45 protein-coding genes, 1 pseudogene and 1 riboswitch are annotated in these 57,671 nt (G+C 71.1%); of the genes and pseudogenes, 25 read left to right on the top strand and 21 right to left on the bottom strand.

Annotated features, from left to right (window positions below; translation table 11 throughout):
• Both ACFV0T_RS23295 and ACFV0T_RS23300 read right to left on the bottom strand, forming a co-directional pair.
• The coding region (locus tag ACFV0T_RS23295; protein ID WP_385782246.1) for a maltotransferase domain-containing protein at positions 1-668 on the bottom strand (668 nt) is incomplete at its 3' end.
• Positions 669-955: 287 nt separating this feature from the next.
• On the bottom strand, positions 956-2,158 hold the full coding sequence (locus tag ACFV0T_RS23300; protein ID WP_385782249.1) for a S8 family peptidase: 1,203 nt from the start codon (positions 2,156-2,158) through the stop codon (positions 956-958).
• Positions 2,159-2,492: 334 nt separating this feature from the next.
• Here ACFV0T_RS23300 and ACFV0T_RS23305 point away from each other — a divergent pair, with 334 nt between their 5' ends.
• The gene (locus tag ACFV0T_RS23305; RefSeq protein ID WP_385782251.1) at positions 2,493-5,111 is read left to right on the top strand and encodes a glycosyltransferase family 1 protein; all 2,619 of its coding nucleotides are present in this window, start codon (positions 2,493-2,495) and stop codon (positions 5,109-5,111) included.
• A gap of 238 nt (positions 5,112-5,349) precedes the next feature.
• Here ACFV0T_RS23305 and ACFV0T_RS23310 read toward each other — a convergent pair whose 3' ends face one another.
• The 8 genes from ACFV0T_RS23310 to glgX all read right to left on the bottom strand — a co-directional run bounded on the left by ACFV0T_RS23310 (position 5,350) and on the right by glgX (position 19,886).
• Positions 5,350-5,862: a DUF1990 family protein gene (locus ACFV0T_RS23310; protein WP_385782254.1), complete on the bottom strand. Its 513-nt coding sequence runs from the start codon at positions 5,860-5,862 to the stop codon at positions 5,350-5,352.
• 71 nt (positions 5,863-5,933) lie between these two features.
• Positions 5,934-7,598, bottom strand: coding sequence for a M4 family metallopeptidase (locus ACFV0T_RS23315; RefSeq protein ID WP_385782256.1), 1,665 nt, complete (start codon positions 7,596-7,598; stop codon positions 5,934-5,936).
• Positions 7,599-7,899: 301 nt separating this feature from the next.
• Complete coding sequence (locus ACFV0T_RS23320) at positions 7,900-9,945, bottom strand: M4 family metallopeptidase (RefSeq protein WP_385782258.1); 2,046 nt, start codon at positions 9,943-9,945, stop codon at positions 7,900-7,902.
• A 403-nt stretch (positions 9,946-10,348) separates the two neighbouring features.
• Entirely contained in the window at positions 10,349-12,112 is a 1,764-nt protein-coding gene (locus tag ACFV0T_RS23325) for an ABC transporter ATP-binding protein (RefSeq protein WP_385782260.1), read from the bottom strand.
• Positions 12,109-13,833 (bottom strand): ABC transporter transmembrane domain-containing protein, encoded by a 1,725-nt coding sequence (locus ACFV0T_RS23330; protein ID WP_385782263.1) that lies wholly within the window; start codon positions 13,831-13,833, stop codon positions 12,109-12,111. Before ACFV0T_RS23330 ends, ACFV0T_RS23325 begins: the two co-directional genes overlap by 4 nt.
• Positions 13,834-13,850: 17 nt before the next feature.
• On the bottom strand, positions 13,851-15,710 hold the full coding sequence (locus ACFV0T_RS23335) for an ABC transporter ATP-binding protein (RefSeq protein ID WP_385782266.1): 1,860 nt from the start codon (positions 15,708-15,710) through the stop codon (positions 13,851-13,853).
• Entirely contained in the window at positions 15,707-17,506 is a 1,800-nt protein-coding gene (locus tag ACFV0T_RS23340; protein WP_385782269.1) for an ABC transporter ATP-binding protein, read from the bottom strand. Before ACFV0T_RS23340 ends, ACFV0T_RS23335 begins: the two co-directional genes overlap by 4 nt.
• Positions 17,507-17,624: 118 nt before the next feature.
• Complete coding sequence (gene glgX, locus ACFV0T_RS23345) at positions 17,625-19,886, bottom strand: glycogen debranching protein GlgX (protein ID WP_385782270.1); 2,262 nt, start codon at positions 19,884-19,886, stop codon at positions 17,625-17,627.
• Positions 19,887-20,046: 160 nt separating this feature from the next.
• On the opposite strand from glgX, the gene ACFV0T_RS23350 reads away from it, so the two are divergent.
• From ACFV0T_RS23350 to ACFV0T_RS23365, 4 genes are all read left to right on the top strand, one after another.
• Positions 20,047-21,276 carry an Ig-like domain-containing protein gene (locus ACFV0T_RS23350; protein WP_385782273.1) on the top strand — a complete coding sequence of 410 codons (1,230 nt, stop codon included), beginning with the start codon at positions 20,047-20,049 and terminating at the stop codon, positions 21,274-21,276.
• Between the two features lie 168 nt (positions 21,277-21,444).
• Positions 21,445-22,707: an Ig-like domain-containing protein gene (locus ACFV0T_RS23355; protein WP_385782276.1), complete on the top strand. Its 1,263-nt coding sequence runs from the start codon at positions 21,445-21,447 to the stop codon at positions 22,705-22,707.
• A gap of 98 nt (positions 22,708-22,805) precedes the next feature.
• Entirely contained in the window at positions 22,806-23,573 is a 768-nt protein-coding gene (locus ACFV0T_RS23360) for an enoyl-CoA hydratase/isomerase family protein (RefSeq protein WP_385782279.1), read from the top strand.
• Positions 23,574-23,860: 287 nt separating this feature from the next.
• Complete coding sequence (locus ACFV0T_RS23365; RefSeq protein ID WP_385782282.1) at positions 23,861-24,364, top strand: ATP-binding protein; 504 nt, start codon at positions 23,861-23,863, stop codon at positions 24,362-24,364.
• A gap of 471 nt (positions 24,365-24,835) precedes the next feature.
• On the opposite strand, the gene ACFV0T_RS23370 is transcribed toward ACFV0T_RS23365, so the two are convergent.
• Positions 24,836-25,474 carry a GNAT family N-acetyltransferase gene (locus tag ACFV0T_RS23370; protein WP_385782285.1) on the bottom strand — a complete coding sequence of 213 codons (639 nt, stop codon included), beginning with the start codon at positions 25,472-25,474 and terminating at the stop codon, positions 24,836-24,838.
• A gap of 56 nt (positions 25,475-25,530) precedes the next feature.
• Between ACFV0T_RS23370 and ACFV0T_RS23375 the strand changes: the two genes are divergently transcribed.
• The 3 genes and pseudogenes from ACFV0T_RS23375 to ACFV0T_RS23385 form a co-directional block, all read left to right on the top strand.
• Positions 25,531-26,445 (top strand): MerR family transcriptional regulator, encoded by a 915-nt coding sequence (locus tag ACFV0T_RS23375; RefSeq protein ID WP_385782288.1) that lies wholly within the window; start codon positions 25,531-25,533, stop codon positions 26,443-26,445.
• Between the two features lie 50 nt (positions 26,446-26,495).
• A complete protein-coding gene (locus tag ACFV0T_RS23380; RefSeq protein ID WP_385782290.1) occupies positions 26,496-26,708 on the top strand; it encodes an EF-hand domain-containing protein in 213 nt (70 codons plus the stop codon).
• Between the two features lie 140 nt (positions 26,709-26,848).
• Positions 26,849-27,526: pseudogene (locus tag ACFV0T_RS23385) on the top strand (NADPH-dependent F420 reductase); the annotation flags it as partial.
• A gap of 304 nt (positions 27,527-27,830) precedes the next feature.
• On the opposite strand, the gene ACFV0T_RS23390 reads toward ACFV0T_RS23385, so the two are convergent.
• Positions 27,831-28,388 (bottom strand): glycoside hydrolase family 25 protein, encoded by a 558-nt coding sequence (locus tag ACFV0T_RS23390; RefSeq protein ID WP_385782293.1) that lies wholly within the window; start codon positions 28,386-28,388, stop codon positions 27,831-27,833.
• A gap of 268 nt (positions 28,389-28,656) precedes the next feature.
• Between ACFV0T_RS23390 and ACFV0T_RS23395 the strand changes: the two genes are divergently transcribed.
• Positions 28,657-30,759 (top strand): acyltransferase family protein, encoded by a 2,103-nt coding sequence (locus ACFV0T_RS23395; protein WP_385782296.1) that lies wholly within the window; start codon positions 28,657-28,659, stop codon positions 30,757-30,759.
• A gap of 106 nt (positions 30,760-30,865) precedes the next feature.
• Here ACFV0T_RS23395 and ACFV0T_RS23400 read toward each other — a convergent pair whose 3' ends face one another.
• The 4 genes from ACFV0T_RS23400 to gcvT all read right to left on the bottom strand — a co-directional run bounded on the left by ACFV0T_RS23400 (position 30,866) and on the right by gcvT (position 35,204).
• Complete coding sequence (locus tag ACFV0T_RS23400; protein ID WP_385782299.1) at positions 30,866-32,233, bottom strand: L-serine ammonia-lyase; 1,368 nt, start codon at positions 32,231-32,233, stop codon at positions 30,866-30,868.
• Between the two features lie 85 nt (positions 32,234-32,318).
• Positions 32,319-33,584 carry a serine hydroxymethyltransferase gene (gene glyA, locus ACFV0T_RS23405; RefSeq protein WP_385782302.1) on the bottom strand — a complete coding sequence of 422 codons (1,266 nt, stop codon included), beginning with the start codon at positions 33,582-33,584 and terminating at the stop codon, positions 32,319-32,321.
• A 14-nt stretch (positions 33,585-33,598) separates the two neighbouring features.
• Entirely contained in the window at positions 33,599-33,976 is a 378-nt protein-coding gene (gene gcvH / locus ACFV0T_RS23410) for a glycine cleavage system protein GcvH (RefSeq protein ID WP_385782305.1), read from the bottom strand.
• A gap of 109 nt (positions 33,977-34,085) precedes the next feature.
• Positions 34,086-35,204, bottom strand: a complete 1,119-nt coding sequence (gene gcvT, locus ACFV0T_RS23415; RefSeq protein WP_385782308.1) for a glycine cleavage system aminomethyltransferase GcvT — start codon at positions 35,202-35,204, stop codon at positions 34,086-34,088.
• A 180-nt stretch (positions 35,205-35,384) separates the two neighbouring features.
• Positions 35,385-35,487, bottom strand: a riboswitch (glycine riboswitch).
• A 171-nt stretch (positions 35,488-35,658) separates the two neighbouring features.
• On the opposite strand from gcvT, the gene ACFV0T_RS23420 reads away from it, so the two are divergent.
• The 8 genes from ACFV0T_RS23420 to ACFV0T_RS23455 all read left to right on the top strand — a co-directional run bounded on the left by ACFV0T_RS23420 (position 35,659) and on the right by ACFV0T_RS23455 (position 45,371).
• Complete coding sequence (locus ACFV0T_RS23420) at positions 35,659-36,330, top strand: AAA family ATPase (RefSeq protein WP_385782311.1); 672 nt, start codon at positions 35,659-35,661, stop codon at positions 36,328-36,330.
• Positions 36,331-36,904: 574 nt separating this feature from the next.
• On the top strand, positions 36,905-37,708 hold the full coding sequence (locus tag ACFV0T_RS23425) for an enhanced serine sensitivity protein SseB (protein WP_385782314.1): 804 nt from the start codon (positions 36,905-36,907) through the stop codon (positions 37,706-37,708).
• A gap of 134 nt (positions 37,709-37,842) precedes the next feature.
• On the top strand, positions 37,843-38,643 hold the full coding sequence (locus tag ACFV0T_RS23430) for an enhanced serine sensitivity protein SseB C-terminal domain-containing protein (protein ID WP_385782317.1): 801 nt from the start codon (positions 37,843-37,845) through the stop codon (positions 38,641-38,643).
• A 325-nt stretch (positions 38,644-38,968) separates the two neighbouring features.
• Positions 38,969-39,976: an ABC transporter permease gene (locus tag ACFV0T_RS23435; protein WP_385782320.1), complete on the top strand. Its 1,008-nt coding sequence runs from the start codon at positions 38,969-38,971 to the stop codon at positions 39,974-39,976.
• Positions 39,977-40,046: 70 nt separating this feature from the next.
• Positions 40,047-41,843, top strand: coding sequence for an ABC transporter substrate-binding protein (locus tag ACFV0T_RS23440; protein WP_385782323.1), 1,797 nt, complete (start codon positions 40,047-40,049; stop codon positions 41,841-41,843).
• A 110-nt stretch (positions 41,844-41,953) separates the two neighbouring features.
• Positions 41,954-42,952, top strand: a complete 999-nt coding sequence (locus ACFV0T_RS23445; protein WP_385782326.1) for an ABC transporter permease — start codon at positions 41,954-41,956, stop codon at positions 42,950-42,952.
• Complete coding sequence (locus tag ACFV0T_RS23450) at positions 42,949-44,046, top strand: ABC transporter ATP-binding protein (RefSeq protein ID WP_385782328.1); 1,098 nt, start codon at positions 42,949-42,951, stop codon at positions 44,044-44,046. Before ACFV0T_RS23445 ends, ACFV0T_RS23450 begins: the two co-directional genes overlap by 4 nt.
• A 23-nt stretch (positions 44,047-44,069) precedes the next feature.
• A complete protein-coding gene (locus tag ACFV0T_RS23455; protein ID WP_385782331.1) occupies positions 44,070-45,371 on the top strand; it encodes an ABC transporter ATP-binding protein in 1,302 nt (433 codons plus the stop codon).
• Positions 45,372-45,480: 109 nt separating this feature from the next.
• Here the strand turns inward: ACFV0T_RS23455 and ACFV0T_RS23460 are convergent, their stop codons facing one another.
• Entirely contained in the window at positions 45,481-46,041 is a 561-nt protein-coding gene (locus tag ACFV0T_RS23460; protein WP_385782334.1) for a hypothetical protein, read from the bottom strand.
• 394 nt (positions 46,042-46,435) lie between these two features.
• On the opposite strand from ACFV0T_RS23460, the gene ACFV0T_RS23465 reads away from it, so the two are divergent.
• Together ACFV0T_RS23465 and ACFV0T_RS23470 are read left to right on the top strand one after the other, a co-directional pair.
• The gene (locus tag ACFV0T_RS23465; RefSeq protein WP_385782337.1) at positions 46,436-47,827 is read left to right on the top strand and encodes a M1 family metallopeptidase; all 1,392 of its coding nucleotides are present in this window, start codon (positions 46,436-46,438) and stop codon (positions 47,825-47,827) included.
• Positions 47,828-47,893: 66 nt separating this feature from the next.
• Entirely contained in the window at positions 47,894-48,550 is a 657-nt protein-coding gene (locus ACFV0T_RS23470; protein ID WP_385782340.1) for a trimeric intracellular cation channel family protein, read from the top strand.
• On the opposite strand, the gene ACFV0T_RS23475 is transcribed toward ACFV0T_RS23470, so the two are convergent.
• Positions 48,459-49,691: an alpha/beta hydrolase gene (locus ACFV0T_RS23475; protein ID WP_385782343.1), complete on the bottom strand. Its 1,233-nt coding sequence runs from the start codon at positions 49,689-49,691 to the stop codon at positions 48,459-48,461. The genes ACFV0T_RS23470 and ACFV0T_RS23475 overlap by 92 nt on opposite strands.
• A 155-nt stretch (positions 49,692-49,846) precedes the next feature.
• Here ACFV0T_RS23475 and ACFV0T_RS23480 point away from each other — a divergent pair, with 155 nt between their 5' ends.
• Positions 49,847-50,707, top strand: a complete 861-nt coding sequence (locus tag ACFV0T_RS23480; protein WP_385782346.1) for a thioesterase family protein — start codon at positions 49,847-49,849, stop codon at positions 50,705-50,707.
• A 311-nt stretch (positions 50,708-51,018) separates the two neighbouring features.
• Here the strand turns inward: ACFV0T_RS23480 and ACFV0T_RS23485 are convergent, their stop codons facing one another.
• Complete coding sequence (locus ACFV0T_RS23485; RefSeq protein ID WP_385782348.1) at positions 51,019-51,645, bottom strand: TetR family transcriptional regulator; 627 nt, start codon at positions 51,643-51,645, stop codon at positions 51,019-51,021.
• Between the two features lie 146 nt (positions 51,646-51,791).
• On the opposite strand from ACFV0T_RS23485, the gene ACFV0T_RS23490 reads away from it, so the two are divergent.
• From ACFV0T_RS23490 to ACFV0T_RS23500, 3 genes are all read left to right on the top strand, one after another.
• Positions 51,792-51,959: a hypothetical protein gene (locus tag ACFV0T_RS23490; protein WP_385782351.1), complete on the top strand. Its 168-nt coding sequence runs from the start codon at positions 51,792-51,794 to the stop codon at positions 51,957-51,959.
• A 145-nt stretch (positions 51,960-52,104) separates the two neighbouring features.
• Positions 52,105-52,371, top strand: coding sequence for a DUF4190 domain-containing protein (locus ACFV0T_RS23495; RefSeq protein WP_385782354.1), 267 nt, complete (start codon positions 52,105-52,107; stop codon positions 52,369-52,371).
• Between the two features lie 90 nt (positions 52,372-52,461).
• Positions 52,462-53,631 (top strand): cysteine desulfurase family protein, encoded by a 1,170-nt coding sequence (locus ACFV0T_RS23500; protein WP_385782357.1) that lies wholly within the window; start codon positions 52,462-52,464, stop codon positions 53,629-53,631.
• 111 nt (positions 53,632-53,742) lie between these two features.
• On the opposite strand, the gene ACFV0T_RS23505 is transcribed toward ACFV0T_RS23500, so the two are convergent.
• Positions 53,743-54,426 carry an N-acetylmuramoyl-L-alanine amidase gene (locus tag ACFV0T_RS23505; RefSeq protein WP_385782360.1) on the bottom strand — a complete coding sequence of 228 codons (684 nt, stop codon included), beginning with the start codon at positions 54,424-54,426 and terminating at the stop codon, positions 53,743-53,745.
• A gap of 60 nt (positions 54,427-54,486) precedes the next feature.
• Between ACFV0T_RS23505 and mnmA the strand changes: the two genes are divergently transcribed.
• Positions 54,487-55,617, top strand: coding sequence for a tRNA 2-thiouridine(34) synthase MnmA (mnmA, locus tag ACFV0T_RS23510; RefSeq protein ID WP_385782363.1), 1,131 nt, complete (start codon positions 54,487-54,489; stop codon positions 55,615-55,617).
• Between the two features lie 158 nt (positions 55,618-55,775).
• A complete protein-coding gene (locus tag ACFV0T_RS23515; RefSeq protein WP_385782366.1) occupies positions 55,776-56,051 on the top strand; it encodes a hypothetical protein in 276 nt (91 codons plus the stop codon).
• A 270-nt stretch (positions 56,052-56,321) separates the two neighbouring features.
• On the opposite strand, the gene ACFV0T_RS23520 is transcribed toward ACFV0T_RS23515, so the two are convergent.
• Complete coding sequence (locus tag ACFV0T_RS23520; protein ID WP_385782368.1) at positions 56,322-57,635, bottom strand: vanadium-dependent haloperoxidase; 1,314 nt, start codon at positions 57,633-57,635, stop codon at positions 56,322-56,324.
• Positions 57,636-57,671: the final 36 nt, after the last annotated feature.

Raw genomic sequence — 57,671 nt, forward strand, 5'->3', positions numbered from 1 at the left:
GGTGCCGAGGCGGTGAGCAGTTCACGGACCGGGTGACGGGCCAGGACCGCGTCCACCTCCGGCGTCAACGCCGCCGCCAGCCGGGACGCGGCCGGGCGCTCCTCGTCGCGGAGGGCGGCCGTGGCGGCGCGCAGGACGGACCGTTTCCCGGCGCCCTTCGGCACTCCGGCGAGCGCCCGCTCGTACAGCCGCGCGCCCTCCTCCAGGACCAGGTCGGTGTCGATCCCGGCCGGGATCTTGACGCGTGCGTGGTGCCGCCAGGTGGTGACGGGGTCGGACCACGCCTCCACGGTGTAGGTCCAGTGGCCGGCTTCGCCGGCGGTGACGGTGGCTCCCCAGCGGTCGGTGCCCGGGGCGAGTTCACGCATCGGCGTCCACGGGCCGGCCCGGCCCTCGGGGTCCCTCAGCACGACGTTGGCGGCGACGGCGTCGTGACCCTCACGGAACACGGTGGCCGAGATCTCGAACGACTCGCCGGTCACGGCCTTGGCGGGCCGGCGTCCGAGCTGGACCATCGGCCGGACGTCCAGAACGGGTATGCGCCCGACGGCGGTCGCGTCGCCCGCGGAGGGTGGCTCCGGGACCGGCGGACCTGTGTCTGCGGGGCGCACGGGAGGTGCGTCGGTACGGGGTGTCGGGGGTGCTGACGAGTGGTGCGTGGCGGGCATGACCGCTCCTGTCCGCGTCAACGTGGGTGGGCGGATGGCTGTGGGGAGGTGGGTCCTGCGGTGGTCCGTCCGGGGGGTCTACCCGCATGGCCCACCTGCGTGGTGTACCCGAGGGTGTACCGAGGAAGCCTTCCCACCCTATTCGAGTGGGCAATCCGGCACTTTGTTAACTACTCACGCGTATGTCTACACACAAGACCGGCCCCGTTCGAGAGGAACGGGACCGGTGTCGGGACTCTGCCACGACGAGCCCGGGACTCTGCCAGGACCGGTCCCGGACTCTGTCATCAAGTGGCCGGAACCTGAAGGATTCTGTCCGGCGAACCGGGCCCCCGGCCGGACACCCTGCCGATCGCCGCCTGCGTCACCAGCGCCCTGGCGACCTGCGCGGGGGTGGCTTTCGGATGGTCGGCCAGGTAGAGCGCGGCCGCGCCCGCCGCGTGCGGCGCCGCCATCGACGTACCGGAGTACGTCGCCCTGGCGGTGTCGCTCGTGCGGGACGCCGACGTGATCGACACGCCGGGCGCGAACAGGTCCAGTGCCGAACCGTAGTTGGAGAAGGACGCGCGGGCGTCCCTCCGGTCGCTCGCGCCGACCGTGACGGCCTCCGTGACGTCCGCGGGCGAGTACAGGGCGGCCGCGAGACCGTCGTTGCCCGCCGCGACCGTATACGTGACGCCGGAGGCGATGGAGGCGCGTACGGCCGCGTCCAGCTGGGCGTTGTGGGTGCCGCCCAGGCTGAGGTTGGCGACCGCGGGCTTCCTCGCGTTCCGGGTGACCCAGTCGATGCCCGCGATGACCTGGGCCGTGGTGCCGGCCCCGGCGTTGTCGAGGACCCGTACGGCGACCACCCTGGCCTTCTTGGCGACGCCGTAGGAGGTGCCCGCGACGGTCCCGGCGATGTGCGTGCCGTGACCGTTGCCGTCCGCGGCCGTGCGGTCGCCGCCCACGAAGTCCCAGCCGTAGCTCGCGCGTCCGCCGAAGTCCCGGTGCGTGATCCGGATGCCGGTGTCGATGACGTACACCGTCACCCCGGCCCCCGCCGACTCCGGCGAGGTGTAGCTCCGGTCCAGCGACGGGTTCGGCCGGTCGATGCGGTCCAGGCCCCAGGACGGCGGGCTCTTCTGGGTGCGCTCCAGGCTCACCCGGGTGTCCTGGACGACCGAGGCGACGCGGGAGTCCGCCGCGAGGCGTCTCGCCTGTCTCTCGTCGGCCCGGATGGCGTAGCCGTTCAGAACCGTGCCGTAGGTGTGGCTGATTCTCACTCCGTACTTGGCGGCGAGGTCCTTGCCGGCCGCCGACGGAGCCTTCGTTCCCCCCTTCAGTGCCACCAGGTAGCTTCCGCTGACGGAGCCGGGCTCGCCGGCGCCGGCTATCCGCCCCTCCGGGGCGGCGTGCGCGGGCAGGGTGATGGCCGAAAGCACCGCGGCCGTGGTGACCGCGGTCAGGCCCGCCGCCCAGCGCAGACGCCGTGTACGCGTCCGTGCCATGGTCCGAGTTCCCCTCCTCGACTCGGCGCACGGCAGCCACCACGCCCGGGTACCACGACGTCGGCGGCCGGTACGCCGGGAGCAGCCTTTCGCGCGGAGCCAATCACCACAAGAGTGCCTGCGGGCCCGGAATCGGTCACAGGGCGCCGTAATGCCGTAAAGCCCGTTCCGTGTCACGCGGGGCGCCGGGCCACTCTTCCGGCTCAGCCGGGGCGCAGAGTCTCCCGGTGTCCCTCGGGTCGGCCCCGCCGGTACAGGCCCAGCGACTACCGTCGACAGTGACGACGAGGCGCACACCGCCGTGCGCCTCTCCTTACGCACGCCGAGGTGGAATGTGAAGGCGATCCGTCGATTCACCGTCCGTCCCGTTCTCCCCGAATCCCTGCGCCCGCTCAGCGATCTGGCCCGTAATCTGCGCTGGTCCTGGCATGCGGAGACCCGCGACCTCTTCCAGTCCGTCGACCCCGAGTGCTGGGCCGCCTCCGGCGGTGACCCGGTACGCCTGCTGGGCAGTGTGCCGCCCGCGCGGCTCGCGGCGCTGGCCGGGGACCGCCGCTTCCTGCGCCGTCTGCGGGCGGCCGCCGACGATCTGAACGACTATGTGACCGGAGACCGCTGGTACCAGACGCAGTCCGCGGAACTCCCCACCGCCGTCGCCTACTTCTCCCCGGAGTTCGGCGTCACGGCCGCCCTGCCCCAGTACTCGGGCGGCCTCGGCATCCTCGCCGGTGACCACCTCAAGGCGGCCAGCGACCTCGGCGTACCCCTGATCGGGGTCGGGCTGCTCTACCGGCACGGCTACTTCCGCCAGACCCTCTCCCGGGACGGCTGGCAACAGGAGCACTACCCGGTGCTCGACCCGCACGAGCTGCCGGTCGCCCAGCTGAAGGAGGCCGACGGCACCGCGGCGCAGGTCTCCCTCGCGCTGCCCGGCGGCAGGTCGCTGCGCGCCCGGATCTGGCTGGCACAGGTCGGCCGGGTCCCGCTGCTGATGCTCGACTCGGACGTCGAGGAGAACGACCTCGGCGAACGCGGCGTGACCGACCGGCTCTACGGCGGCGGCAGCGAGCACCGGCTGCTCCAGGAGATGCTCCTCGGTATAGGAGGTGTCCGGGCGGTCCGCACGTACTGCCGCCTGACCGGCCACCCGGAGCCGGAGGTGTTCCACACCAACGAGGGGCACGCCGGCTTCCTCGGCCTGGAGCGCATCGCGGAGCTGGGCGAGCGGGGGCTGGACTTCGACGCGGCCCTGGAGGCGGTCCGCGCGGGGACGGTGTTCACCACGCACACGCCGGTGCCGGCCGGCATCGACCGCTTCGACCGCGAGCTGATCGCCCGCCACTTCGGCGCCGAGGCCGAACTCCCGCACATCGATGTCGAGCGGGTCCTGCGGCTCGGCATGGAGACCTATCCCGGCGGGGAGCCCAACCTCTTCAACATGGCCGTGATGGGGCTGCGCCTGGCCCAGCGCGCCAACGGCGTGTCGCTGCTGCACGGCCAGGTCAGCCGGGGGATGTTCGCCGGTCTGTGGCCGGGATTCGACCCCGAGGAGGTGCCGATCACCTCCGTGACGAACGGGGTGCACGCCCCGACCTGGGTCGCCCCCGAGGTGCTGCGGCTGGGCGCCCGCCAGATCGGCGCCCAGCGCGCCGAGGACGCGCTGACCGTCGGCGGCTCGGAGCGCTGGGACGCGGTCGGCGACATCCCGGACCAGGAGGTCTGGGACCTGCGCCGGGACCTGCGCGAACAGCTGGTGGTGGAGGTGCGCGAACGGCTGCACGCCTCCTGGCGGCAGCGCGGTGCCGGTGCGGCCGAACTCGGCTGGATCGACGGGGTGCTCGACCCGGACGTCCTCACCATCGGCTTCGCGCGCCGGGTCCCGTCGTACAAGCGGCTGACGCTGATGCTGCGCGACCGCGACCGTCTGATGGACCTGCTCCTGCACCCCGAGCACCCCATCCAGATCGTGGTGGCGGGCAAGGCGCACCCGGCGGACGACGGCGGCAAGCGGCTCGTGCAGGAACTGGTGCGGTTCGCCGACGACCCGCGGGTGCGCCACCGGATCGTGTTCCTGCCCGACTACGGCATGGCGATGGCGCAGAAGCTCTACCCGGGCTGCGACATCTGGCTCAACAACCCGCTGCGCCCGCTGGAGGCGTGCGGTACCTCGGGCATGAAGGCGGCCCTCAACGGCTGCCTCAACCTCTCCGTACTGGACGGCTGGTGGGACGAGTGGTTCCAGCCGGACTTCGGCTGGGCGATCCCCACGGCGGACGGGTCCGGCACGGACCCCGACCACCGTGACGACATCGAGGCGGCCGCCCTCTACGACCTCCTCGAACAGCGGGTGGCACCCCGCTTCTACGAACGGGGCCAGCACGGTCTGCCCGACCGCTGGATCGAGATGGTCCGCCAGACGCTCACCCTGCTCGGCCCGAAGGTGCTGGCGGGCCGCATGGTGCGCGAGTACGTCGACCGCCTCTACACCCCCGCCTCCCACGCCCACCGCGCGATGACCCCGGCCGCCGCCGGTGAACTCGCCGTCTGGAAGGCCCGGGTGCGTGCCGCCTGGCACGGGGTGACCGTCGACCACGTGGAGACGGCCTCCGCCACGGCCACCGCGGAGCTCGGCACCACGCTCGTCCTGCGGGTGCGTGTCGGCCTGGGCGGCCTCGGCCCCGACGACGTCGAGGTACAGGCGGTCTCGGGCCGCGTGGACTCCGAGGACCGCATCACGGACGCGGCGACGGTCCCGCTGAAGCCGACGGGCGGCCCCGACCTGGAGGGCCGGTGGGTCTACGAGGGCCCGCTCTCACTGGACCGCACGGGTCCCTACGGCTACACGGTGCGCATCCTCCCGAACCACCGGCTCCTGGCGTCCGGAGCGGAGCTGGGGCTGCTGGCGGTTCCTTCGCAGGAGCTGGCGGAGGGGGCGGGGGTGTTGATGCGGTAGTCCGCTCGACGTGTCGCGCCGGTTGCGGAACCGGCGTGGGCGGGACCGGCGGCCCGGACAAGAGGGTCCGGTCCTTCCGGTACGCGGGTGAAGACCGCGGGCGGCAGTTCCTCGAGGCGGATCGGCCGGGCGCGGTCGGCGGCGGGGACTGACGGCGGGCAGGACGCACAGGGGCCCCATCGGAACTCCTCCGATGGGGCCGCTGTCGCCTCCGAGGGCCGGCGCGCATGACCGCAGGTCACTCCGTCGAGTACCCCGCGCACAGCTTTCGCAGCGCAGCCCCGCACCGTCGCGCATAGGCATGCTGCAACCCCCGTGTGGCCGGGCCGCCCGCGCGGGAGTACCACCTCGCGGGGCGGCTGAAGGCGGAGATGGTGAGCCAGACCGTGCCGTCGCCGGTGCGGTCGACGACGAAGGACTCCTCGCCGCTCTCGGGGTGGCCGGGCAGCGTGCCGTAGGCCCACCCGGCGCGGCGGTGGTCCTCGACCGTCCAGACCACGCGGCAGGGCGCCTTTATCAGGCCGGCGAGGGTGATGGTGACGTCGACGTCGGGGGCCGCCCGGTCGGCGGTGACGTCGAGGCCGACGCCCAGCTCGCGGTGCATCTCCCAGGTGAGGACGGCCTCGGCCGCCCGGCGGAAGAGTTCCTCGCCCTCGCCGAGCCGGGTGCGTACGTGCAGGGGGTGGAAGCCGGGGGGACAGAAACCGGCGTTCTCGCGGGTCGCGCCGACGTCCGCGTACGTGAAGGACATGGGAAGCAAGGGTAGGGCGGTACCCGGAACGTCCGCGTCCCGGGTACCGCCCTTGTTCCGCTGCCCTGGGGTCAGCTCACGTTGACGGCGGTCCAGGCCGCCGCCACCGCGTTGTACTCGGTGCTGCCGGAGCCGTACAGCGCCGCCGCCGCCGACAGGGTGCCGGTGCGGGCCGACTTGTAGTTGGTCGTCGACGTGAAGTACGTCGTCAGCGCCTTGTACCAGATCTGGAGCGCCTTGGCGCGGCCGATGCCGGTGACCGTGGAGCCGCTGTACGTCGGCGAGTTGTAGGAGACGCCGTTGATGGTCTTGGCGCCGCTGCCCTCCGAGAGGAGGTAGAAGAAGTGGTTCGCGACGCCGGACGAGTAGTGCACGTCCTTGTTGCCGACCGTGGAGGACCAGTAGTCCGACGAGCCGCCGTCCTTGCTGGGCTTGTCCATGTAGCGCAGCGGGGTGCCGTCGCCGTTGATGTTGATCTTCTCGCCGATGAGGTAGTCACCGACGTCGGAGGAGTTCGCCGCGTAGAACTCGACGCCGGTGCCGAAGATGTCGGAGGTGGCCTCGTTCAGGCCACCGGACTCACCGGAGTAGTTGAGGCCCGCGGTGTTGGAGGTGACACCGTGGCTCATCTCGTGGCCCGCGACGTCCAGCGAGGTGAGCGGGTGCGTGTTGCCCGACCCGTCGCCGTACGTCATGCAGAAGCAGCTGTCGTCCCAGAACGCGTTGACGTACGAGCTGCCGTAGTGGACCCGGGAGTAGGCGCCCACGCCGTTGTTCTTGATGCCGCTGCGGCCGAAGGTGTTCTTGTAGAAGTCCCAGGTCTCCTGGGCCCCGTAGGCGGCGTCCGCGGCGGCCGTCTGGTCCGTGGTGGAGCTGGAGGCGGTGCCGGTGCCCCACACGTCGTCGGCGTCGGTGAACAGCGTGCCGGTGCCCGACGTGCCGTGCTTGAGGTTGTACGTCTTGTGGCCGCCGCGCGTGCCGTCCGTCAGGTTGTACGTCGAGCCCGACTTGGTGGTGCTGAGCGTGACGGTGCCCGAGTAGAGGCTCTTGCCGGTGCCGGTCTCGATGCCCTGGTACTCGTAGAGCTTCTTGCCGGTGGCCGCGTCGGTGATGACGTGCAGCTCGTTCGGGGTGCCGTCGTCCTGGAGGCCGCCGACGACGGTCTCGTAGGCGAGGACCGGCGTGCCGTTGCCCGCCCAGATCACCTTGCGGGGCGCGGAGTCGGCCGCGGTCTTCGCCGAGCCGGCGGCCTGGGCCGCGGTCAGCGCCTGCTTCTCCGCCTTGGCGGCGGTGACCTGCGGCTTCACCGAGGCGACCTTGATGTCCGCCTTGAGGGCCTTGGTCACGCTTCTGGTCGCGCCGGAGGCCGACTGGTGGACGACCAGGTCGCCGCCGAGCACCGGCAGGCCCGCGTAGGTGCGCTCGTAGCGGGTGTGGACCGCGCCGTCGACGTCCTTGACGACGTCCTTGACGACCAGCTTCTCCTTGGCGCCGAGGCCTATCGCCGTGGCGGTCTCGGACGCGTCGGCCTGCTGCTGCTGGATGAGCGTGGTGCGGGCGGCCGAGGACAGCTGGAGGGGGGCCGCCGCGAGGGGGGCGACCGTCCTGCCGGAGTCGGTGGGGGTCTGAGCGGCAGCGGTACCGGTGGTCAGGCCGGTGGCGAGCAGGGCTCCGGCCGCGACGGCGGTGGCGATGGCCAGAGTGGTGCGCTGGTGACGCGCGTAGAGGGGGCTCACGCAAAGCTCCTTTGTGGGGGAGTCCGGACAGCGTGGGGTACTGACCGGAGGTGATGTGAAGTAGCTGTGCTGCGGCGGTTGGAGGAAGCCTGGCACCAAGGGCGCGTACATGTCAGGACCCCGAAGTGATGTTGGCTCAAAGTCGACTACCGGATGAACATTGCGGGAATGTAAACGGACTTGACCTGGGTCAAGGGCCGACCAGGGGTGCGCCTGCACATGGCAAAAAGGGGCACCGCCCCGGGGAGTCGAACCACCGGGGCGGCGCCCTGTCCGTGAACGCCCGTGTCGGGCGACGGGGCTACGGGAAGGTGATCTTCCAGCTGTTGATGTAGCCGGTGTCCTGGGCCGCCTGGTCCTGGACCCTCAACTTCCAGGCACCGTTGGCGACTTCGGAGGACGCGTTGACCGTGTAGGTCGCGACCACGTTGTCCGCCGAGTCGGAGGAGCTGAAGTTCTTCAGGCGGTACGCCGTCCCGTCCGGGGCCAGCAGGTCGATCACGAGGTCACCGCGCCAGGTGTGCACGATGTCGACCGAGACCTGGAGGTTCGTCGGGGCGTTGCCGGTCCGCCCGGAGACGGTGATCGACGACGTGACGGCCGCGCCGTTGTCCGGAATCGATACGTCGGCGGTGTTCTCGAAGGAGGTGCCGCCACCGCCGCCACCGGAGCGCGAGCCGACCGCGACGGCCGCCCAGGCGTCCTGCACGGCCTTGTACTCGGCGCTCGTCGTGCCGTACAGCTCACCCGCCGCCGCGAGGCTGCCGGTGCGGGCCGCCGCGTAGTTGGTGGTCGAGGTGAACTTCGTGGTGAGGGCGCGGAACCAGATCTTCTCCGCCTTGGCGCGGCCGATGCCGGTGACCGGAAGGCCGTCGGAGGTCGGCGAGTTGTAGCTGACGCCGTTGATGACCTTGGCGCCGCTGCCCTCGCTCAGCAGGTAGAAGAAGTGGTTCGCCGGGCCCGAGGAGTAGTGCACGTCGACCGAGCCGATGCCGGAGTACCAGCTGTCCTTGGACGCGCCGTCCTTGCTGGGCTTGTCCATGTAGCGCAGCGGCGTGCCGTTGCCGTTGATGTCGATCTCCTCGCCGATGAGGTAGTCACCGACGTCGGAGGGGTTCGCCGCGTAGAACTCGACCGCCGTGCCGAAGATGTCCGAGGTGGCCTCGTTCAGGCCGCCGGACTCGCCCGAGTAGTTCAGGCCCGCGGTGTTGGAGGTGACGCCGTGCGTCATCTCGTGGCCGGCCACGTCGATCGCCGTGAGCGGGTGGGTGTTGCCGGAGCCGTCGCCGTAGGTCATGCAGAAGCAGCTGTCGTCCCAGAAGGCGTTGACGTAGTTGTTGCCGTAGTGGACGCGCGAGTACGCGCCCACGCCGTCGCCGCGGATGCCGGAGCGCCCCTGCACGTTCTTGTAGTAGTCCCACGTCAGCGCCGCGCCGTAGTGCGCGTCGGCGCCGGCGGTCTCCAGGTTGGACGCGCTTCCGTTGCCCCAGGTGTCGTCGGGGCCCGAGAAGAGGGTGCCGGTGCCGGAGGTGCCGTGGTTCAGGTTGTTCGTCCGGTGTCCGCCGCGGGTGCCGTCGGTCAGGTTGTACGTCGACCCCGACTGCGTGCTGCCGAGCGTGACCGTGCCGCTGTACATCGTGTTGCCGGTGCCGGTCTCGATGCCCTGGTACTCGTAGAGCTTCTTGCCGGTGGCCGCGTCCGTGATCACGTGCAGCTCGTTCGGGGTGCCGTCCTCCTGGAGGCCGCCGACGACGGTCTCGTAGGCGAGGACCGGCGTGCCGTTCGCGGCCCACACGACCTTGCGCGGCGCCCGGTCGGTGGCGGCCTTGTCGGCGCCTGCGGACCGGGCGAGGGAGAGGGCCTGTGCCTCCGCCTGGGTGGCGGGGACGGCCGCCGTGAGCGAGGCGACCTTGATGGCGGACCGGGTGGCCTTGGTGACGGCCGTGGTGTCACCGGACTTGGCGGTGTCGACGACCAGGTCGCCGCCGAGGACCGGGAGGCCGTCGTAGGTGCGCTCGTAGCGGGTGTGGACGGTGCCGTCGGCGTCCTTGAGGACGTCACGGACGACCAGCTTCTCCTTGGCGCCCAGGCCCAGGTCCTTGGCGGTGTCCGCCTTGGCGGCGTCCGCCGCGTGGATCAGCTCGGCGCGCTGGGCGGGGGTGAGCCGCACCGACTCGGCGCCCGGCCTGGCCTGGCCCGAGGCCGACGGCACCTGGTCGGGGGCGGCGGACGCGGCACCGGACTGCACGGCGGCGGCGATCAGCGCCGAGACGCCGACGAGGGCGACGGCGGCGGCCTTGCGGTACGGGGTGTGGGAGGTGCGTCTGCGAGAGGAACTGCTGCTCACACTGACTCCTTCTGCGTGGCCGCGGATCGCACGGCCAGGGGAGACCGGGCGGCGGGTCGGCCGTCCGGGCAGAACAAGGCGGTACGCAGAACCACGTGCATGAGAGCTACGGCCGGACACAGCGGCAAAGCTGTGGGGTTGCTGTGAGGCGGCCGTGAGAAGGGTGACAGGAGATTGCGCTCTCTGTCAGGGGCGCGTCAGGAAGTTGGCCGGAAACGGTCCGTTGTCCGGGAGTTCGTGTTCGATATACGGATTGTTGAGTCTGCTGCCCGGCGCCTGGTGGCGCGTGTGCTGCCGGGGACGGAGCGGCGAATGTGTCTCCAGGGACGGCTTGTCGAGTGAGCTGCCGGGGAGCGAGTGGCGCGAGTGCTGCCGGGGACGTCGCGCCGCGTCGTCCGGGACGTCAGGCAGCCGGGTCCGCCGGGTCTCCGTGCCAGGTCCGCCACAGCGCGGCGTACGCCCCGCCCGCCGCCACCAGCTCCTCGTGCGTGCCGAGTTCGGTGAGGCGGCCGTCCTCCATCACGGCCACGCGGTCGGCGTCGTGCGCGGTGTGCAGCCGGTGCGCGATCGCGATGACCGTACGGCCCTCCAGTACGGCGGCCAGCGCACGTTCGGTGTGGCGGGCGGTGGCCGGATCGAGCAGCGCCGTGGCCTCGTCGAGGATCAGCGTGTGCGGGTCGGCCAGTACCACCCGGGCCAGGGCGAGTTGCTGCGCCTGTGCGCCGTCCGTGTCGCAACCGCCTTCCCCCAGCTCGGTGTCGAGGCCTCCCGGCAGCTCGCGCACCCACGTCTCGGCGCCGACCGCTCCGAGCGCGGCCCACAACTGCGCGTCCGTGGCGGACGGTTCCGCGATCCGCAGATTGTCGCGGACCGTGCCGAGGAAGACATGGTGCTCCTGGGTGACCAGCACGACCTGGCGGCGCAGCCGCTCCGGACCGAGCCCGGCGACCGGCACCCCGCCCACCGTCACCGAGCCGGCGTCCGGCGCGTCCACGCCCGCCAGCAGCCGGCTCAGCGTGGTCTTGCCCGCGCCGGAGGGGCCGACCACCGCCAGCCGCTCCCCGGGCCGTACGGTCAGATCGACGCCGCGCAGCACCTCGCCGCCGCGTTCGTAGGCGTAGCGCACGCCGGTCACGTCGATGCGGTCGTCCGCCGGCACCGCCGAGTCCCCGGCGCCGCCCGCCCGCGGGACCCGCGCGAGCCCCTCCACCCGTGCGAACGACGCGCCGCTGCTCTGCAGTTGCTCCACCCGCATCAGGACCTCGTCCAGCGGGGTGCCGAGCTGCCTCAGGTACAGCGCGACCGCCACCACCGACCCCAGGCTCATCTCCCCGTGCCCGTGCAGCACCCCGCCGACCAGGAGCACGCCCGCCACCGGCAGGACGTAGGACACCTCCACCGTCGGGAAGAACACCGTCCGCAGGAACAGCGTGTACAGCCGGCTGCGCCGGGAGACCTCCAGCGCCTCGCGGCTCGCCGCGATCCGCCGCGGCCCGAGACGGAACGCCTCGACGGTACGCGCCCCGGACGCGGTCGACCCGAGGATCTCCGCGACCTCCGAGCCCGCGGCCCCCTCCGCCAGATAGCCGTCCCGGGCCCGGCGCAGATACCAGCGCAGTGCCACCCCGATCGGGGCCAGACAGCACACCCCCACCGCGCCGAGCAGCGGGTCGAGCGCGAAGACCGCGCCCAGCAGGAACAGCGCCTGCACGGAGTTGATCAGCAGCTCGGGCCCGGCGTCGCGCAGAGTGGTGCCGACGATCGTCACGTCGGCCGTGCCGCGCGCCGTCAGATCGCCGGGCCCGGCCCGCTCCACCACGTTGGCGGGCAGCGCCAGCGCCCGGTCGACGAACTCCTCGCGCACCCGCGCCAGCGTCCGCTCCCCGAACCGGTGCCCCGCGTACCGCGCCCAGCGCGCCAGCAGCAGCTGAACCAGCGCGCACAGGGCGATGACGGCCGCCAGCCGGTCCACCGCCCCGACACCGCTCCCGGCCCGCACCTCGTCGACGATCCGTCCCAGCAGCCACGGCGCGGCGAGTCCGGCCGCGGCGGCCGCCGCGTTCAGGCCCAGCACGGCCCAGAACCCCCGCCCGTCGGCCCGGACCAGCCGCACCGCGGCCCGTCGCACGTCGACGCGTCCGGCGACGGGAAGCTGCCCCCGGCTCATGCCACGACCTCCTCGGTGTCCGCGTCCGTGTCGGCGCTGCGCGCCACCAGTGCCCGGTAGCCGGGCTGTTCCGCCAGCAGCCCCCGGTGGGTGCCGGTGGCCGCGACCTTGCCGTCCGCCAGGTAGTGAACGGTGTCGGCGTGGTCGAGCACGAGCGGGGAGGTGCTGGTCAGCACGGTCGTACGACCGCTGCGCGCGAGCCGCAGCCGGGCGGCCACCGCCGCCTCGGTGTGCGCGTCGAGCGCCGACGTCGGTTCCACCGCCAGCAGCACCTCGGGGTCGCACAGCAGCGCCCGCACCAGCCGGACCCGCTGCCGCTGACCGCCGGAGAGGTTGCGGGCCTGGGCGTCGATCGCCGAGTCCAGCCCGTCCGGCAGGCCCTGCACGATGTCGTCGGCCACGGCCGAGTGCACCGCGCGCCAGATGTCCCGCTCGGCCGGCTCCCGGTGTCCGCCGATCAGCTCGCGCAACGTCCCGGCGAACAGGTCGGCCTCGTGGTCGGCGACCAGGATCCGGGCCCGGACCTGCGGCAGCGGGATCTCGTCCAGCCGCGTCCGGCCCCAGGTGGCCGCCGACGGCGCGTACCGGCCCAGGCGGTCGAGGACGGCGGCCGTGTCGGCGTGCCGCGCCCCGGCCAGCACGGTCAGCCGCCCCGGCGTCACCCGGACCCCGGACTCCGGGTCGTGCAGCACCGCCGGTTCGGCCGGAGCCGCGCACGGGCCGTCGTCCGGCTCGGGCTCCAGCCGCAGCAGCCGTACCACCCGCCGGGCGGCCACCACACCCCGGCCGAGCTGGTAGCCGCACTCGACGAGGAACGCCACCGGGACCACCAGGACCGCGACATAGCCGTACACCGCCACCAGCTCGCCGACGCTGATGTCCCCCTGGGCGGCCAGCCGCGCCCCGAGCCAGGTCACCACGGCGAGGAACAGTGTCGGCAGCCCCATCCCGAGCGCCTGCATCCAGCTCGTCACCGCACCGACCCGGTACCCCTGCTCCCGCAGCCGCCCCGAGTCCCGGCGGAAGGCGTCCGCGAACAGCTGCTTGCCGCCGAGGCCGTTGAGGACCCGCAGGCCGCCCGCCAGATCGCCGACGCGCGCGGTCAGCACACCCTGCCGCTGCCGGTACTCCGACTCCACCCGCTGCAACCGCCCCATCAGCGGCCCGACGAGCACGACGAGCACCGGCACCCCGAGCAGCACCACGGCGGCCAGCCGGGCCGACACCGACAGCAGCAGTCCGGCGACCACGCCGTAGGCGACGATCGCGCCGACGCCGGGCCCGACCGCCGTCAGGGACGTGCTGATCGTCTGCACGTCGCCCACGCCGATCGTGACCACCTCACCGGCCCCGACCCGGCGCGGCAGCGCGGCCCCCAGCCGCACCGCGTGCCCGACGACCACCTTGACCGTGCGGAAGTTGGCGTCCATCCGCACCCGGGTCATCGTGCGGTGCCGCATGATCCCCAGCCAGGCGTTGAACGCCCCGACCGCGACCAGCACGGCCGTCCACCCGGCCAGCGCGCCCAGGTCGCCCGGCTCCAGACCGTCGTCGATCGCCCGGGACATCAGATACGGCGTCGCCGCCCCCAGCACCATCCAGACACTGGCGATCACCGCGCCCGCGACGGACCGCCCCGGCTGCCGGGTCACCAGCCACCACAGATACCGCCCGCCGCCGCGGTGGTCGGGCGTGCCGGGGTCCTCGTACGCGTCGATCATCCTTCGGGCTCCCCCGCTCAGACCAGACTGTCCCGCCAGGCGCGGTGCAGGTCCGAGAACCTGCCGCTGCCCGCGGTCAGCTCGGCCGGACTGCCGTCCTCCACGATCCGTCCGTGCTCCATGACCAGCACCCGGTCGGCGATCTCGACGGTCGACAGCCGGTGCGCGATCACGACCGCGGTACGGCCGCGCAGCACCGTCGACATCGCGCGCTGTACGGCCCGCTCCCCGGGGATGTCCAGCGAACTCGTCGCCTCGTCGAGGATCAGCACCGCCGGATCGGCGAGCAGCGCCCGCGCGAAGGCGACGAGCTGACGCTGCCCGGCGGAGATCCGGCCGCCCCGCTTGCGGACGTCCGTGTCGTAGCCGTCGGGCAGGGCGCTGATGAACTCGTGCGCGCCGATCGCCTTCGCCGCCCGCTCGATCTCCTCCCGGCTCGCGTCCGGGCGGCCGATGGCGATGTTCTCGGCGACCGTGCCGGAGAACAGGAACGCCTCCTGCGTCACCATGACCACCCCGCGCCGCAGTTCGGGCAGCGCGAGCTCGCGCAGGTCGACCCCGTCCAGCAGGACCCGGCCGGCGGTGGGGTCGTAGAAGCGGGCGAGCAGCTTGGCCAGGGTGGACTTGCCGGCGCCGGTCGAGCCGACCACGGCGACGGTCTGTCCGGCCGGGAGGGTCAGGTCGAAGCGGGGGAGGATCTCGCCGCCGGTGCGGTAGCCGAAACGGACGCCGTCGAAGACGACCGCGCGGCCGGGGTGCTCGCCCTTGAGAGCCGGAAGCTCCACGGGCGTCGCCGCCTCCGGCACGGACGGCGTCTGGGCCAGCAGCCCCGCGATCTTCTCCAGCGAGGCGGCCGCCGACTGGTAGGAGTTGAGGAACATGCCGAGCCGGTCGATGGGGTCGTACAGCCGCCGCAGGTACAGCACCGCCGCCGCGAGCACACCCAGCTCCAGCGAGCCGTCCGCCACCCGGCGGGCCCCCCACAGCACGGTCACCGCGAGCGCCGTGTTGGACACCAGCCGGGAGTTGACGACATAGCGGGCCATCTCCAGCAGGGCGTCGCCGTTCGTGCGCTCGTGCCGTCGGTTGAGGACGGCGAACTCGGCGTCGTTGGCGGCCTCGCGGCGGAAGGAGCGCACCGGCCGGATGCCGTTCATCGTCTCCACGAACTTCACGATCACGGCCGCGATCGCCGTGGACCGCTCCCGGTACACCTCGCCCGCCCGCCGCTGGTACAGCCGCACCAGCAGGTACAGCGGCATCGCCGAGGCCACCGCGACCGCGCCGATGCCCAGGTCCAGCCAGAGCAGCATCGCCGAGATGTACACGAACGACAGCAGGACGGTCACCAGCTCCTGGAGCCCCTCGTTGAGCAGCTCGCGCAGCGACTCGACGTCCGTCGTGGAGCGGGAGATCAGCCGGCCCGAGGTGTAGCGCTCGTGGAAGTCGACGCTGAGCGCCTGCGCATGGCGGAAGATCCGGCCGCGCAGGTCGAGCAGCACGTCCTGGTTCACCCGGGCGGAGACCACGGTGAACGCGTACTGCAGCACGCCCGAGCCCAGCGCGCACAGCAGATAGGCGACGGCCACCGCGAACAGCGGTCCGTGGTCGTCGTCCCGGAACGCCGGTACGGCCCGGTCGATGGCGTACGCCACCAGCAGCGGACCCGCCTGCACCGCGGCCTGCTGGAGCAGCAGCAGGACCGTGGTCAGCACCACCCGCCGCTTCATCGGGGCCAGCAGCGAGCGCAGCAGCGCGGCCGTGGCGCCGGGCGGGGTGGGCAGAACGTCACGGTCGAAGGGGTCGCCGGCGTCCTCGCGGCGGGGCAGTTCCTCCTCCCCGTCGGTGGGGGGAGCGGACGTCGTGGCGGCGGTCATCGGTCGCTCTCCTCGTGGCCGGACGGTTCCCCGGTCTCGTCCCCGGACATCAGCCGGGCGTACTCCGCGTTCGTGCGCAGCAGTTCCTGGTGGGTGCCGACCGCCGCGATCCGGCCGTCGCGCAGCAGCGCGACCCGGTCGGCGAGCAGGACCGTGGACGGGCGGTGGGCGACGATCAGGGCCGTGGTGTCCGCCAGCACCCGGCGCAGCGCGGCCTCCACGGCGGCCTCCGTGTGGACGTCCAGGGCCGACAGCGGGTCGTCGAGGACCAGGAACCGCGGCCGGCCGACCACCGCTCGCGCCAGCGCCAGCCGTTGCCGCTGGCCGCCGGACAGGCTCAGGCCCTGTTCGCCGACCTGGGTCTCGGTGCCCTGCGGCAGCGCGTGCACGAAGTCGGCCTGGGCGACGGCCAGCGCCCGTTCCAGCTCCGGTACGCCGGCCTCGCCGTCGGCGCCCATCAGGACGTTGTCCCCGACGCTCGCGGAGAACAGCGTGGGTTCCTCGAAGGCGACGGCGACCTTGGCGCGCAGCTGCGCCCGGGACATCGCGGTGATGTCCTCGCCGTCCAGCGTGATCCGCCCGGACGTCACCTCGTGCAGCCGGGGGACCAGCGCGGTGAGCGTGGTCTTGCCGCTTCCGGTGGCCCCGACCAGGGCCATCGACTCACCGGGGCGGATGTGCAGCTCGATGTGGTCGAGCAGGGGCGGGGAGTCCGGCGGGGCGTCGGGGTAGCGGAAGCGGACGTCGTGGAAGCGCAGTCCTCGGTCCTCGGTCCGCGCGACGGAGCCGTCCGCCGCGGACGACTCCGGCTGTTCGTCCATCACCTCGAAGTACCGCTCGGTCGCCGTCGACGCCTCCTGGCTCATCGCCAGCAGGAAGCCGATGGACTCCACCGGCCAGCGCAGCGCCAGCGCGGTCGACAGGAAGGCCACCAGCGTGCCCGCCGACAGGCTCCCGTCCGCGACCTGCACCGACCCGACCACCAGCGCCGCCCCGATGGCCAGCTCCGGCAGGGTCACGATGACCGCCCAGATCGCCGCCAGCAGCCGCGCCTTGCGCAGTTCCGTGCCGCGCAGCGTCCACGACAGCTCCCGGAACGCCCGCGCCTGACTGCGGTGCCGCCCGAACCCCTTGATGATGCGGATGCCGAGCACGCTCTCCTCGACGACCGTGGTCAGATCGCCGACCTGGTCCTGCGCCAGCCGCGCCACCTCGGCGTACCGTCTCTCGAAGACCACGCACATGATCATCACGGGCACCGCCGGGCCGAGGATCACCAGACCCAGCGTCCAGTCCTGAAGCAGCATGATGCCCACGCCGATCAGGATCGTCACGCCGTTGACCAGCAGGAATGTCAGCGGGAAGGCGAGGAACATCCGCACCAGCATCAGGTCGGTGGTCGCCCGGGACAGCAACTGCCCCGACGCCCACCGGTCGTGGAAGGCCACCGGCAGCCGCTGGAGGTGCCGGTACAGCCGGGCCCGCATCGACGCCTCGACGTGCGACAGCGGCCGCGCGACCAGCCACCGCCGCAGCCCGAACAGCAGCGCCTCGGCGAGCCCGAGCAGCAGCAGGTACAGCGCGCCCAGCCACACGCCCCCGGAGTCCCGGTCGGCGACCGGTCCGTCCACCATCCACTTCAGCACCAGCGGGATCACCAGCCCCACGCAGGAGGCCAGGATCGCCACGAGCGCGGCGGTGAACAGCCGACCTCGCACCGGGCGCACGTAGGGCCACAGGCGCAGCAGGGCGCGTACGGCGGAGCGGTTTTTGGTGGTGGCACGTGTCGTGGGCATCAGGAGCGAGCCTACGGATCGCCACTGACAACGCCCACCGAGTTTTGGCCGGACCCGGGTCGGGCGTTGGTCCTACGACCTGGCGCGGGATCCCCGGCCGACCGGCGCGCGAGCGCGCTCAGCCCACCCGCAGCAGCAGCACGGCCCGGGCCGGCACCGTGATCGCCGTCCCCGCCCGGTGCACCTCCTCCGGGGCCTCCTCCTGCTCCTCCCGTGACGTGTCGACGACCACCTCGTACCGCTCCGCCCACGGCGCCCCCGGCAGCACGAAGCTCACCGGGCGGTCCCCGGCGTGCAGCACGGCCAGAAAGCTGTCGTCGACGATCGGCGCGCCGCGCTCGTCGCGGCCCGGGATGTCCCGCCCGGACAGATACATGCCGAGGGTGGCGGCGGGCGCGTACCAGTCCCGTTCCGTCATCTCCGAGCCCCGCGCGGTGAACCAGGCCAGGTCCCGCAAGCCGTCCGCCGAGTGCGCCCGCCCGGAGAAGAACGCCCGGCGCCGCAGCACCGGATGCCGGTGGCGCAGCGCGATCAGCCGCGACGTCAGGTCGAACAGGGCGCGCCAGCCGGGGTCGTCCAGCAGGCTCCAGTCCAGCCAGCTGATCTCGTTGTCCTGGCAGTAGGCGTTGTTGTTGCCGCGCTGGGTGCGCCCCAGCTCGTCGCCCGCGACCAGCATCGGCACGCCCGTCGACAGCAGCAGGGTGGTCAGCAGGTTGCGCAGCTGCCGGCGCCGCAGCGCCCGCACCCGCGCGTCGTCGCTGCCGCCCTCGGTCCCGCCGTTCCACGACCGGTTGTCGTCCGTGCCGTCCCGGTTGCCCTCGCCGTTCGCCTCGTTGTGCTTGCGCTCGTACGACACCAGGTCACGCAGGGTGAATCCGTCGTGCGCGGTGACGAAGTTGACGGAGGCGTACGGCCGCCGCCCGCCCCAGGCGTACAGGTCGCTCGACCCCGACAGCCGGTAGCCCATCTCGCGGACGTCCGGCAGGGCGTGCCGCCAGAAGTCCCGTACGGCGTTGCGGTAGCGGTCGTTCCACTCCGTCCACAGCGGCGGGAACGCCCCCACCTGGTAGCCGCCCGAGCCGACGTCCCACGGCTCGGCGATGAGCTTCACCCGCCGCAGCACCGGGTCCTGGGCGATGACGGCCAGGAACGGGGAGAGCATGTCGACGTCGTGCATCGAGCGGGCCAGTGCGGCAGCCAGGTCGAAGCGGAAGCCGTCGACGCCCATCTCCGACACCCAGTAGCGCAGCGAGTCGGTGATCAGACGCAGCACGTGCGGCTGGACCACGTGCAGCGTGTTGCCGCAGCCGGTGTAGTCGGCGTAGCGGCGGGCGTCCGACTGGAGCCGGTAGTAGCCGCGATTGTCGATGCCCTTCAGGGACAGCGTCGGGCCGAGCTCGCCCGCCTCCGCCGTGTGGTTGTAGACCACGTCGAGGATCACCTCGATGCCGGCCGCGTGCAGCGCCCGGACCATGCTCTTGAACTCGCCGACCTGCTGTCCCGTCGTACCGGAGGCGGCGTAGCCCGCGTGCGGGGCGAAGTAGCCGATCGAGTTGTAGCCCCAGTAGTTGCGCAGTCCCCGCCGCAGCAGATGGTCCTCGTGCGCGAACTGGTGCACCGGCAGCAGTTCCACGGCCGTCACGCCCAGCCGCACCAGATGGTCGATCGCCGCCGGGTGCGCGAGGCCCGCGTAGGTGCCGCGCAGCTCCTCGGGGATGCCGGGGTGCAGCTTGGTGAACCCCCTGACATGCAGTTCGTAGATCACCGAGTCGGCCCAGGGCGTCTTCGGACGGCGGTCGTCCGCCCACTCGTCGTCGGGAGCGTCGTCGTGCACGACGACACCCTTGGGGACGTACGGCGCCGAGTCACGGTCGTCGCGCACGGTGTCCGCGACCTGCTGCTGGGGCCAGTCGCGCACATGTCCGTACACCTCCGGCGGCAGCCCGAAGTCGCCGTCCACCGCCCGCGCGTACGGGTCCAGGAGCAGCTTCGCCGGGTTCCAGCGGGCGCCGGTCCACGGGTCCCAGCGGCCGTGCACCCGAAAGCCGTAACGCTGGCCGGGCATCACACCCGGCACGAAGCCGTGCCAGATCTCGTGCGTCAGTTCGGTGAGGCGGGTGCGGGTCTCCCGGCTGTCCGGACCGCGTCCGTCGAACAGACACAGCTCGACCGCCTCCGCCCCGCCCGCCCACAGCGCGAAGTTGGTGCCCGCCACCCCGTCCGGGCCGACCCGGAACCGGGCGCCCAGCGGCATCGGCGCGCCCGGCCACACGGGCACGCCCGGCGTCCTGCGCTGCGCGCCGTTCGCGGCGGCGGCCGGGCGTCCGTCCTCGGTGGCGCGCTCTTCCGCCACCGCCTCCTGCTCGGCTGCGCTGGACACGGTTCGGCCTCCCGCGGCTCATGACACGTCGTGGAACACGAGGAAACGGGCGTGCGGCGTCCCGGCCGCGGCTCCCCGTCGCGTCGTCCTCCCCACTGTTCTGCCCAGCTCGTGCCTCGCACTCACGTTTCCCCGGGGCGGGCCGGTCGTTGGGGTCGGTGTGAGGCATGTACAAAGGCGCGCACGGCGCGCGGGGGCCGCGCTGGCCGCCGTACTGACATGGGCAGGGCTGCTTGCGGGCGCCGTCGGCTGCGACGCGGACCCGACGGGAGGGATCGATGTCGGAGGGCTGTTCGGCAAGCCCCCGGCGGCCGAGGACGTCATCCGGATCTCGCCGGGTGACGCCACCAAGGGGGTGCGCACCCAGGATCCGTTGCGGATCCGGGTGACCAGCGGCCGGCTGGAGTCGGTGAAGGTCGTCAAGTCGCAGGACGCCCAGCGGACCCCGGTGCCCGGCCGGGTCTCCTCGGACGGACTGCGCTGGGAACCCGGGGAGAAACTGGCGCTGGCCGCCGAGTACACCGTCGACGTGGTGGCCAGCGACGAGGGCGGCCACCGCTCCGCCCGGCACGCGACGTTCACGACGTACGTCCCCCCGGAGCGGTTCATCGGCTACGTCACGCCGGAGAATCGTTCCACGGTCGGCACCGGCATGATCGTGTCGGTGGCGTTCAGCCGTGAGATCGAGAACCGGGCCGCCGTCGAACGCGCCGTCCGGGTCACCGCGAAACCGGCCGTCGAGATCCGCCCGCACTGGTTCGGCAAGGACCGCCTCGACTTCCGCCCCCGGGACTACTGGAAGCCCGGCACCCAGGTCACCGTCGAGGTGCGCCTGCGGGACGTAGAGGGAGCGCGCGGGGTCTACGGGCTGCAGTACCGGACGACCTCCTTCACGATCGGCCGCAGCCAGGTCTCGCTGGTGGACGCGGCGAAGCACACGATGCAGGTGCGGCGCGACGGACAACTGCTGGCGACCGTGCCCATCACCGCGGGCGCCCCGAAGACCACCACCTACAACGGCAAGATGGTGGTGCTGGAGATGCTCGACGTCACCCGCATGAACGGCAGCACGGTCGGCTTCGGCGGCGAGTACGACATCCCCGACGTCCCGCACGCCATGCGCCTGACCGATTCCGGCACCTTCCTGCACGGCAACTACTGGTCGCCGGACGCCCCGGGCAGCGTCAACGTCAGCCACGGCTGCGTGGGCCTGCGGGACGTCAAGGGCGGCAGCCCGGACACGCCCGCGGGCTGGTTCTACGACCGCAGCCTGATCGGTGACGTCATCGAGGTCGTCCACAGCAATGACAAAACGGTCTCTCCCGGCAACGGGCTCGGAGGATGGAACATGGGGTGGAAGGAGTGGAAAGCGGGCGGCGCGGACAAGTAGCCAGGTGAGACGCGGGGCCCGGGGGCCCGGGGAAGCGGCGGGAGTTGGGACGGAACAGTGACAATCGCCAAGCTCCGGCCGCCCTGATCATGTGGTTAATATGCGCCAATGTGCGCGTGGGACGCGCTGGGGTGCGGGCTGGGCCGGGGCCCGGCGAGGGGAGAAGAAGTGAACGTGCGACCGATATCGGGGGCGTCGGTTGACGCGCGCGAGGGTCTGACGCAGGGGCGGGGCCGCGGGGGGCTGCGGGCGCTGGCACTCGGCGTGCTGCTGGTCACCGTCACCGCCTGCGGCGGAGGCGGCGGGTCGGACTCCGGGTCAGGCGACGGCAAGGACAAGGGCGACGGCTCGGCCGCGGCGCAGAGCGCGCAGTCGGAGGCGGTCGTCACCATCGTGCCCAAGGCCGGTGCCAAGGAGGTCGACACCAGCGGCGTCCTCAAGGTCACCGCCGCCAAGGGCAAGCTGACCGAGGTCTCGGTCAAGGACGCCAAGGGCACGCAGGTCGACGGCGCGATCTCGGCGGACGGCACCGGCTGGACGCCCGCCACGCACCTGGCGGCGTCCACCAAGTACGAGGTGCACGCGGTCGCCAAGGACGCCAAGGGCCGCACGGCCGCCGAGGACTCCTCCTTCACCACGCTCAGCCCGCAGAACACCTTCGTCGGCAACTTCACGCCCGAGGACGGCTCCACCGTCGGTGTCGGGATGCCGTTCTCGGTCCGCTTCACGCGCGGCATCACCAAGCCGGCGGACGTGGAGAAGGCCATCGAGATCAAGACCGAGCCGGCGGTCGACGTCGAGGGCCACTGGTTCGGCAACGACCGCCTGGACTTCCGGCCCGAGACGTACTGGCAGTCCGGCACCAAGGTCACGGTGAAGCTGAACCTCGACGGCGTCGAGGGCCGCAAGGGCGTCTACGGCAAGCAGTCCAAGACCGTCTCCTTCACCATCGGCCGCAACCAGGTGTCCGTCGTGGACGCCAAGAAGCACACGATGAAGGTCACGCAGGACGGCAAGGTCGTCAAGACCATCCCGGTCACCACCGGCAAGCCGGGCTACGCCACCTGGAACGGCCAGATGGTCATCAGCGAGAAGTTCACGGTGACCCGGATGAACGGCGACACCGTCGGCTACGACGGCGAGTACGACATCAAGGACGTGCCGCACGCCATGCGCCTGACCAACTCCGGCACCTTCGTGCACGGCAACTACTGGGGCGGCGGCGCCTTCGGCAACTACAACGCCAGCCACGGCTGCATCGGCCTGCGGGACGTGCGCGGCGGCTACGACAGCGGAGTGCCGGCCGCCTGGTTCTTCAACCACTCGATCGTCGGCGACGTGGTGGAGGTCAAGAACTCCACCGACCCGACGGTCGACCCGGCCAACGGCTTCAACGGCTGGAACATGTCGTGGGACAAGTGGAAGGCCTGAGCGGCGACCGCAGGCCCTGAGCGGCGAGCATGGGTACGGCCCCGGTGTGAGGTACGGCACCGGGGCCGTACGCCGTTAGTCCCCGTTAACCTGCTGGCATGACTGTGCATCTTGAAGTCGCCGAGGGCGTGGGGACCATCCGCCTGGACCGTCCGCCCATGAACGCGCTGGACGTGGCCGTCCAGGACCGTCTCAGGGAACTGGCCGAGGAGGCCACCCGCCGCGAGGACGTGCGCGCGGTGGTGCTGTACGGCGGGGAGAAGGTGTTCGCGGCGGGCGCGGACATCAAGGAGATGCAGGCGATGGACCACACGGCGATGGTCCTGCGCTCGCGCGGCCTGCAGGACTCGTTCACCGCGGTGGCCCGTATCCCCAAGCCGGTGGTCGCGGCCGTCACCGGCTATGCGCTGGGCGGCGGCTGCGAACTGGCCCTGTGCGCGGACTACCGGATCGCGGCGGACGACGCCAAGCTCGGCCAGCCGGAGATCCTGCTCGGCCTGATCCCGGGCGCGGGCGGCACCCAGCGCCTGGCCCGGCTGATCGGACCCTCCAGGGCGAAGGACCTGATCTTCACGGGCCGCATGGTGAAGGCGGAGGAGGCGCTGGCGCTCGGCCTGGTGGACCGTGTGGTCCCGGCCGCCGAGGTCTACCCGGCCGCCCACGCCTGGGCGGCGAAGCTGGCTCAGGGCCCGGCGCTCGCGCTGCGCGCGGCGAAGGAGTCGATCGACACGGGTCTGGAGACGGACATCGAGACCGGCCTGACCGTGGAACGCAACTGGTTCGCCGGGCTGTTCGCGACGGAGGACCGCGAGCGTGGGATGCGCAGCTTCGTTCAGGAGGGCCCGGGCAAGGCCAAGTTCCTCTGAAACCCGGCCGGTGAATCTTCCCCGAACCACTTGCAATTGACGCGGTGTCTGATCCGGGTCCCTCGATGGGGCTGTTTATGGGAGCCTTAAGGCGACCTTAAGTCTGCCTTGTCGAGGGAGCCTGTCGATTGCCGTCGATCGAGCCGTCGCCGCAGGTCGGAGGGGCCATGAAGGCCGCTGAACTGCCAACGGCATATGCCGATCGAATCGAGCGGAACGCTGCGTTCCGGGGGGCGTATTCCTCCAGAACGGCCCCGGAGGCGTCCTCGGGCCGCCATGATGGGGGCATGGCGGGGCTGGAGGGCATCGAACAGCCGCGGGGACACGGCCGTCCGACCGCGGCGCGCTGGTCGCCTGCGGTCGAGGACGAGCGGGCCCTCAAGGCGCTCGAGTTGTGCGGCAATCCGACCGAGGCGGAGGTCCAGTTGCCGTCCCGCCCGGAGTCCGCGGCCACCGCGCGCCGGCTGGCCCAGGTGGTGGTCCTGCGTCATTGGGGCCTGACCCCCAAGATGACGGAGGACGCGGTCCTCCTGGTCTCCGAACTCGTCGGCAACGCCGTACGCCACACCGGGGCCCGGGTCTTCGGCCTCCGGATGCGCCGCCGCCGGGGCTGGATCCGCGTCGAGGTCCGCGACCCCTCCAGGGGGCTGCCCTGTCTGATGCCGGTGCAGGAGCTGGACATCAGCGGCCGGGGCCTGTTCCTCGTCGACAAGCTCTCCGACCGGTGGGGGGTCGACCTGCTGCCGCGGGGGAAGACGACCTGGTTCGAGATGAGGGTGACGGACCGCTGACGCCGGCGCCGTCACCCACCCCGCACCGACCCCGCCCCCGCGTCGCCCTCGCCCTCGCCTTCCACGGCCGGGGCGCCCCGGCCGACGCGCGCCTCTCCGCACCGAGGCCGGGCAGCGCCCGCCGCACTGCTACCGAACCCTGAGCAGCGCCCGCCGCACCGCTCCGAATGCCGAGCCGCGTCCGCCGCACCGCTCCGAGGCCGGGCCGGGCCCGCCGCTCCGCTCCGTACGCCGGGCCGCGTCCTCCGCTCCGCTCCGTACGCCGGGCCGCGTCCTCCGCTCCGCTCCGTACGCCGGGCCGCGTCCGCCACTCCGCTCCGAATGCCGGGCCGCGCCCGCCACTCCGCTCCGAATGCCGGGCCGCGCCCGCCACTCCGCTCCGTACGCCGGGCCGCGTCCGCCGCACTGCTACCGAACCCTGAGCAGCACCCGCCGCACCGCTCCGAATGCCGGGCCGCGCCCGCCGCACCGCTACCGAACGCTGAGCAGCGCCTCCGACCCCACCGGAAGGTAACCGGCCGCCTGGAACGCCCGCAGGCTGCGGGCGTTCCCCGGCGAGATCTGGGCCCACACCGGTTCGCCCCCGCCCAGGTGCCGGGCCGCCGTCATCAGCCGCCGTCCCAGCCCCCGGTGCCGTAGGTCCTCGGCCACCTCGACCGCGACCTCCAGCCGCCCCGCGACCCCGCGCCCCAGCACCAGCACTCCGCCCTCGACGGTCCACACCCGTACGTCGTCCCGCCGCCGGCGTGAGCTGACGACCCGTGGATGATTCGGGTCCGCCAGTTCCGTCAGGGGCAGCGGCGGTGCGCCCGGCAGTGGGGAGCCGACCACGAGCAGGTCGATCGTGTCGCTCGCGCGCCCCGTGCGGTCCAGCAAGGCCGTCAGGAACCGGGGGTTCATGGCCGCCGCGAGCGGGTCGCAGTCCGCCGCCCGCAGTGCCTGCCGTATCCACCGCGGGTCCTCGTCCGTGAAGACGACGGAGTGCGCGGTGAAGGCGATGACCCCGGCGTCGCGCCGGCCGTGCTGGGGCACGACGGTCGTTCCGCCGTCCGCCGGCGGGAAGACGCCCCGGGCCGCCGCGTCGAGAATGTCCCGCAGGGTCTGCGCCATCCCGGCCCGTCTCCTCGCTTGAGTCTCCACCCACTGGAAGGCCCAGACTCGCAGACATGATCGAAGACGGCACCGGACTTCTCACCATCGGGGAACTGGCCCGGGCGACCGGTCTGACCGTGCGTACCATCCGCTACTGGTCCGACGAGGGCGCCCTGCCCCCGGTGGGCCGTTCCGCGGGCGGCTACCGCCTCTACGACGCCGCGTCCGTCGCCCGCCTGGAACTGGTCCGCACCCTGCGCGAACTGGGTCTCGGCCTGGGGGACGTCCGCAAGGTGCTGGCCGGCGAGACGACGGTCGCGGAGGTCGCGGCCGCGCACGTGAAGGCGCTGGACGCGCAGATCGGTGCGCTGCGGGTGACCCGTGCGGTGCTGTCGACCGTGGCGCGACGCGGTTCGACCGCGGAGGAGATGACCCTGATGAACAAGCTGGCCCGGCTGTCGACCGCCGAGCGCAGGCGGATCGTCGACGACTTCATGACGGAGATCTTCGAGGGGATCGACACGGCGGACCCCGACATCCGCCACCGGATGCGGTTCGCCGCCGCGAGCCTGCCCGACGACCCCACTCCCGAGCAGGTGGACGCCTGGGTGGAACTCGCCGAGCTGATCCAGGACCCGGAGTTCCGGGCCCTGATGCGGCGGATGATCGAGTTCAACGCGGCAGACCGCGGACCCGACGTCCCGCCGGGCACCTCGCTGTGGTTCATGAGTCGGCTGATCCAGCTCGCCGGCGAGGCACTGCGGCAGGGCCTCGCCCCCGAGGCGCCGGAGGCCGAGGATCTGCTGCGCCGGTTGCTGGGGGACGCGGACCGGGCCGCCGTACTGGAACGGCTGACCGCGGCCTCGAACGTCCGGGTCGCCCGCTACCGCGAGTTGTCGGGCGTTCTGAAGGGCCTCGGACCCCAGTCCGCGTACGAGGAGGAGTTCGCCTGGGTGGTCGCTGCGCTGCGCGTCCGGGCAGGCCGTTAATCTGACCTGCGTCAGCACGACAGCAAGGTACGACGAAAAGGGGCGGATCGATGGCCGACATCGAGGAAGCACGCAAGCACTTCCAGCGGATCGACACGGACGGTGACGGCTTCATCACCTCCGCCGAGTTCAAGAGCGCCCTGGCTCAGGGGGGCGACTGGAACGTCACGGAGTCGGTCGCGGAGGCCATCATCAAGACCCGTGACCTCAACGGCGACAAGGTTCTGTCGTTCGACGAGTTCTGGACCTACCTGAGCAAGTGACGCTCGGGGAAGGGGCGCCCGGCCGTCATGGCGGCGGGCGCCTCTGCCGCATCCTCACCCGTTCGGAGCACACTCCGGAATAGCCCGCGGGGAAGGGGAGTTGGTGCTGGCCAAGCACAGGCTGTGCCAGCACACCAACCCGAAAAAGGCGAGTCATGAAGATCGGCATCATCGGCGCCGGCAACATCGGCGGCAACCTCACCCGGCGGCTCACCGCGATCGGCCACGACGTGTTCGTGGCCAACTCCCGCGGCCCGCAGACGCTCACCGAACTCGCCAGGGAGACCGGCGCCACCCCGGTTCCGGTCGAGGAAGCGGCCCGCTCCGCCGAGATCGTCGTGGTCACCGTCCCGATGAAAGCGGTCCCGGCCCTCCCGTCCGGTCTGCTGGACGGCGCCGCGGCGGACGTCGCCGTGATCGACACCGGCAACTACTACCCCCGGGAGCGGGACGGACGGATCGACGCGATCGAGGACGGGGGCCTCACCGAGAGCCGCTGGACGGAACGGCAGATCGGCCACCCCGTGATCAAGGCCTTCAATGGCACCTTCGCCCAGGACATCCTGGACCGCCCGCGCCCGGTCGGCGACCCCGACCGGATGGCGCTGCCGGTGGCCGGCGACGACGAGGCGGCCAAGCGGAAGGTGCGCGAACTGATCGACGAGCTCGGCTTCGACACCGTGGACGCGGGCGGCATCGACGACTCCTGGCGCCAGCAGCCCGGCACCCCCGTCTACGGACTGCGGGCCGGTACCGAAGCGGTCACCGAGGCCCTGGGCGAGGCGTCACGCGACCGCAAGCCGGAGTTCCGCGCCTAAGGGCTGTCCCGTAACCCCCGGCGGGCGCACGACGACAGCTACGGCACCTCGCCGCGTTGTCGGATCGCCCGCATACGCCCAGTATGCGGACGGTCCTCCGCCTTGCGATGCACCGCATCTGACGCCGCGCGCTGTTCCACCGGGGATTAACGGGACAGCCCTTAGAGCGAAACGCGCCCTGGTCCTCCCGCCCCGCTCGGACGGTTCCCGACAGCGGGTGCGGCCGTCCGACGGCCCGGGGCCGATGGACTCCCCGGGCCGTCGGGCGGCCGTTCGGGCGGCCGTGCGGGCCACCTGCCGGCGCTCAGTCCACGGTCGCCCACTCCCGCAGGGCGGCCTTGCTCGCGAAGTTCGCCACGTCCTTGTCCAGCGGTTCGTCGGTGTACTGGTGGAAGCGCCACGTCGCCTTGATGCGCGGCTTGCCGGCGGTGACGTAGTCCGCGATCCAGAGGCCGTCGCCCGCGTACGAGGTCGTGTCGATGTTGAGCCAGAAGTTCCGGTTCGTGTACAGGACGACCCGGTTGCGGGGCCGCAGTTCCTTCACCTTCCGGATGAACCGGTCCTTGTCCGCGTTGCTCGCGTGCGTGCCCTCGCCGGTCGTCTCCCAGTCGACGGCGAGGATCTCGCCCGCCTTCTCGGGGGCCTTGCTCACGAAGTACTCCGCCTGCGCGGTGATGTTGCCGGGCCACAGGAAGTGGTAGTAGCCGACGACCAGACCGGCGTCGCGGCCGTGCTTCGTCTGGGCGGTGAGTCTGGGGTTGACGTACGAACGGCCCTCCGACGCCTTGATGAAGACGAAGGAGAGACCGTCCGTGTCGTACGCGGAGGGCTGATACGCGCTCACGTCTATGCCGCGCAGCATATGAGGGGCTCCTTTGACTGTCGGTGGGGGGACAGGAGTCGGAGTGGGTGTATGCCCACCCTGGCACGGGTGATTCGTCGACGTGGGCGAATCCCTTTTCTCTGTTCACTCGGCATTCGCTCTGAGTTTTCCGGAATATCGGTGCGTCGGGCTTGATGTACACCGGACGACTCGAATGCAGTGAGAGAACACCGCGGAAGACAACCGTCCGCCCGAGACGGCTGTCTGTCACAGCGTCGATTCCGCACGACCCACGCAAGGAAACACAGTGCAGACGCCCCTCCACGACGTCCCCGCCGTCCGGCCCGCAGACACTGCGGCACCCGCCGTGCGGCACCCTGTACGCCTCGACATCCAGGGACTTCGCGCCCTGGCGGTGTCCCTCGTCGTCGTCGCCCACGCCGGCGTGCGGCAGTTCAGCGGTGGTTATGTCGGCGTCGATGTCTTTTTCGTCATCTCGGGCTTTCTCATCACTTCGCTGCTGCTTCGCGAATTGTCCACGACGCACGCCATATCGATCAGGAAGTTCTACGCCCGCCGGGCACTGCGGCTGCTTCCGGCATCGACTTGCGTCGTCGTCACCACCTTGATCGGTTCCTGGCTGTTCCTGTCGAAGGTCCGCTTCGAGGAGTACGTGGGCGACGCGGTGAGCAGCGCCCTCTACGCGGTGAACCTCCGGCTGGCCGCCAACGGCACCGACTACCTCGCCGAGGGCAGTCCGCCGTCCCCGTTCCAGCACTTCTGGTCGCTGGCCGTGGAGGAGCAGTTCTATCTGCTCTGGCCACTGCTGCTGCTGGTCAGCTGGCGGCTGCTGCGCCGCCGCGCCGTGCTCGCGGTGCCGCTCGCCGCGCTCTGCGCGGGTTCGTTCTGGCTGAGCGTCACGGTGACCGAAGGCTCGGCGTCCTGGGGGTACTTCGGCTCGCACACCCGGTTCTGGGAACTCGGCGTCGGCGCGCTGCTCGCCCTGTCCGCCGAGCGGCTCGACCGGCTGCCCGCCTGGATCGCCGCGCCGATGACCTGGACCGGCCTGGCCTGTGTCCTGCTGGCCGCCGTCCGCTACGACAACGACACCCCCTTCCCCGGATACCACGCCCTCCTGCCGGTCCTCGGGGCCGCGCTCGTGCTGGCCGGCGGCTGCTCACCCGCGCCGTACGACGCCGGGTTGCTGCTCGCCCGGCGGCCGGCGGTCTGGCTCGGCGGGCTGTCGTACAGCTGGTATCTGTGGCACTGGCCGTTGCTCGTCATCGGGCCCATGGCGGTGGGCAGGACCGGCGGGGTCCGGCTGGCGCTGGCGTTCGCCCTGCTCGCTCTGCCACTGGCCTGGGCGACCCTGCACCTGGTGGAGAACCCCGTACGCTTCCACACCGTGTTCCGTGGCCGGCCGAACCGCGCGCTCGCGCTCGGGGCCGCCCTGTCGGCGGGCACCGCGGTGATCGCCCTGACGGCGTCCCTCGTGCCGCCGCCGATCGACTCCGGCCGGGCGGCGCCGGACGTACGGCACGAACTCGCGAGCGCGGCGGACCCGGCACAGCGCGTGGAACAGCTCCTGGAGACGTCCGGCACGAGCCTGCCGAGCAATCTCGCACCGGCCCTGACCGAGATCAAGGCGGTCCGGTCCCCGATCTACCGGGACGGCTGTCACGCGAGCTACGGCGGCACACGCACACCGTCGTGCGTCTACGGCGACCCCGCCTCGCACGACGTGGTCGTGCTCTTCGGCGATTCCCACGCCGCCCAGTGGTTCCCCGCGCTCGACCGGCTCGCGCGCGCACACCACTGGAAGCTGGTCTCGCTGACGAAGGCGTCCTGCAAGACGGCCGCGGTGACCATCGTCCACCAGGGCGAGCCGTACGCGTCCTGCGACGTCTGGCGCGACAAGGCGATCGCGCGGATCAAGGCCCTGCGCCCCGCGCTGGTGGTCGTCTCCTCCTCGGAGGCGGGTGACCCGGTCCGCCCGACGACCGATCCCGGCCGGCAGTGGACCGACGGGTTCCGCACCACCTTCGACGCCCTCGGCGCTTCGGGGGCCCGGATCGCCGTGCTGCTCGACACCCCCTGGCCGAAGTCGGACGCGGTCGACTGCGCGGCGCTGTACCCGATGCGGCTGACCCGGTGCGCGAACCACCTGCCCGAGGCGGTCCAGGATCCGGTCCGGCGAGCGGCGGTCACGGCCGCGGCGAAGTCGGCCGGCGCCGCGCTGATCGACCCGCGGCCCTGGCTGTGCACCCACACCGGCGCCTGCCCGGTGCTGGTCGGGAACATCCTCGCCTACCGCGACGACAGCCACCTGTCCGAGGGGTACGCAGCGGCCCTCGCCCCCGTCCTCGACGACCGCCTGACCGATGCCGTCGGGGGGCGGCCGAGCCACTGAGCCGGCGCCGCTGAGCCGGGCGAGCCGCCGAGCCGGGCGAGCCGCCGAGCCGGGCGAGCCGCCGAGCGGGGGGCATCCGCTCAGCGCCCGATCCCGGTGCTCGACCTCAGCACTCGATGATGTTGACCGCCAGCCCGCCCCGGGCCGTCTCCTTGTACTTGACGGACATGTCGGCGCCGGTCTCCTTCATGGTCTTGATGACCTTGTCGAGGGAGACCTTGTGGGAGCCGTCGCCGCGCATGGCCATGCGGGCGGCCGTGACGGCCTTGACCGCCGCCATGCCGTTGCGTTCGATGCACGGGATCTGGACGAGCCCGCCGACGGGGTCGCAGGTCAGGCCGAGGTTGTGCTCCATGCCGATCTCGGCGGCGTTCTCCACCTGCTCGGGACTGCCGCCCAGCACCTCGGCGAGCGCGCCGGCGGCCATGGAGCAGGCGGAGCCGACCTCGCCCTGGCAGCCGACCTCGGCGCCGGAGATGGAGGCGTTCTCCTTGAAGAGCATCCCGATGGCTCCGGCCGCGAGGAGGAAACGGACCACGCCCTCCTCGTCCGCGCCGGGGATGAAGTTGACGTAGTAGTGCAGGACCGCCGGGATGATGCCCGCGGCGCCGTTCGTGGGGGCGGTCACCACGCGGCCGCCGGCCGCGTTCTCCTCGTTCACCGCCATCGCGTAGAGCGTGATCCACTCCATGGAGTGGGCCAACGCGTCGCCGTCGGCCCGCAGCTGGCGGGCCGTCACCGCGGCGCGGCGGCGCACCCGCAGGCCGCCCGGCAGAATGCCCTCACGGGACATGCCACGCGACACGCACGCCTGCATCACCCGCCAGATGTCGAGCAGGCCGGAGCGGATCTCCTCCTCCGTGCGCCAGGCGCGCTCGTTCTCCAGCATCAGCGCGGAGATCGACAGGCCCGTCTCCTTCGTCAGGCGCAGCAGCTCGTCGCCCGTGCGGAAGGGGTACTTGAGGACCGTGTCGTCCAGCTTGATGCGGTCCGCGCCCACCGCGTCCTCGTCGACGACGAAGCCGCCGCCGACGGAGTAGTACGTCTTCGACAGCAGCTCCTTCCCCGCGTCGTCGTACGCCCACAGCGTCATGCCGTTCGCGTGGTAGGGGAGCGTCTCGCGGCGGTGCAGTATCAGGTCGTCGTCGAAGGAGAACGGGATCTCGTGCTCGCCGAGCAGCCGGAGCCGTCCCGCCTCCTTGATCTTCTCCACCCGATCGTCGGCCCGCTCCACGTCCACCGTGCGCGGCGAGTCGCCCTCCAGGCCGAGGAGCACCGCCTTGGGGGTGCCGTGGCCGTGGCCGGTGGCGCCGAGGGAGCCGTACAGCTCCGTGCGCACGGACGCGACGGAGTCCAGCAGGCTTTCGTTGCGCAGCCTGTGGGCGAACATGCGCGCCGCGCGCATCGGGCCGACCGTGTGGGAGCTGGACGGGCCGATGCCGATCGAGAACAGGTCGAAGACCGAGATGGCCACGGTGACTCCTCAGAACGGGGGTGGAACAAGGGGTGGGGCACCGTGCTCACCTCTCAGTGTGCGCGCGGTGCCCCGTACGGCGGTACTACTTGCTGCCCAGCGTGGGGTACAGCGGGTGCTTGTCGGCCAGGGCCTTCACCCGGGACTTCAGCGACTCGACGTCGTACGACGGCTTGAGCGCCTGTGCGATCACGTCCGCGACCTCGGCGAAGTCCTCGGCCGTGAAGCCTCGGGTGGCCAGGGCCGGCGTGCCGATCCGCAGGCCCGACGTCACCATCGGGGGCCGCGGGTCGTTCGGGACGGCGTTGCGGTTGACCGTGATGCCGACCTCGTGGAGGCGGTCCTCGGCCTGCTGGCCGTCCAGCTCGGACTCGCGCAGGTCGACCAGGATCAGGTGCACGTCCGTGCCGCCCGACAGGACGTTCACCCCGGCCTCGCGGGCGTCCGGCGCGGTCAGGCGCTCGGCGAGGATCCGCGCGCCGTCCACCGTACGGCGCTGGCGCTCCTTGAAGTCCTCGCCGGCGGCGATCTTGAAGGAGACCGCCTTGGCCGCGATCACGTGCTCCAGGGGGCCGCCCTGGAAGCCCGGGAACACCGAGGAGTTCAGCTTCTTCGCGAAGTCCTTCTTCGCCAGGATGATGCCGCCGCGGGGACCGCCCAGCGTCTTGTGGGTCGTGGAGGTGACCACGTCCGCGTGCTCCACCGGGTTCGGGTGGAGGCCGGCCGCGACCAGACCCGCGAAGTGCGCCATGTCGACCCACAGATAGGCCTCGACCTCGTCGGCGATCCGGCGGAACTCCGCGAAGTCCAGCTGGCGCGGATACGCCGACCAGCCCGCGATGATCACCTTCGGGCGGTGCTCCTTGGCGAGCCGCTCCACCTCGGCCATGTCGACCAGGCCGGAGTCGTCCACGTGGTACGCGACCACGTCGAACTGCTTGCCGGAGAAGTTCAGCCGCATCCCGTGGGTCAGGTGGCCGCCGTGCGCCAGGTCCAGGCCGAGGATGGTGTCGCCGGGCTGGGCCAGCGCGAACAGCGCGGCCTGGTTGGCGGAGGCGCCCGAGTGGGGCTGCACGTTGGCGTACTCGGCGCCGAACAGCTCCTTGACCCGGTCGATGGCGATCTGCTCGGCGACGTCGACGTGCTCGCAGCCACCGTAGTAGCGGCGGCCCGGGTAGCCCTCGGCGTACTTGTTGGTCAGGACCGAGCCCTGCGCCTCCATGACCGCGACCGGCGCGAAGTTCTCGGAGGCGATCATCTCCAGGGTGGACTGCTGACGGTGCAGCTCGGCGTCGACGGCGGCGGCGACGTCCGGGTCGAGCTCGTGCAGGGGGGTGTTCAGAAGCGACATGGGTGGGTGACTCCTCAGCCGGCGGAAAAGGCGGTGTACTCGTCGGCGGAGAGCAGGTCGGCCGGCTCGTCCGTCACGCGCACCTTGAACAGCCAGCCGCCCTCGAAGGGGGCCGAGTTCACCAGCGACGGGTCGTTCACCACGTCCTCGTTGACCTCGGTGATCTCCCCGTCGACGGGGGAGTACAGGTCGCTGACCGACTTGGTCGACTCCAGCTCGCCGCAGGTCTCGCCCGCGGTCACCGTGTCACCGACCTCCGGGAGCTGAACGAAGACGACATCGCCGAGCGCGTTGGCCGCGTGCTCCGTGATGCCGACCGTCGAGACGCCGTCCTCGGCGCCCGACAGCCACTCGTGCTCCTTGCTGTAGCGCAGCTGCTGGGGGTTGCTCATGGCCTGAATTCTCCTGTACGCGGGGGAGTGCTGATGGATGGGGGAGGGTCGGAACCGCTGATGAGCAGCGGAAATGTGCGCGGTGTCACGCAAGGACCGCGCTCAGTGTCTACTTCTGGCGCTTGTAGAACGGGAGCGCCACGACCTCGTACGCCTCGTGGGTTCCGCGAATGTCCACGCCGACGCCCCGGGTGCCAGGCGCCGCGTGCGCCGCGTCGACGTACGCCATGGCGATCGGCTTGCCCAGCGTGGGCGAGGGGGCGCCGGAGGTGACCTCGCCGATCACCTCGCCGCCGGCCACGACGGCGTACCCGGCGCGCGGGACACGGCGGCCCTCGGCGACCAGGCCGACGAGGACGCGCGGGGGCTTCGCCTCGGCCCGGGAAGCGGCCTCCGTCAGCGCCTCGCGGCCCACGAAGTCGCCCTCCTTCTCGAACTTCACGACCCGTCCGAGCCCGGCGTCGAAGGGCGTCAGGGAGGTGGTCAGCTCGTGCCCGTACAGCGGCATGCCCGCCTCCAGGCGCAGCGTGTCCCGGCAGGACAGACCGCACGCGATCAGTCCGACGGGCGCGCCCGCCTCGGTGAGCGCCTGCCACACCCGCTCCGCGTCGGCCGGGGCCACGAACAGCTCGAAGCCGTCCTCGCCGGTGTAGCCGGTGCGCGCGATGAGGGCGGGGACGCCCGCGACGGTGCCGGGCAGGCCCGCGTAGTACTTCAGGCCGTCGAGGTCGGCGTCGGTGAGGGACTTCAGGATGCCGGGGGACTCGGGGCCCTGGACGGCGATCAGGGCGTAGGCGTCGCGGTCGTCGCGGACCTCGGCGTCGAAGCCGGCGGACCGCTCCACGAGCGCGTCGAGCACGGTCTGCGCGTTGGAGGCGTTGGCGACGACCATGTACTCCGTCTCACCGAGCCGGTAGACGATCAGGTCGTCGAGGATGCCGCCGTCCGCCTGGCAGATCATGGTGTAGCGCGCGCGGCCGACGCCGACGGAGCCGATGTTGCCGACCAGGGCGTGGTTCAGCAGGTCCGCGGCCTGCGGTCCGGTGACCGTGATCTCGCCCATGTGCGACAGGTCGAACAGACCGGCCCTGGTCCGCACCGCGTTGTGCTCGTCCCGCTCGGAGCCGTAGCGCAGGGGCATGTCCCAGCCGGCGAAGTCGGTCATCGTCGCGCCGAGCGAGCGGTGTACGGCATCCAGCGCGGTGTGACGGAGTGGGGTACTGCTCATCGGACGGTCGTCTCCCAGGGCGATGGGGGTCCCCTGCGCGGCAGAACCGAGCATGGGGGAGGGCGAGGTCGTTCCTCCCCATCTGTCATCGGAACCTGAGAGGTTCGTCGTGACCACGCGTGGTCACGACTTGCACCTTGGGTGGAGCCACTGTCGCAGCGGCCCGCTTTTCAGATGTGCCTCGCCCGCGCGGTAACTGGGGCCTGAGAGATTCAAGGGAGGGACTTGCTCCTTCGGCGCCCCGGCGCAGCACTGCTGCTGGGGACTCTCCCGCGCGGATTCAAGCGGCCGGTATGCAGTTGGCGCGGACATCATTGCACGCCTCGTCCGCCGAGGGCAGGGCCGCATCTGTAACCGGCTTGTGGCGGTACGCGCACGAAAACGCCGGACATCACGCATTACCTTCTCTTTACGCTTGGCGGGGAAAGGACTTACCTGACCCCAGGGGAGGACGATGACGGTGAACAGGATCACGGCGTACGCCAGTACGGCCGCCGCACTGCCCAAGCAGCCCGCGGCCCCGGTCGCCGAGGCGCGCGCGCCACTGCCCGCGCCGGTCGTCCGCGACTTGCGCGAGCGCTCCGGGCACAGCCCGCACGGCCTGGTCTTCGGTCCCCGCGACCTGGTCGTGATCACCGGCCTGCCCGGCAGCGGCAAGTCCACGCTGATGCGGCGCGCGGCGCGGGGCATCCGCGTCGACTCCCAGGACACCCGCGACCGCTGGGACGCCCGCGCGCCCCGCTTCCTGCCGTACGCCTGCTACCGCCCGCTCGTCCGCCTCGCCCACTACGCCGGACTGCGCCGCGCCGTGCGCACCGGCCGGGGCGTCGTCGTGCACGACTGCGGCACCCAGGCCTGGGTGCGCGACTGGCTGGCCCGCGAAGCCCGCCGCCGGGGCGGCACCCTGCACCTGCTGCTGCTCGACGTCACCCCGAGCACGGCTCTGGAGGGCCAGCGCGACCGGGGCCGCGGCGTCTCGCGCTACGCCTTCCTGCGCCACCGCCGCGCCGCCGCCCGTCTGCTGCGCGCCGTCGAGAAGGGCGACCTGCCCCCGGGCTGCGGCTCGGCGCTGCTCCTGGACCGGGACGCGGCGGACGTACTGGGCCGGATCGACTTCGCGGCCTGAGCGCGGAGGGAGGGAAGGGCGACGGGGTGGGCGGGCGAGGGGGCCGGCCCACCGGGCCGACGGGTGGATGCGCCGGAGGGGGCGGTCGGACGGACGTGCCGGGGTGCCGGGAAGAGGCCCATGTGTGGAGGGGGCCTGGTCGACGGACGGACGGGCAGGGGGCACGGTCGGGGCGACGGGCGGAGGAGCCGAGGGACGGTCCGGTCGGCGGGCGGGTGGGCCGAGGGGTGCTCAACTCGACGCATTGGTGGGCCGAGGGGCGGTCGGATCGGTGGGTGGGTGGGCCGAGGGGTGCTCAACTCGACGCATTGGTGGGCCGAGGGGCGGTCGGATCGGTGGGTGGGTGGGCCGAGGGGTGCTCAACTCGGCGGATCGGTGGGCCAAGGGGCGGTCGGATCGGCGGACCGATGGGCCAAAGGCCGGCCACGGCGACGGCCAGGCGGCGCGGTCCGCGGGCACGGCGCGACGGAGCGGCTCGCGGGGCCGTCGCGGATCGGTCTGCGGGACGATTGCACGGAGGCCCGCACCCGTTAGCCTTTTGAGCCACAGCAGGTTCCCAGCAGGCGGTAGAGAGATGGACTTCCCGGCGGATCTTCCCGCGGACTTTTCCGCGGGCTTCCCCGCACAGACGCACCCCCATCCGCACGGCGGATGGCCCGGCAACGAGCTGGAGGAGGTGCTTTCCGCCTCCCTCGGCGTCCCGACGGCCGGCGGACGGATCGTCGAGGTGCTCGGCCGCAGCTTCGTCTGGGTGCCGCTGCCCAACGGCGGAGGCCCGCACAGCGGCCCGCTCGACCTGCCCACGCTGGAGATCGAAGGCCAGGTGTACGTGCCGGTCTTCAGCTCCGAGGAACAGTTCCGGCAGGTCGTCGGCTCGCACATGCCGTACACCGTCGCGCCTGCCGTGGACTTCGCCCGCGGTCTGCCGCCGCAGGTCGGCATCGCCGTGAACCCGGACGGCGTGGTGGGCATCCCGCTGCCGCCGACCGCGGTGGCGGAGCTGTGCCGCAGCGGGCGTACCCCGCTGGACGGCTTCGCGAGCGGCGGCCGGGTGCGGCTGTTCGAGCCGGACTGGCAGGACGACCCGGTGGACTTCCTCGCCGCGGCCTCGGCCGAGTTCGCCGACACCGGCGTCGTGCTCACCGCCCGCCGCTGCCTGGCCGCCATCGAGACCGGGGACCCCGTCCTGTTCGTCGGCGTCGAACTGGCCCACTGGGAGGGCGACCTGCGCGTCCTGCCGATGGACGCGCTGGGCCGGGCCCTCGCCAGGGTCGCCGTGCGGTGGCCGGTGAACCTCGTCCTCCTGGACGTGGTGGAGGACCCGGTGACGGACTGGATGCGGGAGCGGGTCCGCCCGTTCTACCAGCGCGGTCACTGACCGCGTGCCCGACCACGAGCCATCCGTCTTCGCCGACGCGGAACAACCCCCGAACTCCTGGGCGGCTGTTGTCGGCTGAGACGCCTAAGGTGGTTTCATATCCACGGCGACGTTTCTCGAAGGGGCGGTAAAGGGTGAGCGCGAGCGGCACTGCCGCGACCGGGCAGGTCGAGCACACGCTGCGCCAGGTCACGCCCGGGCGTTACGACGCCTACGAGGCGCTCCTGCGTGCGCTCGCGACCCCGTCCTCCGGCCAGGTCTGGATGCTGCTGTGGCACGGCCAGGCCGGTTCCCCCGACGCCCAGTACGGGAACATGGAGGTCGAAGGCTTCGGCTACGCCCCCTGTGTGACCTCCGCCCAGGAGCTCTCGGCCAGCGGCTGGAACCGTTCGTACGAGGTGGTGGACGGCCTCGACGTGGCCCGCACCCTCTACCCCGACCACTTCGGCCTCTGGCTGAATCCGCACGCTCCCGGCGGCGGGCTCGGCATCCCCTGGCTCGACCTGCGCCGGATCGCCACGGGCCTGGAGCGTCAGCCGGCCGGCCCGCTGCGGCTGTCCGAGCCCGGGATCGAGATCCCCCAGTTCTACGCCCTGCTCGCGCAGAACGCCCACCGCACCCCGGCCGTCCGCACGCTGCGCCGCGCCTGGGTGCAGCCCACGCTCGGGGCGCCGTACCTCGCCATCGGCCTCGACGTCTACGACACCTCGCCGCCCGCCGTCGACTCCGTGCGCGGGATGATGCAGCAGTCCATCGGCGCGGTGCCGGACGGGCTGCCGGTGTCGACGGTGGCGATGTCCGACGAGCACGACCCGGTCGTGATGTGGATGCGGGCCAACGCCCGCCCGTTCTACGACCGCGAGGCCCACGCGGCGGCCCCGCTCCAGGCTCCGGCGGCCGGATACGGCTACCCGCCCGCCACCGGCAGGTACTGACGGGGAGTCAAGTCCCCCTGCCGATCGATCGCGCGACCGAAGCTCGTCTTCGCGCGTAGAACCGTGCAGAAAAGCACGCTATGTCCGAAATGTCATAGAACATCAGCGTCCGACCTCCGATACCCGCTGTCCGGATAACGAAACCCTCCGGACAGCATCACGTTTACGCATCCATTCCCCGTCAAGTCTGGCTCCAGATCGCCAAAGCGTTGAAGACTCCGGAAGCAGGGGGTTTATCCCCTGCATATGAGTACGACGGACTGATCACGCCGCTACCGCGGCAAGTGTGGGCCGGCTACCGCCGGTTGAGAGGGGTCCCTGCCAGATGACGGCACCATTGCACGAGCCGACCGCGGATGCGGCCCCGAGCCCGGCCGAAGAAGCGGCGGTTGTCAGCGCCGGCGCGAAGGCCGTACAGGGCCGTTCCCTCGGCCGGATCGCCTGGGAGCGCCTCAAGCGGGACAAGCTGGCTCTGACGGGCGGCATCGTGGTGCTGGCCCTCATCGTGATAGCCCTGCTCGCACCCGTGATCAGCAGCCTGGTCGGGCAGGACCCCGACGCCTATCACGAGAACCTGATCGACCCGCTGTTCGGCACCCCCACGGGGTCCCTCGGCGGCATGAGCGGCGACCACCTGCTGGGCGTCGAGCCGGTCAACGGCCGCGACATCTTCGCCCGCATCCTCTACGGCGCCCAGATCTCGCTGCTGGTGGGCTTCCTGTCCGCCGTCGTGGCCGTGATCCTCGGTACCTTCCTGGGCATCCTCGCCGGATTCTTCGGCGGCTGGGTCGACTCCCTCATCAGCCGGGTCATGGACGGCCTGCTGGCCTTCCCCCAGCTCCTGTTCATCATCGCGCTGGTCTCCGTCATGCCGAACGACATGCTGGGCCTGCACGGCACCGGCGTGCGTGTCTTCGTGATGATCCTGGTCATCGGCTTCTTCGGTTGGCCCTACATCGGACGCGTGGTGCGCGGTCAGACGCTCTCGCTGCGTGAGCGCGAGTACGTCGAGGCCGCCCGGTCGCTGGGCGCCGGCCAGTTCTACATCCTGTTCAAGGAACTGCTGCCGAACCTGGTCGCGCCCATCATCGTGTACACGACGATGATGATCCCCACCAACATCCTCACCGAGGCGGCGCTCAGCTTCCTGGGCGTGGGCGTCAAGCCGCCCACGGCCTCCTGGGGCCAGATGCTCTCGAACGCGATCGATTACTACGACTCGGACCCCATGTACATGGTCGTTCCCGGCGTGGCGATCTTCATCACCGTTCTTGCCTTCAACCTCTTCGGCGACGGCGTGCGTGACGCGCTGGACCCCAAGGGCTCCCGCTGACCCGCGCCGTACCCCAAGCGTCCCGTGCTTGTACACGGGGTCTCTCATCAAATCCGGAGGATCCGAGATCGTGACTACCCAACGCACCTCAGGGCGGCGTAAGCAGGCCTTGGCCGCTGTCGCCGCGGCGGCGGCGCTGCTGACCACGGCGGCGTGCGGCGGTGGTGGCACTGACGACAACAGCGGTTCGAGCAACGGCGCCCCCGGTTATGACGCCGCGAACAACAAGGTCGCTCAGGCTTCCCTGGCCAAGAAGGGCGGCGAGCTGAAGTTCGGCGGCGCCCAGGACGCCGACTCGTGGGACACCACGCGTGGCTACTACGGCTTCATGTGGAACTTCGCGCGCTACTACAGCCGCCAGCTCGTCACGAACAAGACGGAGGCGGGCAAGGCCGGCGCCGAGGTCACTCCGGACCTCGCCACGGGTCTCGCCAAGGTCACCGACGCCGGCAAGACCTACACCTACACGCTCCGCGACGGCGTGAAGTGGGAGGACGGTCAGGCGATCACCTCCAAGGACATCAAGTACGGCATCGAGCGCGTGTGGGCTCAGGACGTGCTGTCCGGCGGTCCGGTGTACCTGAAGGACGTCCTCGACCCGAAGAGCGAGTACAAGGGTCCCTACAAGGACACGGCCAAGGACAAGCTGGGCCTGAAGGCGATCGACACGCCGGACGACAAGACCATCGTCTTCCACCTGCCGAAGGCCAACTCGGACTTCGAGGAGATGCTGGCCCTGGTCTCGGCCTCGCCGGTCCGCCAGGACAAGGACACCAAGTCCAAGTACGGCCTGAAGCCGTTCTCCTCGGGCCCGTACAAGTTCGAGTCCTACGCCCCGGGCAAGGACCTGACCCTGGTCCGCAACACCTCCTGGGACCAGGCCGCGGACCCGATCCGCAAGGCCTACCCGGACAAGATCTCGGTCAAGTTCTTCTCGAACGCCAACGACCTGGACCAGCGTCTGATCAGCGGTGACCTGGACCTGGACATCAACCAGACCGGCATGTCGCCGCAGGGCCGCACCACCGCCCTGAAGCAGCACAAGGCGAACCTGGACAACCCGGTCTCCGGCTACGTCCGTTACGCGGTCTTCCCGCAGAGCGTGAAGCCGTTCGACAACGCCGAGTGCCGCAAGGCCGTCATCCTCGGTGCCGACCACGTCTCGCTGCAGACCGCGCGAGGCGGCCCGGTCGCCGGTGGTGACATCGGTACCAACATGCTGCCGCCGTCCGTGGCGGGTGCCGAGGGTCAGAGCTACGACCCCTACAAGCTCGCCGGCGCCAACAAGAGCGGCAACGAGGCCGAGGCCAAGGCCGCTCTGAAGGCCTGCGGTCAGCCGAACGGTTTCAAGACCACCATCGCCGTGCGTAACAACAAGCCGGTCGAGGTGGCCACCGCCCAGTCGCTGCAGGCGTCGCTGAAGAAGATCGGCATCACCGCCGAGATCGACCAGTACGACGGTTCGCAGACCACCGGCATCATCGGCAGCCCCGCCAACGTGGCCAAGAAGGGCTACGGCATCATCATCATGGGCTGGGGTCCCGACTTCCCGTCCGTCCAGGGCTTCGGTCTGCCGCTGTGGGACAGCAAGTACATCCTCGAGAGCGGTAACTCGAACTACGCGCTGATCAAGGACAAGGCGATCGACGGCCTGTTCGACCAGTACGTCAACACGCTGGACGACGCCGGCAAGACCAAGATCTCCACGGAGATCAACCACAAGGTCATGGAGGGCGCGTACTACCTGCCCTTCGTGTTCGAGAAGTTCATCAACTGGCGCGGGAGCAACCTGGCGAACGTGTACACCACCGATGGCTACAGCGGTATGTACGACTTCGTCAACCTCGGCCTGAAGTCCACGAAGTAAACCCGGCACACCCGCCGAACGGCACGAAAGGCAGGTGAAGGCCGGCGCGGCGTGATCGCGGGCCATCGGACGACCTCCGATGGCCCGCGGTCCGCGGCGGGCCGAGAGCTGTGCTCGCTTACCTCATCAGGCGGCTGTTCGCCGCCGTAGTGATGCTCGTGGTCATCATCATGGTGGTCTTTGGCATCTTCTTCCTGGTCCCCAAGTGGGCGGGCGTCGACGTCGCCACGAGCTTCGTGGGCAAGCAGGCGGACCCCGCGGCCGTCGAAGCCGTGCGGGTGAAGCTGGGCCTGGACGACCCGATCTACCTTCAGGTCTGGGAGTTCTTCAAGGGCATCTTCACCGGCCGCACCTACGCGGCCGGCGGCGATGTCACCCACTGCGCCGCGCCGTGCTTCGGCTACTCCTTCCGCAGCGAGCAGGCCGTGTGGCCGGTGCTCACGGACCGCTTCCCGGTGACCCTGGGTCTCGCGCTCGGTGCCGCAGTGCTGTGGCTGCTCATCGGTGTCTCGGCGGGTGTCCTCTCCGCGCTCAAGCGCGGCAGCCTGTGGGACCGCGGCGCGATGGTCGTCGCCCTCGCGGGTGTCTCCCTCCCCATCTACTTCACCGGCATGCTGGCCCTGGCCATCTTCGTCTTCGGACTGAAATGGTTCGACGGCCAGTACGTGCCCCTCGACCAGAGCTTCACCGGCTGGTTCGGCGGCATGATCCTGCCGTGGATCACCCTCGCCTTCCTGTACGCGGCGATGTACGCCCGGATCACCCGCGCCACCATGCTGGAGATCCTCGGCGAGGACTACATCCGCACCGCCCGCGCCAAGGGCCTGCGTGAGGGGACCGTCATCGGCAAGCACGCCATGCGCTCCACGATGACCCCCATCCTGACCATGCTCGGCATGGACCTCGGCGCCCTCATCGGCGGCGCGATCCTGACCGAGACCACGTTCAGCCTGCCCGGCCTCGGCCAGGCCGTGCTCAACGGCATCAAGAACCAGGACCTGCCCATCATTCTGGGCGTCACCCTGATCACCTCTCTCGCGGTGCTCGTGGCGAACCTGCTGGTGGACGTCCTGTATGCCGTGATCGACCCCCGAGTGAGGCTCTCATGACCGAACTCAGCAAGAGCGGAGCAGCCGTGGGTGAACCCACCTCCGCCTCGCCCGCCCCGAGTTCCTTCCTCGAAGTGCGCGACCTGAAGGTGCACTTCCCGACCGACGACGGTCTGGTCAAGTCCGTCGACGGGCTGAGCTTCAAGCTGGAGAAGGGCAAGACCCTCGGCATCGTGGGCGAGTCCGGCTCCGGCAAGTCGGTCACCTCGCTCGGCATCATGGGCCTGCACACCGCCGGCCAGTACGGCAAGCGCAAGGCGCAGATCTCCGGCGAGATCTGGCTGGACGGCACCGAGCTGCTGACCGCCGACCCCGACCACGTGCGCAAGCTGCGTGGCCGGCAGATGGCGATGATCTTCCAGGACCCGCTGTCGGCGCTGCACCCGTACTACACGATCGGTCAGCAGATCGTGGAGGCGTACCGCATCCACCACAACGTGGACAAGAAGACGGCCAAGCGCCGGGCCGTCGAGATGCTCGACCGGGTGGGCATCCCCCAGCCGGACAAGCGGGTCGACAACTACCCGCACGAGTTCTCCGGCGGTATGCGCCAGCGCGCGATGATCGCGATGTCGCTCGTCAACAACCCCGAGCTGCTCATCGCGGACGAGCCGACGACCGCCCTGGACGTGACCGTCCAGGCGCAGATCCTCGACCTGATCCGCGACCTGCAGAAGGAGTTCGGCTCCGCGGTCATCGTCATCACCCACGACCTGGGCGTCGTCGCCGAACTGGCCGACGACATCCTGGTGATGTACGGCGGCCGCTGCGTCGAGCGCGGTCCGGCCGAGAAGGTGTTCTACGAGCCCCGCCACCCCTACACCTGGGGCCTGCTGGGTTCGATGCCGCGTCTCGACCGCGAGCAGCAGGAGCGCCTCATCCCGGTCAAGGGCTCCCCGCCCTCCCTCATCAACATCCCGTCCGGCTGCGCCTTCAACCCGCGCTGCCCGTACGCGGACGTCCCCAAGGACAACGTCACCCGCACGGTCCGCCCCGAGCTGACCGAGGTCGGCGGCCAGCACTGGGCCGCCTGTCACATGACGCAGGAGCAGCGGGAGCGTATCTGGACCGAAGAGATTGCGCCGAAGCTGTGAGCGAGAACCCCAAGGAAGCAGCGGTGACGATTCCCGCGCAGAGCGCAGGCGACGAGGTCACCAGGAGCACCGGCGACCGCGAGGTCCTGCTGAAGGTGACCGGGCTCCAGAAACACTTCCCGATCAAAAAAGGCCTGCTCCAGCGTCAGGTCGGCGCCGTGCACGCGGTCGACGGCCTCGACTTCGAGGTCCGGGCCGGCGAGACGCTCGGTGTCGTGGGCGAGTCGGGCTGCGGCAAGTCGACGATGGGCCGCCTGATCACCCGGCTGCTCGAACCGACCGGCGGCAAGGTCGAGTTCCAGGGCCAGGACATCACGCACCTCGGTGTCGGCGGGATGCGTCCGCTGCGCCGTGACGTGCAGATGATCTTCCAGGACCCGTACTCGTCGCTGAACCCGCGGCACACCATCGGCACGATCATCGGCGCTCCCTTCAAGCTCCAGGGCGTCGAGCCCGAGGGCGGCCTCAAGAAGGAAGTGCAGCGGCTGCTGTCGGTCGTGGGTCTCAACCCCGAGCACTACAACCGCTACCCGCACGAGTTCTCCGGCGGCCAGCGCCAGCGCATCGGCATCGCCCGCGCCCTCGCGCTCAAGCCGAAGCTGGTCGTGGCGGACGAGCCGGTCTCCGCGCTCGACGTGTCGATCCAGGCGCAGGTCGTCAACCTGCTGGACGACCTCCAGCAGGAGCTGGGCCTGACGTACGTGATCATCGCGCACGACCTCTCGGTCGTCCGGCACGTCTCGGACCGGATCGCGGTGATGTACCTCGGCAAGATCGTCGAGCTGGCCGACCGCGAGGCGCTGTACAAGGCGCCGATGCACCCGTACACCAAGGCGCTCATGTCGGCCGTGCCGATCCCGGACCCGCGGCGCAAGTCGGCGAAGAGCGAGCGCATCCTGCTCCAGGGCGATGTGCCGTCGCCGATCTCGCCGCCGACCGGCTGCCGCTTCCACACCCGGTGCTGGAAGGCGACGGAGATCTGCAAGACCACCGAGCCGCAGCTCATCGAGCTGAAGCCCGGTCAGCGGGTCGCCTGTCACCACCCGGAGAACTTCGAGGACCAGGCGCCGCAGGACACCGTGCTGCTGACCGTCGCCAAGCAGGCGGCCGAGCTGGTGGCCGACGAGGTCCTCGCCGAGTCGGCGGAGACGTCGGCGGCGGTGGCGGCCGAGGTGGCCGAAGTGGCCGCGGAGGCCGCTGAAGCCACCGAGGCCACTGAGGTCACTGAGGCGGAGACGCAGGAGGAGGAGACGGCGGACGAGTCCGTCGCCGAGCCCGCTGCCGAGTCCGCCGCCGAGCCCGCCCCGAAGGACACCCAGGACTGACCGGGCACTGAAGCACACCATTCAGGGCTCCTTTCCGCTGCTTTCGCAGCGGAAAGGAGCCCTTTTGGTTTCCCCCGTGTGGAATTACCGCCGGTAATTCAGCCGGGAACTACGGCTTCGGGGTGCAGGAATGCTTGGACACGCACTCCGAGAAGAACGGGTTGGTCCAGATGACGTCGATGACGCCGTAGTTCTGGTTGACGACGATCTTGCAGTTGGCCCCGTAGTGTTCCTTGCGAATGTTGAACCGGCGGTATTCGACCTTGGGCGTGACGTAGCCGTAGTTCTTGGACTTGACCTTCAGGGTGTCCGTGACGGTGATGCCCTTGGTGGTCTTCTTGGTGACGTTGTGGTCGAACTTCGCCTCGACCTTGGCGATCCCCCAGCCCACGCTGGCGCTGCCGCCCACGGTCCAGCTGGTCGAGCGGCTCGTGGTGGTCTTGATCGCGTACCTGAGCGTCGAGGTCTCGCCGGCGTTGTACTTGCCCGCGGTGGTGCCGATCGGCCGGTAGTACGGCGTCCCGTACTTCTCGATGGTGATGAAGGAATCGGTACCGCAGCTGGCCGGTGCGTTCGCCGAGGCGGAGGCGATCGCCGGAGCGGCCACGGTGGCGCCGACCAGGAGCGTCGTGGTCGCGACGACTCGGCCGAGCGTTCCGAATTTAGTCATTCTTTTACCCCGTTTTTCCTGTGCGCTGTCGCGCTTCATTCTGCTTCGCGCTGGCGAATCAGAAATTACTCAGCCGGGGTGGTCGCGACAACCACTTCAGGTGATCCCTGCGTTTTCATTCTCAAGGAACCCTCAATTCAGTATTTCCAGGCGCGCGGTAGGTGCTCCAGAGATGTCGGATTTCTCCGTCCTGTGGGGGTGGATAAAGGCCTCCCGTCGGCCCGAATCGGTCACACCTTCCTCAAGGTGTGACCTGTGTCACGGTCCGACGGTTCGTCAGGACTCAACCACCGGTGACGCATGACGAGTTGGCAAAGTCATGCCCATGCCCAGCCGGGAGGGCGCAGAGTCGGCCATGTCCGTCTGATCGGAACATGACCCGAAGGGACGACTCATGGCACTCTCTCGTTCGGCACGTCTGGGGGCCCTCGCGACCGCGGCGGCCTCCTTTCTCGTCATCGCCGCCTCCGCCGCCCCCACCGCCGGCGCGGACGGCATCGGTGACCCCTACTTCCCGCAGCTCGGCAACGGCGGCTTCGACGCCCGTCACTACGCCCTCGACGTGGCGTACAACCCGGACACCGACCGCCTGGACGGCCGTACCACCCTCACGGCCCGCGCCACCCAGAACCTCTCCTCCTTCGACCTGGACCTCCAGAAGCTGGAGGTCACCAAGGTCGAGGTGAACGGCAGACGCGCCGCCTTCACCCGCGCCGCGGACGAGATCCGGATCACCCCGCGCAGCCCGCTGCGCAAGGGCGGGACGTTCAGGGTCACCGTGACCTACGGCGGCGTCCCCGAGGCGCTGAGCGGTCCCATCGTGTTCGGCTCGGACTACGGCTGGATGAAGACCACGGACGGTGTCTTCGTCGCCTGCGAGCCGAACGCCGCGTCCACCTGGTTCCCGTCCAGTGACCACCCGTCGGACAAGGCCACCTACGACATCCGGATCAAGGCCCCCAAGGGCCTGACCGCCGTCTCCAACGGCCGGCTCGTCTCGACGTACGCCAAGGGCGGCTCCACCTACACCCACTGGCGTGAGACCAGGCCGATGGCCACCTACCTCGCGACCGCCACGATCGGGAAGTTCGACGTGCGGACCGGGCGCACGCCGGGCGGCACCCCGATCTACGTGGCGATCGACCCCGTCCTGGTGAACAGCAACAACGTCGACGTGTACGCCGTCACCGCGGAGGCCACCGACTACTGGTCACAGGTCTTCGGCCCGTACCCCTTCGAGGAGACCGGCGCGATCGTCGACGACATGCCACAGGCGGGCTTCTCGCTGGAGGTGCAGTCGAAGCCGGTCTACTCGGCCGTGCGCAGCGAGTCGACGATCGTGCACGAACTGGCCCACCAGTGGTTCGGCGACTCGGTGTCGGTGGACCGGTGGAAGGACATCTGGCTCAACGAGGGCTTCGCCACCTATGCCCAGTGGCTGTGGGCCGAGCACCGGGGAACCGCGTCGGCGCACGACTCCTTCCTGGCCGGCTACAACTCCCGCCCCGCCACCTCCGCCTTCTGGCAGACCACCGTCGGCGACCCGCAGCGCGACACCATGTTCGCCTCGGCCGTCTACCAGCGCGGCGCGATGACGCTCCAGGTGCTGCGGGAGCGCATCGGCGACACCGCGTTCTTCGAGCTGCTGCCCGCGTGGACGAAACTGCACGGCTACGGCAACGCGAACACGGCCGACTTCGTCCGGCTGGCGGAGCGGATCTCCGGACAGCAGCTCGACGATCTCTTCCAGACCTGGCTGTTCACCACGGGGAAACCGGCTCTTTAGGCCTCAGGGCCGGGCTGATGCCTGGCTTTGTAAGGTCCACGCCCTCTGACAGGTAAGAATGTCAGGGTGCTCCCTCAACTGTTCAGTCCCTCCGTCCAGCACACGCTCGACCTGATCGGCATCTTCGTGTTCGCCATCTCGGGTGCGCTGCTGGCCGTCCGCAAGAACTTCGACGTCTTCGGCATCGCCGTCCTCGCCGAGGTGACCGCGCTGGGCGGAGGGCTGTTCCGGGACCTGATCATCGGCGCGGTCCCGCCCGCCGCGTTCACGGACCTGGGCTACTTCGTCACCCCGCTGCTCGCCGCCCTGCTGGTCGTCTTCCTGCATCCCCACGTGGAGCGCATCCAGACCGGCGTGAACGTCTTCGACGCGGCCGGCCTCGGCCTGTTCTGCGTGGCCGGCACGACCAAGGCGTACGACTACGGGCTCGGCCTGACGCAGTCGGCCACCCTCGGCCTCGCCACCGCCGTCGGCGGCGGTGTGCTGCGGGACGTGCTGGCCAACGAGGTGCCGTCACTGCTGCGCTGGGACCGCGACCTGTACGCGGTGCCGGCCATTGTCGGCGCCACCATGGTCGCGCTGTGCCTCCACTATGACGCTCTCACCCCGCTGACCAGCGGATTCGCCGCGCTTACCGCCTTCGTCCTGCGTCTGCTCGCCATGCGGTATCACTGGCGGGCGCCGCGTGCGTGGAACCGACGGTCGACGGTGCGAGAGGAGTAGCGCCCCGGGCGGCGACGTGGTGTCGGCCCAGCTGCTCGCTCAGCCAGCGGAACGCCGGCACCACCTGCGGCCGCCACAGCGCCATGGTGTGGCCGCCGGCGCTCCTCGGGACATGGACCACGTGCACGTTCGTCGGGGCCGCCGCCGCCCGCCGCACCGCCGTGGCGGCCTCGTAGCCGTCGTGCGGCTGGCCGGAGAGGTAGAGCGAGACGGGGGGCGGGGTGGTCGCCCGGCGCAGCAGCAGCAGGGGGTTGTTCGCGGCGCGCAGGGCCGGGGTCCGGGCGGTGAGCGAGTCGCGTTCGCCGATCGGGTCGTTGTAGCCGGACAGGCTCACCGCGGCCCGGTAGCGGTCGGGGTGGGCGACGGCGAGCTTGAGCGCGCAGTGCGCGCCGGCCGAGTAGCCGGCGACCGCCCAGCCGCCGGGCGCGGGCTCGGCCCGGAAGTTGTCCTTGACCATCTTCGGCACGTCGACACTGAGCCAGGTGTCGGCGTTGACCGTGCCCGGCACGTTGGCGCAGCCGGTGTCCACCCCGGGCAGCAGTGAGGTGCGCGGCGCGACCAGGATGAACGGCGCGATCCGGCCGGACCGCATCAGCGGCAGCAGTTGCTCGTGCGCGTGCAGCGCGCCGAACCACGCCTTCGCCGATCCGGGGTAGCCGGGCAGCACCTCGACGACGGGGAACCGGTGGTTCCGGTAGGCGGGCTCGTCGTACTGCGGCGGCAGCCAGACGTAGACCTCGGCGTTGACGCCGGAGACCCGGCCCCTGAGCTGGGTGACGCGGACGCCGCCGGCCGCGTGCATGGCTGGTCCGCCGGCGCCGGTGAAGCGCTGTTCGACTCTGGGCAGCTGTTCCAGGGCTATCCCGCCGGTGCCGTCCGGGCCGAGATCGGCGGCCTGCTGGACATGGCTGGCGGTGCCGAGGAGGTCGGACCAGCCGTCGTAGAGGTTGTTGGCGTTGTTGACCAGAGTGAAGACCAGGGCGACGGCCGTGCCCTGGGCGAACAGCAGCATCAGCATCCGAGCGGCCACGCGCACGACCCGCGGTCCCCGCAGCCGCGACCACAGCAGCAGCGGCAGCGCGACGGCCACGACGGACAGCACGATCAGGGTGGTGAGGAACGCGGTCCCGGTGAGGCTCATGCCCCGATAGAGGGAAATGGCGGGTCCGAGGTTACGGACGAGTACGGACACTTGCCGGGAAATTGCCGAAGCCCCGCCCGGGTGCGCGGTCGGATGTCATGTGATGGCAATAACCAAAGCTACCGCTTAGTAGTTAGTTCTTGTACGGTTCAGGTATGCCAGAAGCAGCTACCGCGCCGGCCGCGCGGGCCACGATCGGCGACAGCGAGTTCGACCGGGACACCGCGCTCACCCGCCGCGGACCCGGCGTCTACGACATCGACCTCTCGGCCGGCTGGACCATCATCAGCGCCGTCAACGGCGGCTATCTGCTGGCCGTCCTGGGGCGCGCGCTGGCCGACGCCCTGCCCCACCCGGACCCCTTCACGATCTCGGCGCACTACCTGACCGCGTCGCAGCCCGGCCCGGCGGTCGTGCGCACGGAACTCGTGCGCACCGGCCGCACGCTCTCCACCGGCCAGGCCTCGCTCCTGCAGTACGACGACGAGGGCAACGAGGTCGAGCGGATCCGCGTCCTCGCCTCCTACGGCGACCTCGACTCCCTCCCCGACGACGTCCGCACGTCGGCGAAGCCGCCCGCGATCCCGTCGATGGAGCAGTGCTTCGGCCCCCAGGACGGCCCGAGCCCCGTTCCCGGGAGCTCGGCGATCACGGACCGGCTGTTCCTCAAGCTCGACCCGTCGACCCTCGGCTGGGCGCTCGGACAGCCCTCCGGCAAGGGGGAGATGCGGGCCTGGTTCGGCCTCGCCGACGGCCGCGACGCCGACCCGCTCTCCCTGCTGCTCGCGGTGGACGCCCTGCCCCCCACCGCCTTCGAGATCGGCCTGTCCGGCTGGGTCCCGACGGTCGAGCTCACCGTGCACGTCCGGTGCCGTCCCGCCCCGGGCCCGCTGCGGGTGTCCATCACCACCCGCAACCTCGCCGGCGGCTTCCTGGAGGAGGACGCCGAGGTCTGGGACAGCGCCGACCGGCTGGTAGCGCAGTCCCGCCAACTGGCCCGGGTCAGGCTCGGCTGAGGGGCGTCCGCCCCGGGTTCGGCTGAGCGGCGTCCGTCCCGGGTTCGGCTGAGGGGCGTCCGTCCCGGCCGGGCCGTAGGCAGGGCGACGGCTGCGGTCCCGGCGGTGGCCAGGGGCGGCAGGCCCGGCAGGGCTGACCGCGACGCCGTACGGCAAGTACGGCAGGTACGGCAAGGGGCGCCGCGCTCGTTCACCGGGCGTGGCGCCCTTGTGCGTGCCAGGGATCCGGGTGCCCGGGGTTCGTGTGCCCGGGGTTCGTGTCCCCGGGGTTCGCGGGTCGTGGCGCCGCGGTGAGTGCGGCGGCCCGCCGGTCATCCGCGCCAGTGGTGGCGGCCGATGCTGATGAGCCGCATCTGCCGGGTCGCGAGCTGCGCGACGCGCTCCCGCTCCTCCTCCGGCGCCTCCAGTGCCTCCAGGAAGAGCGAGGCGGTGATGAGCATCTGGTCGACGTAGAGGTGGGCGAGCATCAGCAGGTCGTCGTCGCTCCACCCCTCGGACTCGGGGTCCTTGGCCAGCTCGTCCCGCACTTCCTCGGCGAACCGGACCAGCTGGTCCCGGATGGCCTCCCGTACCGGCTGCACCCCGCCGTGCCGCTCGCGGGCGATGAAGCGGACGTGGGCGGGGTGCGTGTCCACGTGGTGGGCGATCAGTTCCACGGCGCGCGTGATGCGTTCCTCGCTGGTGTCGGCGGTGGTGACGGTCGTGCGGATCATCGGGTGCAGGCTGCCGAGCGCCTCCTCGACCAGGGCCACACCGAGGTCCGCCGTGGAGCGGAAGTGCCGGTAGAAGGCGGTCGGGGCGACACCGACGGCTCGGGTGACCTCGCGCAGGCCGAGACTGCTCAGGCTCTGCTCCTCCAGCAGGACCAGCGCCGCTTCCAGGAGCGACTGCCGGGTCTTCTGCTTCTGGGCCTGCCGGATGCCGAGGGTGTGACTCATGACACCAGTTAACAACTGTTCTCCGGAATACGAAAGCCGCCGCGCACGCTAGACTCTGTAGTCAGTGAACAACTGTAACTACAACCGTTCACCGAAATATCACGAGAGGTATCCGCGAGAGGTATCTCGGAGGGGGATCCGATCCCATGCTGTTCCTCGTCGCCGCACTTCTTCTGCTCGGCGTCGCCATGGGCACCGTGGCCCATGCGCCGCTGACCTTCACCGTCGTCGCCGCCGCAGTGGTCGCGGCCTGGCTCGGCATCTTCGCGCTGCGCGAGCGGTACGGCCGCCGACGTGGCACGTCGGCGAACTGACCTTCCGTCAGCCGGCGAACCTGCCTTCTCCAGTCGGCGAACCGGCCGTCTTCCCATCGGCGAACCGGCCGTCTTCCCATCGACGAACCGGCCTTCCTCCATCCATCCATCCATCCGTCCGTCCGACCGTCGGGAGCTGACCCTCATGCAACTCACCGCACCGGCCACGCGCCGCACCGGTACGCGCGACGCCGACGGCATGGCCGTCGCGTCCTTCATCCTCGGCCTGCTCGGCCTCCTCGTCCTCAACCTCTTCCTCGGCCCGATCGCCATCACCCTGGCGGCGGTGGCCCTGTGGCGCGGCACGGACCGCCGCGGCCGCGCGTTCCTGGGCCTGGGCCTGGGGGTCGCCGACCTGGTGCTGCTGGTGGCGTTCATGCAGGCGGACAGCACTGTGTCGTGGAGCTTCTGAGGCCGCGCGGCCGCTGACACCGAAGGCCGGCCGCGGGTGGGGCGCCCGCAGCTCCGGCCCGGTCGCGGGGCCCGTAGAATCGGGCTCACCATGGCATACCTCGACCACGCCGCGACCACTCCCATGCTTCCGGAGGCGGCAGAGGCCCTGACGGCCCAGATGGGCGTCACCGGCAACGCGTCCTCCCTTCACGCATCCGGCCGCAAGGCCCGCCGTACGGTCGAGGAGTCCCGCGAAACCCTCGCGGAAGCGCTCGGCGCCCGTCCCAGCGAGGTCGTGTTCACCGCCGGCGGCACCGAGGCCGACAACCTCGCCGTCAAGGGCCTGTACTGGGCCCGGCGAGCCGCCGACCCGCGCCGCACCCGGGTTCTGGCCAGCCCCGTCGAACACCACGCGGTCCTCGACGCCGTCCACTGGCTGGGCGAACACGAGGGCGCCACCGTCGAGTACCTCCCGGTCGACTCCTACGGACGGGTCCATCCCGAGGTCCTGCGCGAGGCCGTCGCCCGCGACCCCGACGATGTCGCCCTGGTCACCGTGATGTGGGCCAACAACGAGATCGGCACGATCCTGCCCGTCCGTGAACTCGCCGACGTGGCCGCCGAGTTCGACATCCCGCTGCACGCCGACGCGGTCCAGGCCTTCGGTCAGGTCCCCGTCGACTTCGCCACCTCCGGCCTCGCCGCGATGACGGTCTCGGCCCACAAGATCGGCGGCCCGTACGGCATCGGCGCCCTGCTCCTCGGGCGCGAGTACACCCCCGTGCCCGTCCTGCACGGCGGCGGCCAGGAGCGTCACGTCCGCTCCGGCACGCTCGACGTCCCGGCGATCGCCTCCTTCGGCGTCGCCGGCCGGCTGGCGGTCGAGCAGCGCGAGTGGTTCGCCCGCGAGATCGGCGCCCTGCGCGACGACCTGATCAGCCGGGTCCGTACGGCGGTCCCCGACGCGATCCTGGGCGGCGACCCCTCGGCGGCCGGCCGCCTCCCGGCCAACGCCCACTTCACCTTCCCGGGCTGCGAGGGCGACTCCCTGCTCCTGCTGCTGGACGCCCAGGGCGTCGAGTGCTCCACGGGCTCCGCCTGCACCGCCGGAGTCGCCCAGCCCAGCCATGTCCTGCTCGCCACCGGCGCCGAACCGGATCTGGCCCGCGGCACCCTGCGCTTCTCGCTCGGCCACACCTCCACGCAGGCCGATGTCGACGCGGTCGCCAAGGTGATCGGCCCGGCGGTGGAACGGGCCCGCGCGGCGGGGCTGACGTAGCGACACCACCGACGCACGGTGCGCGCACCGCACCGGCGACCAGCCGAGGTGACGCCGGAGGGCTCCTCTCACCGACGAACCTCTGTATGAGGTGCATCACATGGGCTGCGCCTATGTGGGGGTCGCGGTCCTGGTGCTCGCCGCCCGCACCAGACGCAGGTACCGGTCCCAGTCCCAGTGCTTGCCGGGATCCGTGTGATCCGTCCCCGGCACCTCCACGTGCCCGATGATGTGTTCGCGGTCGACGGGGATGCCGTACCGCGCGCATATCCCCGCCGTCAGCCGGGCCGAGGCGGCGTACATCGCGTCGGTGAACGACGAGGCGCGCTCCACGAAACCCTCGTGCTCGATGCCGACGCTCCGCTCGTTGTACTGCCGGTTGCCCGCGTGGAACGCCACGTCCAGCTCGCGGATCATCTGGGTGACGTGCCCGTCCTTGCGGACGATGTAATGGGCCGCGGCCCGGTGCCCCGGGTCCTGGAAGACCCGCACAGCACTGTCGAAACCGCCCTGCGTGACATGGATGACCACCCTGTCGATCGAATAGTCGTCCGGCCGGTCCGCGCGCCGGTAGTTCGCCGTCGAGGCCGCCACCCACTGCGCGCCCCGGAAGTCGACCGCCCCCGCGACCCGCGGTTTCTCCACCCCCGGCAGCCGCCACCACAGGTGCGCCAGTTCCTCGCGCGCCAGCGCGGCGCTGCCCACGGCGGCCGCCAGCCCGCCGACCAGCAGGGCCCGCCGCCCGATCCGCCGGTCCGAGTCGCTCTTGCCCGCTCGCGCCTTCTTCTCCCCCATGTGATCGAGAACGGATACTCGCGAGCTCCGGTTCCCGCGCCCCCTTACTCTTGAAGGGCTATGACTGACATTCCGCAGCGCTCCCGCCCCCTCCGCGTCCTCGCCGCCATGTCGGGCGGGGTCGACTCCGCCGTCGCCGCCGCCCGCGCGGCCGAAGCCGGCCACGACGTGACCGGCGTCCACCTCGCGCTCTCCGCGAACCCGCAGTCGTTCCGCACGGGCGCGCGCGGCTGTTGCACCATCGAGGACTCGCGCGACGCGCGCCGCGCCGCGGACGTCATCGGCATCCCGTTCTACGTCTGGGACCTCGCCGACCGATTCCGCGAGGACGTGGTCGAGGACTTCGTCGCCGAGTACGAGGCGGGGCGCACCCCGAACCCGTGCCTGCGCTGCAACGAGAAGATCAAGTTCGCCGCTCTGCTGGACAAGGCACTGGCGCTGGGCTTCGACGCGGTGTGCACGGGTCACTACGCGAAGGTGCTGGTCGGGCAGGACGGCACCCGCGAGCTGCACCGCGCCTCCGACATGGCCAAGGACCAGTCGTACGTCCTCGGCGTCCTCGACGACCGGCAGTTGGCGCACGCCCTGTTCCCGCTCGGCGACACGCTCACCACGAAGGACGAGATCCGCGCGGAGGCCGAGCGCCGGGGCCTGGCCGTGGCCAAGAAGCCGGACTCGCACGACATCTGCTTCATCGCCGACGGCGACACCCAGGGCTTCCTGGCGAAGCGGCTGGGCAAGGCCGAGGGCGACATCGTCGACGAGTCCGGCACCAAGCTGGGCACGCACGAGGGCGCGTACGGCTTCACCATCGGCCAGCGCAAGGGACTGCGCATCGGCACCCCGGCCGCCGACGGCAAGCCCCGCTACGTGCTCGACATCTCGCCGGTCGACAACACGGTGACGGTGGGGCCGGCCGACGCCCTGGACGTGACGGGCCTGAGCGCCGTCAAGCCCCGCTGGTGCGGCGCCGCCCCGACCGGACCCGGCACCTACACCGCCCAGCTGCGCGCCCACGGCGGCGAGACCGAGGTGAGCGCCGCCCTGGTCGACGGCCGCCTGGAGGTCACGTTCACGGAGCCGGTCCGCGGGGTCGCCCCCGGCCAGGCGATCGTGCTGTACGACGGCACGCGCGTGGTGGGGTCGGCGACGATCGCGGCCACGGTGCGGGCGACGGCCGGAGTGGCCTGAGCGGTGCCGCGCCGACCGCCGGGTTCGCGCACACGTGGGCACACCCGGAGCCTGCCGGTTGGATCAGCCCGGTGTCGCGGGGTGCCGATCAGCTCCGTGGGCCACGACCGACCTGATCCGGACGAACGGCCTTGAGGAGAGCACATCCCGGTCGAGCAATGCCACCATCAGTTCCCCCCGAGAACTCCGGTAGCGCAGAGATCGGGTTCCTCTACGACAACACGCCCCGCGCGGAGCACCGGCACCGCAGCCCCCGGCACGAGGGAGCCTGCCGGATCTCCGTCGCGGGCCTGAACCCCCGGGCAGCAACTGGGCACTACTACACCAGCCGGTTCACCGCCGGCGACATGGACTTCACCCCGCTCAACCGCTCCACTGGCTACGGAACATTCGCCGAAGTCCAAGGAGTGGACCCGGAGTACGCCACAAGCTGACTCAGCCACTGCCGGAGGAGGCCGGTTACTCGGGGCGCTGTCGAACTCAGATGAGTGGGGGCCAGTGGAGGAAGGATGCGTGTCGATCAGCAGTGGTAGAGAGGGCTGTGAACACGGCTTGACGTGGGTCAGCAAGGCGCGTTCACGGCCTTTTCCCTCTGCCGGAAGTGGCTGGCCCCTGCACGGGAAAAGTCTTCACGCTGATCCAGTGCTCGAGACAGGATCCGCAGCGGACCCGGCTCGACGCCGGGTCCTCTGCGGCTCTGTGGTTCAGTCGGTGTCGTCGCCGCACCCCGGCTCGGCGAGGCTGTCCTGCCGAGCCGCTCGGGTCGACAGGGACGGCTGGGTGCCGTCCTTGGCGACCGGCTGGAAGTAGTGGTCCAGCGCCCAGGCGGCCACGCGGGTGCCGGCCCGGCAGCCGACTACGTCCGCCGTGCGGGAGTGGACGCCGCCCCACACACGCGCGTCGACGACGTCCCGGTTGAGGTCGTCGGCGGACCCGTAGAACCGCGTGGTGCCAGTGACCTCGGAGGGGACGTGGAGGTCGATGTGCGAGGTGCGGAGGACGCCGGTCAGGGCGCGTGCCACGGCGGCGGCGACGGTCGTATGGCCGGCGATGTAGTCCGGGTGTGGTGGGGTGAGGAGCAGCGGCTCCCAGGCCGGGTCCGCCGTCGTCGCGGGGTTGCCGTCGGTGTCGGCGAGGCGGATGGCGGTGATCGGCCGCCAGGTGCCGTAGTGGAACTTGGCGTCCCATGCCGTGACGACGGCGTCGGTCGCCGACGCGTTCACCGCGGCGAACAGCCGGGCCGTCTCGGCGATGCCGAGCCGGTGCCGCGCGGCGTGGTCCCGTACGGCGATCTGGACCTGTTCGACCAGGTTGCCGCTGAAGAAGAGGGCGGTCTCGGTCTGCTGCGCGCTCCTGCCCGAGCCGGTCTTCACGCCCATGGTCTTCAGCTCCTGGACATCCTCGGCGTAAGCGGCCGAGGAGAGGGCGGGTGGTCCGCCGGGCCGGAACTGCTGCGGGGAGGCGAGCAGGAGGGGGCGGAGCCTGGCGAGCCAGGTGTCGATGAAGGGCTGGAACGCGGGCGGGGTGGGCCGCCAGACCCCCGGTGCCGGGGAAGCGGTGAACGGAACGTCCGCGAACCTTCCGTCCCCTTCCCGGAGTTCGATGATGCGGGCGGCGGCGCGCTTTCCGTAGTCCACGCCCTGGTCTCTGGTATGACCGGCCGGAAGAGCGGCGAGCGAGTCCGCGTAGGCGGTGTCGAGCCGCTCCTTGAAGGCGGGGAAGTAGGTGAGCAGCATGTCGTGGGCCGCGGTGGCGGCGGCCGCCGCGGAGGATGCCTTGGCCGGACCGCGCTTGTGCCATTTGTAGAGGGCGTAGCCGCCTTCGATCCCCACCACGGCGTTGTACACGGCGACGGAGACGAATCCCTCCCAGATCGCTGCCTGCCCGGAGGGGCGTGGGCCGAGGCTGGTCTTGATCGTGTCGATGGCGATGGCGTTCCACTCGCGGACCACGGCTGCCGGGTCCGCCGCGGTCCGGGTGGGCGCGTCGGGGGGACTTGTCGCGGCGGTGAGCGTCACGAGGGCGATCGCCGCGACGGCACAGATGAATCCCCG

The sequence above is a fragment of the Streptomyces sp. NPDC059582 genome (assembly GCF_042735715.1).
In the GTDB taxonomy this organism is placed as follows: Bacteria; Actinomycetota; Actinomycetes; order Streptomycetales; family Streptomycetaceae; genus Streptomyces.

Excerpts from the sequence above, each read along its gene's own strand:
- ACFV0T_RS23300 (WP_385782249.1), bottom strand. The coding sequence starts at position 2,158 with ATGGCACGGACGCGTACACGGCGTCTGCGCTGGGCGGCGGGCCTGACC.
- ACFV0T_RS23310 (WP_385782254.1), bottom strand. The coding sequence starts at position 5,862 with ATGTCCTTCACGTACGCGGACGTCGGCGCGACCCGCGAGAACGCCGGT.
- ACFV0T_RS23325 (WP_385782260.1), bottom strand. The coding sequence starts at position 12,112 with ATGAGCCGGGGGCAGCTTCCCGTCGCCGGACGCGTCGACGTGCGACGG.
- ACFV0T_RS23330 (WP_385782263.1), bottom strand. The coding sequence starts at position 13,833 with ATGATCGACGCGTACGAGGACCCCGGCACGCCCGACCACCGCGGCGGC.
- ACFV0T_RS23335 (WP_385782266.1), bottom strand. The coding sequence starts at position 15,710 with ATGACCGCCGCCACGACGTCCGCTCCCCCCACCGACGGGGAGGAGGAA.
- ACFV0T_RS23340 (WP_385782269.1), bottom strand. The coding sequence starts at position 17,506 with ATGCCCACGACACGTGCCACCACCAAAAACCGCTCCGCCGTACGCGCC.
- ACFV0T_RS23360 (WP_385782279.1), top strand. The coding sequence starts at position 22,806 with ATGACTGTGCATCTTGAAGTCGCCGAGGGCGTGGGGACCATCCGCCTG.
- ACFV0T_RS23365 (WP_385782282.1), top strand. The coding sequence starts at position 23,861 with ATGGCGGGGCTGGAGGGCATCGAACAGCCGCGGGGACACGGCCGTCCG.
- ACFV0T_RS23370 (WP_385782285.1), bottom strand. The coding sequence starts at position 25,474 with ATGGCGCAGACCCTGCGGGACATTCTCGACGCGGCGGCCCGGGGCGTC.
- ACFV0T_RS23375 (WP_385782288.1), top strand. The coding sequence starts at position 25,531 with ATGATCGAAGACGGCACCGGACTTCTCACCATCGGGGAACTGGCCCGG.
- ACFV0T_RS23380 (WP_385782290.1), top strand. The coding sequence starts at position 26,496 with ATGGCCGACATCGAGGAAGCACGCAAGCACTTCCAGCGGATCGACACG.
- ACFV0T_RS23390 (WP_385782293.1), bottom strand. The coding sequence starts at position 28,388 with ATGCTGCGCGGCATAGACGTGAGCGCGTATCAGCCCTCCGCGTACGAC.
- glyA (WP_385782302.1), bottom strand. The coding sequence starts at position 33,584 with ATGTCGCTTCTGAACACCCCCCTGCACGAGCTCGACCCGGACGTCGCC.
- gcvH (WP_385782305.1), bottom strand. The coding sequence starts at position 33,976 with ATGAGCAACCCCCAGCAGCTGCGCTACAGCAAGGAGCACGAGTGGCTG.
- gcvT (WP_385782308.1), bottom strand. The coding sequence starts at position 35,204 with ATGAGCAGTACCCCACTCCGTCACACCGCGCTGGATGCCGTACACCGC.
- ACFV0T_RS23420 (WP_385782311.1), top strand. The coding sequence starts at position 35,659 with ATGACGGTGAACAGGATCACGGCGTACGCCAGTACGGCCGCCGCACTG.
- ACFV0T_RS23425 (WP_385782314.1), top strand. The coding sequence starts at position 36,905 with ATGGACTTCCCGGCGGATCTTCCCGCGGACTTTTCCGCGGGCTTCCCC.
- ACFV0T_RS23435 (WP_385782320.1), top strand. The coding sequence starts at position 38,969 with ATGACGGCACCATTGCACGAGCCGACCGCGGATGCGGCCCCGAGCCCG.
- ACFV0T_RS23450 (WP_385782328.1), top strand. The coding sequence starts at position 42,949 with ATGACCGAACTCAGCAAGAGCGGAGCAGCCGTGGGTGAACCCACCTCC.
- ACFV0T_RS23460 (WP_385782334.1), bottom strand. The coding sequence starts at position 46,041 with ATGACTAAATTCGGAACGCTCGGCCGAGTCGTCGCGACCACGACGCTC.
- ACFV0T_RS23465 (WP_385782337.1), top strand. The coding sequence starts at position 46,436 with ATGGCACTCTCTCGTTCGGCACGTCTGGGGGCCCTCGCGACCGCGGCG.
- ACFV0T_RS23475 (WP_385782343.1), bottom strand. The coding sequence starts at position 49,691 with ATGAGCCTCACCGGGACCGCGTTCCTCACCACCCTGATCGTGCTGTCC.
- ACFV0T_RS23480 (WP_385782346.1), top strand. The coding sequence starts at position 49,847 with ATGCCAGAAGCAGCTACCGCGCCGGCCGCGCGGGCCACGATCGGCGAC.
- ACFV0T_RS23485 (WP_385782348.1), bottom strand. The coding sequence starts at position 51,645 with ATGAGTCACACCCTCGGCATCCGGCAGGCCCAGAAGCAGAAGACCCGG.
- ACFV0T_RS23490 (WP_385782351.1), top strand. The coding sequence starts at position 51,792 with ATGCTGTTCCTCGTCGCCGCACTTCTTCTGCTCGGCGTCGCCATGGGC.
- ACFV0T_RS23495 (WP_385782354.1), top strand. The coding sequence starts at position 52,105 with ATGCAACTCACCGCACCGGCCACGCGCCGCACCGGTACGCGCGACGCC.
- ACFV0T_RS23500 (WP_385782357.1), top strand. The coding sequence starts at position 52,462 with ATGGCATACCTCGACCACGCCGCGACCACTCCCATGCTTCCGGAGGCG.
- ACFV0T_RS23505 (WP_385782360.1), bottom strand. The coding sequence starts at position 54,426 with ATGGGGGAGAAGAAGGCGCGAGCGGGCAAGAGCGACTCGGACCGGCGG.
- mnmA (WP_385782363.1), top strand. The coding sequence starts at position 54,487 with ATGACTGACATTCCGCAGCGCTCCCGCCCCCTCCGCGTCCTCGCCGCC.
- ACFV0T_RS23515 (WP_385782366.1), top strand. The coding sequence starts at position 55,776 with ATGCCACCATCAGTTCCCCCCGAGAACTCCGGTAGCGCAGAGATCGGG.